Here is a 57,671-nt window from a genome sequence, read left to right as displayed (position 1 = left end):
ACGACGCTTTGCACACTTTGGGATGGCAAAGACTACCATGGCCGAAATAGCTAAAGATCTTTCTTTTTCTAAAGCTCTGCTGTATTATTATTTTCCAGATAAACATAGTCTATACAGCGCCGTCTTAGAACACGTTATCAATGAGATGATCAATAAGGTAGAGGTATATATGAAGAAAGCTGTGAGTGTAGAGCGTATTCTCTTATATGCTGTCGAAAGCCGGATGACGATTATGCGTGAAAATTATAATCTATTTGAATATTCCTCCTCTCAATTTATCCAAAACCCAGGAGAAATGGGAAAAAATATTGGTCCTTTTTTCGAACGTATTCGCGATCAGTATAGTCGGATTCTAAAACAAGGTGTAGAAAATAAAGAAATCGAAGTAGATAACTTTAATGAAACCGCCGAGCTATTGTTATTTTCATTAATGGGTATGCGTGTTGGTATTTTAAGTAAAGATTTGAACGATTGCCTGTTTCCTACACCAGAAGAATTTGATCTTATCTTAACCAAACAGCAGAAGATGGTTAAGATTTTTCTTCGAGGTTTACGTAGCAACTAGACGTTCGTTCCAGAATATGTTGCATAATAATATCTGCATGGATTCTGGAATTTTCTATAAACCAAAGGTGTGTGTTAAGTCCACCGCAAACCACGCCTGCTAGGTAAAGCCCTGCTATATTGGTTTCCATAGTCTGTGGATTATGGACAGGAATCATAGGAGCCTCATTGGGTACATCTATTCCGACTTTTCTTAAGAAATCGAAATTCGGGCGGTAACCAGTAAGTGCCAGTACAAAATCGTTTCCGATTTCGATCATCCCCTCAGGTGTAGATATCGTAACGGATTCGTCTTTTATTTCCGAAATCCTAGTTTGATAAAATACGTCTATTTCGCCAAGTGCAATTCTATTTTCGATATCTGGCCGTACCCAGTATTTTACGCGGGGGCCTATCTCTGGTCCACGGACAACCATGGTTACTTTTGCACCTTTTCTATATGTTTCAAGCGCGGCATCCACCGAAGAATTACTTGCGCCGACAACAACAACGCGTTGGTTGGCATAGAAATGTGGGTCTTTGTAATAGTGAGAAACTTTTGGAAGATCCTCCCCTGGGACATTCAACAACATAGGTACATCATAGAAACCGGTAGCAACTATGACAGATTGGGCAGTATATTGTCCTTTGGTCGTGCTAACAATAAAAAGATCACCGTCTTTCCGCGTCGCTGTTACTTCTTCGAAGAGATGGGTATTTAAATCGAATTTTCCATTAATACGACGATAATATTCCAGAGCTTCCGCTCTTTTTGGTTTCGGTAATGTCGTAACAAAAGGAGTATCGCCAATTTCTAGTCGCTCCGAAGAGGAAAAAAAAGTCATGTTCAACGGGTAGTTGTACAACGAGTTGACGAGGCAACCTTTTTCTATGATGATATGTGATCGCCCTGCTTTCTGTGAAGCAATACCACAAGCTAATCCAATGGGGCCAGCACCTATAATTAATACGTCAAAATGATTATCCATTTGCTAAATCTACGCTTTCATTAGGCTCCGTTTCTGATATACGATTAACGAGTTCCTGTGTGACTTTGTGTAAATCTCCTGAAATTTTGCTTAAAAACTGTAATTGTTCCGTAATTAATTTACTTTCATCGTTTTCGTTGGTCACCTCATGGAGATTCGGAAATTCCTTTCGCGCTTCAAATGGTTTCTCCTCCTCGTCAGGAGGGATTAAGACGATCGCCTTATATAGTTCGGAAAGCGCTTTTTTAAGCAGTTTCACGTGCTCGGTGTGATAAGAGCTAATATCCGCCTGATTTACCTGTGTAAGTAGATTCGCTGAATGTGAAGAAAGAATATGATCGAGGATGACAAACCTGTTGACTTCTTTCGTATATCTTTGCCGCCATTTGGGCTCTGTTAACATACGTTGGAAAGTGGATCCCATATTGGCAGAGGCAATATATACTTCCTTTCGAGCAAGCTTATAATTTGTTATGGTAAGCTCTTTGCCAGAAAGAATTTGAATGGCTTGTGCAAGGTAGTTGTAATTAGCGATAAGTAAACTACGCATATTGTCACGAAATTGCGTGCTCTCCCAATTCGGAAAGATAACATAACTTGACACGAAGGCTATCGCTCCCCCTAAAAAGGTATCAATAACCCTTTCTGCTACCATTTCTAAGGTGTTGGAACCATGAAAACTCAGCATAATCAATACATAAGGTGTAATGAACATCACAGCAACGATATAGTTGATGCGGAACAAGCTATACCCCGCAAGGAAAAAGAATATTAATAATACAAAACGGATATTTACATCTGCGATGAAAAAAATGGCAGTGGCTCCGATAATTCCACCCATCAACGTTCCGACAAGACGTTGTAAGTTTCTTTCTTGTGTAACTCCAAAACCGGGTTTCAGAATGACCATAATGGTCAATAACGTCCAATAGATGCCATTAGCACTGAAGTTGACTAAATTTAACGTGAGGTAGGTCCCCGAGAGCACAATAGCCAAGCGAAGGGCATGCCGGAATATAGACGACTCTAAGCTAAGATTGCTTCTAAACTTCTTCCAATCAATTTGATCCCGGGTAATGAACTGTGATGCAGAATCAATTTCTTCCTTTGGAACATTTGGTCCGACGTTCGAAGAATTATAACTGTAGATGTTCTCGAGGTATTTAATAATCCCACGGATATTGATGATAACTTTCTTGAGAGGAATAGTGTTGATGCCTTTTTTATCGAGCTGTTCTATTGATTCACGCAGCCGGTTTATGTCGTTATCAAATGTATAGGTAGGCCTAGGTACCCTGTTTGCATTGATAGCATAGGCTATATTATCTAGTTCATTGGTCACTTTCAATATCGTGTGCTTGAAAGGCATAAGTACACCATATTGACCATAGGTCGATTTAATAGCATTGTAATCGTACTGTGTAGTCATGCTCTGCTCAAAGAGATCGACAATATCCGAAAAGACAAGGGTAAGATAGCGACCGATTTTAGTTGTATCCTTGATGGAACGTTTGCTTTGGAAAAGAATGTCCCGAACAGATTCCTGATGTTTATTTACTTCTACTTGTTTGTCAATCAATTTAAGGTAATTGTTGTCTATATTGACATTTGGGTCATAAAAATTAGCTTTCAGCCGAATATAATCTGCCACATACCGTATGGATTCGGAAAGTTCCTGTTGAGCAATACGATACGGGCGTATCTGTACGAGCGACATACTAATGAACATATACCACAAGCCTCCAGTAACAATAAGTAATAAATGGAGCCAGTTGTTCTCTACTGTCAATTCATGTTGTACGTTAAAAAGCATCAAAAGTGTGCACATGGCACCAACCGTCGCAGCACGTGCATTGAAAACAGCAAGCATAGCGAAAAGGAAACTCAATATCGCGATTACTATTGTCGTTACGGCTACCGAAAAATTAACATGCACGATGATCAGGTAGGTCAGCATGCCGATACCAATAGTGGATAGCATTCCCAGACGACGGTGCGAGGGGGCTCCAGGCGTGTCGGAAAGTCCGACTAACAAAGCGCCAAATGAGATTAACGTACCTTGATTCAAATAACCTAAGTAAATACATACCAATAATGGTATGATACATCCGAGTGTAATTTTCAGTCCCTCAGCAAAATATTGACTGTAGAAGAAATGACTAATTTCTTTCGTCCTTTTCATAAAAAAATGTGTAAACAAAGATAGTAAAAAATCAAAGTTGAAGCTTTGTGTTTTTTATAACGAAAATATCGTTCTGATGTTTTAATCGCACCTAAAAGTTGCTTTTGTTATTAAAAGTGCATATTTTAGTGCGATTCGAATTTATTGGTTTCGAATCTATGTTATTCCTTAATTTTAAGCATGAAGATAAGTCAAAAAAAATCTGTCTTTCACAATGAAGTTTTAACACGCTTTGATTTGTACAAAAGTTTGTTTTTAACGTTACCTTTTCAGAGTGTAAAGCACACGGGTACCATACTTCCTTTTTTTTCTACGCATTGTGAAAAGGGTGTGAATGAGCGTTTAACGCCAGAAGATATAATAGATAGTTTCTTTGGCCAATATGAGCAATATGTGCAAGAGGAGAATAGAATTGATTTTCTTTTTAGAATCGTGCAGTATATCGAGCGGCAAGTTGTTCTTTTCGATGCGGTTGAAGATTCGGCTTTTCAAGCAGTAGGCAAGGCTGACGATTCAGCGGTTTTACAATCGTTATTCCGTCGTGCGCAGGACAATCCAGAGCTTAAAAAGAAGATTGTGGACAAGCTACACAACTTCTCTGTTAGACTTGTATTAACAGCACACCCTACCCAGTTTTATCCTGGTCCGGTACTGGCTATTATTACGGATTTGATAGACGCGTTAAAAAGAAATGACGTACATAATATTCAGCTTTTGCTGCAACAATTAGGTAAAACACCCTTCATTAATAAAGAAAAACCAACCCCAGTGGACGAAGCGGCTAGCTTAGCTTGGTTCTTAGAGAATGTTTTTTATAAGGTGGCATCTGAGATACAGTCAAGTATAGACAGTGAACTGGAATTACCTATCGATGATGTAAAACAACTTATAGAGCTTGGGTTCTGGCCAGGGGGGGATAGGGATGGTAATCCCAATGTGACCGCGGAGAGTACAAAAAAAGTGGCCAATATGCTGCGTACTATACTATTCCGTTGCTATTACCGGGATTTTCGTTTAGTGAGACGGCGGATTACATTCCGAGGCACACAAAAGTATTTGGATGTGTTACAGGATCTGTTCCATGAAAATAGTTTTAATCCCGTGGAAAACCCCACCGACGATACCGCGAAAATACTGGAAAATTTGAATGGTGTGAAAGAAGTCTTGAATACCATGCACGATGGTCTTTTTGTGGAATTGGTGGAAGACTTGATTCGTAAAGTCACGACCTTTGGATGTTACTTTACCACATTGGATATCCGTCAGGATAGCAGTATATTAAGAAACACATTTAATTACCTTGTAGAACGTTATCCTGAAACAGGACTTGACTTACAGCAGGTGGCAACTTCTGAAGCTGAGAAAGAAAAACATATTCCTTTTTCGGAACTGAGCTTGGGCTTTGATAAAGATGCGGATAAGTTGATCATCGATACGTTGGAAGTTATCGAATTGCTGAAAGATATTCAAAAATCGGGAAGTGAGCGGGCGGCACAGCGTTTTATTATTAGTAACTGTCAACAAGCATCGGATATTTTGGGCTTAATGCAACTGTTTTTATGGTCGGGATGGAAAAAGGATAATCTTACGATTGATTTCGTGCCGTTGTTTGAAACCGTAGATGACCTTTCTCGAGCAGCTGATGTGATGCGGAGTTTGTATTCCAACACGGAATATGCGAACCATATTAAACGCCGGGGTAATAAACAGACCATTATGCTCGGGTTTTCGGATAGTACCAAAGATGGCGGATACCTGATGGCCAACTGGTCTATCTATAAAGCGAAAATAGAGTTAACAGCTATTGCCCGGGAGTATGATGTAGATTTAGTCTTTTTTGATGGTCGGGGAGGCCCTCCGGCTCGTGGTGGTGGAAAAACACAGCGTTTTTATGCTTCTATGGGTAAAGAGATCGCCAATGAGCATATCCAATTAACGATTCAAGGACAAACCATTAGTAGCCAATACGGTTCGTTGGAAACCGCAAAATATAACATGGAGCAGTTGTTGCAAGCTGGGGTTATATCAGAGCTCCAACAGAAAGACGGCGATACCTTAACAAAAAAACAGAAGGAGGTAATCGACCAAATGGCACACGAGAGCCATGATAAATTCATGTCACTACGGAAACACCCATTGTTTTTAAAGTACCTGGAAACATTAAGTCCGTTGAAACAGTTATCGGAGGTAAACATCAGTAGCCGTCCCGTGAAACGAAATTCGGGAAAGGAGTTACGGTTGGAGGATTTGCGGGCGATTAGTTTTGTGACATCGTGGAGCCAGTTAAAGCAGAACATCCCCGGATTTTATGGTGTTGGTACTGCATTGCGCTGGGCAGAGGAAAACAATTTATGGTCTTATGTTAAAAACCTGTACGAAAGTTCGGGTATGTTCAAGACCATTATTGATAACTGCATGATGTCCATGACGAAGTCAAACTTTGATATAACAGCCTACATGCAGTATGATGAGACATTTGGTGACTTTTGGAAAATGCTCCGTGATGAATTTGAGTTGACTAAAAAATACATTCTTAAATTAAGCAACTCATCTGTATTGATGGAAGATTACCCGATTGAACGGGCATCCGTTTTAGCGCGAGAAAAGATTGTGCTGCCGTTACTGACGATCCAGCATTATGCGATTCGTTCCCTGCTAAATAAGAAAATGTCGCCAGAACAGGAGGCTATTTACAGAAAACTTATTGCTAGGACCATATACGGCGTTGTGAACGCAGGTCGAAATGTTGCGTAATATGTAGTACGTTATTTATTTTGAACAGGGAAGTCGATTATTTTTTTATTTTTGTAGGATAAATAGAAAACAAAAAATATACAGATGAAATTAAATACTTTATTTGTTGTTGGTGTATGTGCGAGCACGTTGTTGGCTTCTTGTAATCCAAAGACTGCAACAGAGAGACAACTGAATTTAACGCATACAACATTGGTTGACGGCGATGCGTATCAATTTTTCCAGCTTGTAGGTGCCAAAGTGGTATATGAAAATGATTATGCCGCTTATGCGGCAGGGATAGCGAACTCTTCACAGGCAAAACAACTCGCTGCAAAAGCTCAAGAGGTATATAGTTCATTGATTCCAGGGTTGGATAGTTTGGCTATTGCAAAACAAGTAGATTTTCCGATTAAAAGGGCAGCAGAATTTGTTGTATCGGAAGAAATAGGAACAGTGAAAACTGTGCATGAGGTTGTGGAGGATGATACTGATTCCGTAGAGGTGGAGGAAGAAGAAGAGGTAGCTGTGGCACACGTGGCTTCTGCATCGTATTCAGATGATGCGTATATCCATCATGTACAACATGAGGTAGCTGTCGTGAAAGACCAACTTCAACGGATGACCCGTAGCACGGACAAAGAAGTACGAGCATTTGCGGAGGCAAATTTGGAAAAAATAGCGGAGTTGTATACCCTTGCCGGTGGCAAGGAAGATGCACATGCTCATCATTAAAACTTGTATTTACTTATATATTGAAATAGAAAAAGGAATGCAGCTAACTGCATTCCTTTTTTATTACAAAAACTGTTTTTTTATTGGAAAAGTCTTCAAGATTAGATATATTCGTCTATACAAAATCTAATAGATAAAAAAACTAGCCGTTTATGAATCGAATATTTTTACAGCGTATTTCTTTTTTTAATTTACCATGGTGGGGTCTAAAGATAGGTTTTTATATTGTTTATTTAGTTTTTATTCAGATTGCGAATAGTGATGGAGACTCGATAGGTGAAAGTATGTTCGTTAATACCCTGGTTGGGCTAGTTATGATCAGTATAATCGAAGTAAGTCAATATTGTCTTCAGCTATTTTTTTCCGAAAAGCATTATATGAAAGCACTTTTGATAGGAAGTGCAAATTACATAACCTTAGCTATAATCGCATATTATTTCTTACATGAAAGTGATAACGCCGTTTCGACACAAATTTGGAATAAGGATATTGAAGCATCATGGAAGTTGTTTCTGGGCAACTTTAACAAGTTTTATTTGACTTTCGTTAAATATGCAGTCATTCTAACGCTTTTAAGACAAGTGTTATCTTTTGTTCGGATGAACGTTCATAAAGGAAAAAGAATAGTCTCGGTGGTTAATAGGGGCAACCAGGGAATTGGTGATATGCCGACAGAACGCCCGGATCAATTTGAGTTTTTTTTTGACGGTCATCGCACAATGAAATTTAAAGCAGGAAAAACAATATATGCTCTCGATATATTTACGACAGTATATTTGGAAGTTAATGACGAGATAACGACTATCTATAGAGTGAATGGTGTTCCTTTAAAAGTCAAAATTCCCTTATCTAAGTTCCGTGAATGGCTGCCAAAGGACAGGTTCTTCCAAATACATAAAAGTAGGATCATAGCCATCCACTATCTTTTATGTGAAACGAATGGACATGTTTATATGAATTATTATGAAAAGACACCATTGAAGCTAGGGAACCAAGAAAGATATCCGCAATATAAAGCGTGGAAAGAACGCAATTTATTACAGAATAATAAAAAAAGGTTTTCAAACGGGGAGAATGAAAACCTTTAGCTAACCAATTATAAACCTAAATTATGATGATGCAAAGATAGTGTATTTTTTACACTGTGCCAAATTTTTTAAAAAAATTAATGAAATTTCCATATTTGCGTGTGATGGACTTCCGTTTATTTCGATAAGTCTCTAATTTTGCCATGCAAATTGTTGACGGAGCTAATGAACACAAAAAATAGCTTGCTCGTGAAACGCATAGCGAACCGCATCACCTGGAGCTAACTTCGTATCAAAACCGGTAAACAGACTAAAAGCGGGTAATATAAGTTGTTGTGCCGAGACGACAAAGCATGGAAAGGTAATGGATCTTTTTGTAGGCATGCGTACACTGATGCCTGGATGTACATGTCCACTGATGGTGGGTACGTGGGCTATAGAAGATGTTTGGTGCGTAAAACAAATGCTGTCTACACGCCAATCTTGATAGGTTTCGTGAATACCCATTTTTTTCCATTGTTCGTTGGAGAAACGATCGTGGTTGCCTTTGATTAAAACAAATTTGATAGAAGGGAACTTAGCAATGAACAATTGCAACAAACTGACCTCAGTGTTAGCACCCGCATGAATTAAATCGCCTACAATAATGACTTGTTTAACGGGAAAATACTGTATCAATTGTTCCAAACGTTGTAAATCCTGTAGCGTTACCTGCGCGGGAAGGGCAATGCCATTTTTTCTAAAATGTGCCGCTTTACCTAAATGTAAATCAGAAAGAACAAGTGTATTATGTTCTTTCCAGAACAACACGCGCTGGTTTGTCAATGTCAATAATGCCCCCGAAAAGGATATATCTTGTGTAATAATATTCATCGCTTTCTTTTGGGAGATTTCCAATTGCGCTGCTGCAGTCGTTGGATGCGGCTTGCCAGATCTTCGCTTGATAAGGATTGCCGCAGACTATCTACTTTGATCGGAAAACTCAATGGTGTAAATCCAGTTGCAAATTTATAAATGATTTTGCTATGATGTATCCGTTGGAATGCGGCGACCAGCCGTGGCTCTTCCAATTGTTGGTTGAATGCTTCTGCGTAAGCTTGACGTAACAATAGATTGTGTGGATCGTGCTCTTCCAAAACTTGAAAAATAATTCCAGAGGAGGCTTGTAAGGATTTGTTCTTTTGTTGCTTTCCATGAAGGTTTTGAACAACCATACCCGAGATAACGGCAATATCCCGAAACTTTCGTTTAGCCATCTCCGTCGCATTTATACTACTAATCACATCTTCCATCAAATGTTCCCGACTAAGGATTTTTTTTAGTTGTGATGCATCTAATGCAATTTCTGAATCGGAAAATAACTCAAATCCGTAATCGTTCATCGCCATAGAAAAACTGATCGGGATTAAACGGCTGATACGATAGGCGATTAATGTCGCCATGACTTCGTGTACGAGTCTTCCTTCAAATGGATACATAAAGAGGTGGTATCCTTCTTTAGTATGAATGGACTCTACTAAAAATTCGTCTTCTGCCGGAATATGCGAATGTTCATTTTGACTTGCAACCAATGGATGCAAGAACTGTAACTCTTTTTCACCACTATGGGGATGTGTAGCGCGAGCCAGTTTTTGACGCAAGAATTGACTTAAATTGGAACTTAATGGTAAACGACCCCCCAGCCAACTTGGCGTAAAGGCTTTGCCGGAAGAACTCCGGACGTAGGCAGTCATTTCTTTGACACGAACAAGTTCTAATATACGGCCAGCCAAAACAAATTTATCTCCACTATGCAGTCTGGAAATAAAATATTCCTCCACCATGCCGATGTAGCCTCCGGAGAGAAATTTAACCCGCATCATCGCATCGCTTACAATAACACCCAGATTCATCCGATGTAGCATAGCGATACGCCTTTTCTCAACCACTAACAGATGATCTTCTTTTTGCACGACTTTATGAAACTCCTCGTAATTCTTTCCTATCGCACCACCTTGTGTGATGAACAAAATGCACCAATCCCATTCTTCGCGGGTTATCTCTCCAAACGCAAAGGTCTTTTTGACCATTGGATATATATCCTCCGCTTTAAATCCACCTCCCAAAGCTATGGTGACCAGGAATTGAACCAATACGTCAAACGTGAGCACCATTGGATCTCGATTTTCGATCGTCTGGGTTTTGACAGCTTCTTTTAAAGCGGCTACTTCAATTAATTCCAGTGAATGTGTTGGAACAAAGTATATTTTGGAGAGCTCGTGTGGTGAATGCCCGCTACGTCCCGCCCGTTGCATAAAACGTGCCACCCCTTTGCTTGATCCGACTTGAACAACAGTGTCCACGGGCTTAAAATCTACTCCTAAGTCGAGAGAAGAAGTGGCGACAACAGCTTTTAGCCTTCCTTCGCTGAGCGCTTCCTCTATCCATTGCCTGATATGACTATCGATGGAGCTATGGTGTAATGCAATTTGTCCGGCAAAATCAGGATATGCTTCCAGCAGCAATTGGTACCACATTTCACTTTGGCTCCGGGTGTTGGTGAAGACCAATGTAGATTTACTTGCCAAAATAATAGGGACAACTTGTTCCGCCAGTTTGCCACCTAAATGACCAGCCCAAGGCAATACCTCTACTTCTGTTGGAAATACAGGAATAATGGCAATTTTCTTTTTCTCGCGAGCAACGATTCTTACGCTTTTCTTAACATCGGGTAGGAGCACCTCCATGGCGTCGTCCAAATTGCCAATGGTCGCGGTGATGCCCCATATTCGAAGCGTGGGATATTGATGTTTTAAAAATCCTAATGCCAATTCAACCATGACCCCCCGCTTTGTGCCGAGTAGTTCGTGCCATTCGTCTACTGCGACACACTGCAAAGTCTGGAAGAAATGTTGTCGACCTTTTTGCGCGAGTAGCAGGTGGAGGCTTTCGGGTGTTACCAACAATACATCGGGCATCTGTCGGCTTTGTCTTTGTTTTATTTTGATATCGGTATCGCCATTCCGTACTTCCACCACCCAGTCTAGACCAATCTCATCAATGGCTTCCTGCATGGCACGGGCCAAATCTTTTGCTAAGGAGCGCAAAGGCGTAATCCATAATAGTTTTAGTCCTTTCTGGTAGCGAGAAGGGTTATTCATAAAGTCGATTAATACCGCAAGAAAAATGGAGAAGGTCTTTCCAAATCCGGTAGGAGCTACCACCATTCCACTATAACCATTGCCATATTTTTTCCAAGCTTTTTCTTGGAAGCTAAAAGGTGTGTTGCCTTTTTGTTGCATCCAGTTGGTAATAATGTTATAGCCTTCCGTATGTTGCTTGTTGTTTTTCAAGTCAGTGAATCATTTTTTTGATTTCTTCAATATTGTCAATATCCGCAACCGTTTTGTCTGTTCGCCAGCGTGCTATCCGTGGAAAACGTAAAGCCACACCCGATTTATGTCTATTACTCAAAGCAATACCCTCAAAAGCTATTTCAAACACCAGTTCGGGTTTAACGGTTCGTACCGGACCAAACTTTTCGATGGCATTTTTGTTGACAAAACGACTGACCTCTTTGATTTCTTTATCTGTTAGTCCAGAGTAAGCTTTTGCAATGGTGACTAAATGCTCGCCATCTCGCACAGCAAATGTATAATCTGTGTAATAGGCACTCCGTCGCCCACTTCCCTTTTGGGCATAAATTAAAACAGCGTCAATCGTCAACGGGTCAATTTTCCATTTCCACCAATCACCTTTCTTGCGTCCGGTGTGATAAGGTGATGCTTTGTGTTTTAGCATGATCCCCTCGCTGTTGATGGAACGGGCATTTTCCCGAATTGTTTTTAACGCGTCCCAATGATCAATGGTAATAACAGTGGACAATTGTAAGTGTGGAGACGGGTTAAGGAAGAATAATGCTTCCAATTGGTGCCGTCTTTCCAACATGCTTTTGTGTCGCCAATCTTCGCCTTCCCATTCCATAAGGTCGTAGGCGTATACTTGAACCGGAAACTCTTCTAATAATTTTTTTGTAACCGTTTTTCGGTTTAATCGTTTCTGTAAAGCTGAAAAATTCATCACTGCGTGTTCTTTCACGACCAGAATTTCGCCGTCGATGACAAAATTTCCTTGCCATTGCAGCAAAACGTCTCTTATCTCCGGAAACTGATCGGTAACCAGTTCCTCGCCACGTGACCATATAAACACCTCGTCGTCTCGTTTGATAAACTGTCCGCGGATACCATCCCATTTATATTCAATTTGCCAATCTTTCACATCGCCCAATTCATTCAATTCTTTTTCCAATGGATAAGCTAAACAAAAAGGGTAGGGTTTGGAAAGCTGTGTATCCGTATAATGGCCTTTTATGAGATCATCGAACGTCACTTCACCCATTTTCCAATCGCCCATAACACTATGTGCTACCGCACTGGCGTCCATTTGGTAATGTTTTGCCAAAGCGTTGATGAGCGTTTTAGAGGAGACACCTAACCGGAAACTACCGCCTAATAATTTATTAAAAATAAAACGCTCGGTGGTAGGAAGGTTGTTCCACGCTTGCAAGACAAATTCTTTTTTTTCGTCTTCGGTACTATCTTTCAGCGTTATAATCAGATTCATCCACGCTGTCAATGTCCGGTCTGTATAATACGATGGTTCTGGTAAAACCAAGGCAATTGTTTCACCCAAATCACCCACAGCGCCATAAGATTCTTGGAATAACCATTCGGGAATAGCAGCAACTTCGATGGCCCATTGTTTCATCAATGTCGTGTTAATATTACGCTTGGGCCGTTTTCCGGTGAAGAGGGCGAGAAACCAAAGTTTGTCGTCATTGTCGGCTTCATGAAGAAAACGGTCGATAGCTTCCAATTTTAAATTGGTTTTGTTGGTGCTATCCAAGGCATTAATTAAAGTGGCAAAGGCTCTCATGATTTTCTAGCTGCTGTTTCTTCAACTTCTTCTTCTTCTTCTCCAAACGCTGTCCTAATTTCTTCTGCTAATATCCCGATTTCATTCAGATATTTGGCAAATACTGCCGTTTGTCCATGTGTTATATACACCTTTTCGGCTTCGGTCGCCTTTATGGCATCCAAAAGCCCTTGCCAATCTGCATGGTCACTTATTGCAAAGCCTGCATCGGCGCTCCGCCAACGGCGGGATCCCCGCACTTGCATCCATCCCGAGCAAATAGCATTTGCCATATTGGGTATTTTACGGATCACGTTGGAGTCGGCTAACGCAGGCGGAACAATGACTATGCCCTTATCTACATGTTTTATATCTTCTTGAAAATTGATAATAATGTACGGAGGCAATTCAATACCGACACTTTCGTAAGCTTGATTGAGTTTGCCGATGGAATAGTGTACATGTAAAGGGGAAATACCGGCAAGAGCCTTCATGATGCGTTGGGCTTTGCCCAGCGAGTAACCAATAAACACGGATGTTTTACCGTTTGCCTGATTTTGTAAGAACCAATTCTGCAATTGCTGATTTTGCTGCTCCACCGAGAGCCAGTTATAGATAGGGAGTCCGAAAGTGCTTTCGGACACAAATTCGTGGCATTTGATAGGTTCGAAAGGGGTCGACAAACCGTCGTTTTGAATTTTGTAATCTCCAGACACAACAGATATCTTTCCTTTATATTCCATTCTGATTTGGGCAGATCCCACAATATGCCCCGCGGGGTGTAACGATACTTTGACGTTATTGATATACAGCGGTTCGTTATAGGAAATACCTTGTATAGCAATGTCATTCCCAATACGGCTTTTTAATATCGGAACCGTAAAATGGTGGCACAGGTACTTTTTCATACCCCATCGCGCGTGGTCGGCATGACCATGCGTCACCAAAGCAAAGTCTACAGGTTGCCACGGGTCGATATAGAAATTACCTGGTATACAATAGATACCTTCCTGTCTGAATTGTAGCATATTAATAAATAACCAATTTTCTGTCGTTATGTTTTAGCTAAAAAAATTAGTATTTTTGTTTTGTTATGCAGCGGATTGAAGAAAAACTGAAGATATTGGCCGATGCAGCCAAATATGATGTGAGTTGTAGCTCTAGTGGGAGTACGAGAAAGAATAAAGGCGGAATTGGCGATGCTTCGGCATCGGGCATCTGTCATACCTATACCGAAGATGGACGTTGTGTTTCATTGCTAAAGATCCTATTGACTAATCATTGTATCTATGATTGTGCTTTCTGTGTAAGCCGTAAAAGCAATGATGTGAAGCGTGCAGCTTTTACCGTAGAGGAAGTGGTAGACCTCACGATGAATTTTTATCGACGAAATTATATTGAGGGGCTTTTTCTAAGTTCCGGGATCTTCAAAGATGCAGACTTTACGATGGAACGTATGTTACGGATTGTAAAAAAACTTCGGCAGGAAGAACGATATAACGGTTATATCCATCTCAAAACGATCCCAGGTGCGAGTGAAGAACTGGTAAAAGAAGCTGGATTATATGTGGATCGAATGAGTATCAATCTGGAATTACCAACAGAGGCGGGGCTTAGGTTGGTGGCTCCTGAGAAAAATCATGACGCTGTAAAGAAACCATTGACTTTTGTAAATGAACAGATAAAATCTTTTAAAGAAGAAAAGAAACTCATAAAACATACACCGATTTTTGTGCCCGCCGGTCAAAGTACGCAAATGGTGATCGGTGCAACGCCCGAAAATGATTTTGAAATCATGCAGGTCGCCAATGATTTCTATAAAAATTATAATCTGAAACGGGTGTATTACAGTGGCTATATTCCCATAAACAATGGAAATGCACTATTGCCTCAAATTGGCTCAGCACCACCTTTGGTTCGTGAAAATCGCTTATACCAAACGGATTGGTTATTGCGTTTTTATGGTTTTCAACTCGACGAGATTTTAAATCCCCAACATATACATTTAGATTTGGATATAGATCCTAAATTAAGTTGGGCATTACGTAATCCTCATTTCTTCCCGGTAGATGTGAATACCGCCGACTTTAATGCTATCATTCGTATACCAGGAATCGGCCGCCAATCGGCACTTAAGATTGTACAGGCAAGGAAATTTGGTCGGTTGCATGCTTATCAACTCCAAAAGATGGGCATTGCCTATAATCGGGCAAAATATTTTTTGCACTGTGCAGATTCTCCTTTTATACTAGGGCATCCTAGTATGGAGCATGTTCGAGGTGCTATATTGAGCGAAAATAATAGGAAGAATCGACAACAGATTGCTCCGGGACAGTTAACGTTGTTTTAATATGTATTATTTGTTTGATGGGACATATCTGGGCTTTTTATGTTGTGTATTTGAAAGCTTTGAAAGAAAGGAGACGAATATTATTCCGATCACACATGAAGATCATCAAATAGATATGTTTAAAGATAGAAGAACAGTCGTCACAGATAATCCGAAAGCAAGACGTGTTCAGAGAGGGTTACAAGTACGGATAGGAAAAGCAGAAGCGACGGATTTTTATCGGGTATTTCTTTCGGAAGATCGTAAAGCCTGGCAGGCTTCTTTCTTTATCCTGTGTCAAATCTTTACAGGTCGGAAAGATATACGGCAGCATTATGGCAACGACCATGTGCTGTATTTTTCCCAAGTTCTAAAAAAGGTGAGTCGCGAACGCCATCGCATGAAGGCGTTTATCCGTTTTAGTAAAAGTGCTGATGGATTGTTCTTTGCTTTGGTCGAGCCTGATTTTAATGTGTTGCCCTTAATTTCGGATTTTTTCCAGAAGCGATATGCGGATATGCCCTGGCTTATTTACGATATGAAACGAAAGTACGGTCTGCTCTTCGATACGCACCAAGTAGGAGAGGTGCGGCTTAGTCCGGAAGAAACACAAGATAGTACCGCACCGGCTGTCGCCATTGCAATGGATGAACGGGATGAACTTTTCCAGCACCTCTGGAAGCAATATTATACCAGTACAAATATTGAAGCACGCAAGAATATGAAGTTACACCTGCAACATGTTCCAAGAAGATACTGGAAGTATCTGGTGGAAAAGAAATAACGACTGATCTATGACAGGTTCATTATTGCACGTGGGACGGTACTTTGACTTCGTCTCCGATAACGAGATTATTAAATACAATGTTTTCTGCGTTGGTAAAACTGACAGCTGTTTTGGCGGTGTCTATATGGATATTTGAGAAGTGTATGTCGCTCACTTTTTTAGTTGGATAGCCCTGAATGACTAAGGCCGCATTACGCACTTTATTACAGCGTAGGCTGTCGACAAAAATATTCCGTATGTCCGTTTCATGCCCCGATCCCTCGCCATGATAATAAGAAGTAACGAAGAAGCAATCTTCCACTTCGCCAAACTCCACATTGTTAACATAAATATCACGGATAAAACCACCCCGATCGGGATTTGATTTTAAGTAGATGCCACGTTTGCAATATCCACCAAACGTGCAATTTTCTACAAAAACATTTTTTACCCCGGCGGACATTTCGCTTCCGATGACGACACCGTGTAATCCTTTAAACCGGCAATTACGGATAATAATGTTTTCAGAAGTAATTCCGGTTTTCCTGCCTTCGTGATCCCGCCCGGCTTTAATGGCAACATTATCGTCAGCATTATTAAAATCAATATCTTCAATTAAAATATTCTTGGAATACTCCGGATCAAATCCATCGTTATTTTTATTGAAAGCATCAAACTTCACCCTTCTCGCCGTAATATTTTCCGACTTTAATAAATGAACACACCAGAACGGCGAGTTGGTTAACGTGACATCCTCGATCAAGACATTTCTACATTCGAAAAACTGTATCAAGTGCGGTCTTAAATAGTGTCCTGAACCAAATACACGATCTTCTATTGGTGTGTCTTCATGATTCATCTTCCTGTTTAGCATTTGACTTGGTTTTTGCTTTGCATGCCAGGTGCTGAAGGTGTCCTTTGCGTTTCCATCAACTATACCTTCACCGATAATTGCAATATTCTCCGCTTGATAGGCATAGATAAAGGGACTGTAATTATACAGGAATGTCCCTTCCCAACTCGTTAGCACCGCAGGCAAATAGTCGTCTGGATTTGAGCCGAAAACTAATTTAGCTCCTTTTTGTAGATCGAGGGTAACATTGCTTATTAAATGGATAGGGCCGTTTACCAGATAGATGCCAGGTTGAACGACAATTCTTCCGCCACCTAGTGCTTTGCATTTTTCTAATGCTTTATCAAAAGCAGGTTTATTATCCGTCAATGAATCACCTAATGCTCCAAAATCTTGTAAATTAATCAAATTTGTGGGAAGGGAAGGAGGAGTGATGAGGCTTAGAATTTGATCCCGCTTTTGTATCCTTGATTGATTTTCTGTTGCGTTGTTATTACAGGAGGAAATAATCAGCAAAATGATAGTGAAAGAATAGAGATTTTTGAACATAGCGATGGAGTTTATTTGAAACTGCTGGGCCAAAAATAACATTTCTCATTTGTTTATTGATAAATGGTGGGGGCTAAAATTTGTGTCGTTGATTGTAAATGGTATTTATAAAAAATATAACTCCTCCTAAAAATAGAACGGAACCGGTAATAATAATAACCGGGCCAAGAGGATGATGAACATAGATCCAGGCCAACCGCATACACATACCACCGATGAGGATAGCGACGCCGGCTAAGATCAGTTTTTTATTTCTTATTATAGGATGTCCATGTCGTTTCATGTTATAACAGAACAATATAGAAGGTAAATTGTTGCAAGATTAACGGTCAGTATAGATGCGGTTCATGAAGGTTTTTTAAACTTTTAGAAAGTCAAGCCGTTTATTACATGTAGATATTTAGCGTATAGCGTATGACAAAGGATAAAGGAAATTTATTTAAATCCCACTTTGCTATTTTAAAGAATACGGTGATGGGTTTTACGAGTGAAGATAGTCTGAAGTACAGTGCTTCATTGGCTTATTATACGGTCTTTTCCTTGGGGCCTATTTTGGTACTCATGATTTCACTTGCTGGAATTTTCTTGGGTGAAGAAGCCATCCAGGGAAAGGTTTTTGAAGAACTACGCGGGTTCGTGGGTGCAAGTGCAGCTAGTCAGATTCAAGATGTTATTAAGAATTTATCTCTTTCAGGAAAATCCAATATAGCCCTGGTTGTAAGTGCTGTGACGCTACTGTTGGGAGCAACCACGGTATTCGGCGATATCCAAAACTCGATCAACAAAATTTGGCATGTACGTCCAAAGGTAAAGAAAGGCTGGCTCAAGATGCTTAAAGATAGGTTGCTGTCCTCTTCGTTGGTTATCGGGCTTGGTTTTCTATTAGTGGTTACATTGATCATTAATGGAACTATTTTAGCTTTTACCGATAGTTTGCAACGGTTTTTTCCCGATGCTACGGTAATTTTGTTCAGTGGGCTCAATTTTTTCTTGTCTTTTTGTGTCATCTTCGTTTTATTCGCCGTGATTTTCAAAGTATTGCCCGATGTCAATATAGAATGGCGTACGGTAAGGTCGGGTGCATTGTTCACAGCACTGCTTTTTGTGTTCGGGCGTTTTTTGATTGGTATATATATTGAAAGTTCTGACACGGAATCAACATATGGCGCCGCGAGTTCTATAGTCCTGATTTTACTTTGGGTTTATTATACGGCTGCCATTTTATATTTAGGCGCTATTTATACGCGGGAGTATGCTACCTATAAAGGTGTGCCGATAGAACCTTCTGAATTTGCCGTACATATAGAGGTGAAGGAAATCGAACGGGAGGTGGATGAGATTCCACCGGCACCATTGACAGCGGATGAAAAGACTATCGAAGTGAAGAAGTAGTTACTCTTGGAAAACTAATCGCTGTATTGGTTGTTTATTTTTGTAGGAAATAAATCATACTGTTATGCAAGATTCAAGAAAAGATAAATCCGAAAAGGACGAGGATAAAGATTTACCAGGATACCTACATTATCCGGAAAGCGAAGATATATTTACGCAGGAAGAACGTATTTTGAGCGATAGAGTCGGGCAGGAAGAAGAAGAGGAGAAGAGAGCACGTTCACTCGATGAAGGATTGGATGTGCCTGGATCCGAATTAGATGACGCCCAAGAGGAAATAGGTTCAGAAGACGAGGAAAACAACTACTATAGTCTAGGTGGCGATAATCACGAAGATTTGGAACAGAGCGACGATATTTAAATATCGCTATTTTGTCATTTGTTTATGTTTGTTACGATAGGAAGTACAAAGAAAGGATAATTTTTTATAAATAATTTCTACCTTTGCACCATCAATTCAAGCTATGAGTGACGCAATAAAACATGAGTGCGGGATAGCACTTGTTCGATTACTAAAACCCCTGTCTTATTATCAAGAAAAATATGGTACGCCCTATTATGGTATCAACAAAATGTATCTTCTCATGGAGAAGCAGCATAATCGAGGCCAAGATGGAGCGGGTATAGCCACTATTAAATTTGATGTACAGCCCGGTCATCGTTATATCTCCCGATATCGTGCGATGGGTCCATCTGCGGTAGCGGATATTTTTGAATACATACAAAAGAAATTCGCGGCGGTGAATAAGGCGTATCCTGTAGAATCTAAGGATACCAAATGGCTCAAGCAACATGTGAGTTTTACAGGAGAAGTGCTTTTAGGGCATTTACGTTATGGAACGCATGGTAAAAACAGTATAGAAAGTTGTCACCCGTTTCTTCGTCAAAACAACTGGATGAGCCGGAATCTCGTAGTTGCGGGGAATTTTAATATGACGAATGTAGATGAACTGTTGCAACAGCTATACGAATTGGGACAGCACCCTAAAGAGCAGGCCGATACCGTTACGGTGCTGGAGAAAATCGGACATTTCTTGGATGATGAAAATCAGGAATTATTTGACAAGTTTAAAGAAGAGGGTTATTCCAATATTGAAATAAGTGCGTTGATTGCTAAAAACATCGATGTCGCGAAAATATTGACCCGTTCGGCAAAGACTTGGGATGGTGGATATACTATAGCTGGAATCTTTGGTCATGGTGATGCCTTTGTGATGCGCGACCCCGCAGGAATACGCCCTGCTTTCTATTATCAAGACGACGAAGTTTTGGTTGTTGCTTCGGAACGTCCGGTTATCCAAACGGCATTCAATATACCTTTGGGAGCAGTTAAAGAAATTAAGCCGGGACATGCTTTGATAGCTAAAAAAGATGGGACGATTACAGAAGAAATGTTCCGCCAGCCGGTAGAACAGAAATCTTGCTCCTTCGAACGCATCTATTTTTCGAGAGGGTCAGATGCCGATATTTACAAAGAACGTAAAGAATTGGGGCATTTATTATGTCCACAAGTATTAAAAGCAGTAGACAACGACATCAAGAATACCGTGTTCTCGTTTATTCCAAATACAGCAGAAGTGTCCTATTATGGTATGATGGAAGGTATAAATACCTACGTAAGAAACTACCAGAAAGACGTGTTGTTGAATCGTGCCGACAAGATTTCAGATCAAGAACTGGAAGAAATGATCAACATTACGCCGCGTTTCGAGAAACTGAATGTCAAAGATGCCAAGCTCAGAACTTTTATCACGCAGGATGCCGACCGTACCGATATGGTACAACACGTTTATGATACAACTTATGGTATCGTACAGGACGATGTTGACACTATCGTGGCTATCGATGATTCTATTGTGCGGGGAACTACGCTTAAACAAAGTATCTTAACGATATTAGACCGATTGCATCCCAAGAAAATCGTGATCGTTTCCTCTGCTCCGCAAATTCGATATCCAGATTGTTATGGTATTGATATGTCGAGAATGGGTGAATTTGTCGCTTTTGAAGCTGCTATTAATTTATTAAAGAGCAATGGATTGGTGCACATTATCGATGAAGTCTATCAGAAATGTTTAGCATCGCTTACCATGCCAAAGGATGAAGTGGAGAATTATGTGAAAGTCATTTATGAACCTTTCACGGATGAAGAAATTTCTGCGGAAATCGCCCGGATTATTCGTCCACATCATTTAGAAGCAGAATTGGAAGTCGTTTATCAGACGTTAGATAACTTACACAAAGCCTGTCCGAATCACTTAGGTGATTGGTACTTTTCGGGCAACTATCCAACACCGGGAGGAAATAAAGTGGTTAATAGGGCCTTTATGAATTGGGTAGAAGGTAAAAACGTACGGGCTTATTTTAGCAGTTAACGAGGTTTTTTACTTTTTATTTTTTAAATTTTACTTTATTTCATACCTTTGCAGCTTATTGAAATATTAACAAATTATATTAAATAACAATGTACGCAATAGTAAATATAGCAGGACAGCAATTTAAGGTTGCAAAAGACCAGTATCTTTTTGTGCACCGCTTACAAGGAGATGAAGGCGCTAGTATTGAATTTGACAATGTATTGTTAGCAGAAGATGCTGGTAAATTCACAGTAGGTGCGCCTACTATCGAAGGAGCAAAAGTTTCAGCTACGATTTTGTCTCATTTAAAAGGTGATAAAGTTATCGTTTTCAAAAAGAAACGTCGTAAAGGCTATAAAAAGAAAAACGGTCACCGTCAGCAATTTACCAAAATCCAAATCACAGGAATTAGCCTGTAAAACGAAACAAGAATTTTTAATCTGACTTTACGTCATAAATTAAGATAAAAAATGGCACACAAAAAAGGTGCGGGTAGTTCCAAGAACGGCCGTGAGTCACACAGTAAGAGATTAGGCGTTAAAATTTTTGGTGGTCAACAAGCTATCGCTGGTAACATTATCGTTCGTCAGCGTGGTACAAAACACAACCCTGATAAAAATGTTGGTATGGGTAAAGACCATACCTTGCATGCTTTGGTTGATGGTACTGTTGTTTTCCGCAAAAAAGCCGACAATAAATCTTATGTATCCGTAATTCCTGCGGAGCAAGTAAACTAAGTTTTGTTGTAATACTATAGAAAATTGGAAAGCCGTTGAGTAACACACTCAACGGCTTTTTTTTGCCCCCTACTTCCTACTGCTCAAAAAAGAAGAGACGCAGTGTCCACACTGCGTCTCTTCTTTTTGTATATTATATGCCAGGTGATTAGATAATCAACATGGCATCACCGTATGAATAAAATCTATATTTTTCCTTCACGGCTACTTCGTAGGCATTCATAACGTTTTCGTACCCACCGAAGGCTGCAATCATCACTAAAAGGGTTGACTCCGGCGTGTGAAAGTTTGTAATCATAGCGTTGGCTATGCTGAATTCATAGGGCGGATAGATGAACTTGCTTGTCCAATCGTTGGCTGGTTTTAAATGTTTATCCGCAGACACCGAGGACTCAATAGCCCGCATAGATGTGGTTCCGACTGAACAGATACGTCTCTTTTCGTCGATACCTTTATTCACCGTGTGAGCGGCATTCTCGCCAATGATAAACTGTTCCGAGTCCATCTTGTGTTTGGTGAGATCTTCTACTTCTACTGTACGAAAAGTACCCAGTCCTACGTGTAACGTCACCTCTGCAAATTCAACTCCTTTTAATTCTAGTCGTTTCATCAATTCACGCGAGAAATGGAGTCCTGCGGTAGGCGCAGCGACAGCTCCCTCGTTTTTGGCGTAAATCGTTTGATAACGAAATTTATCTTCCGGTGTTGCTTTTCTTTTTATATATTTTGGAAGTGGGGTTTCTCCTAGGATTTCAATGTTGCGACGAAATTCTTCATCGGTGCCGTCGAAAAGAAAACGGATGGTACGGCCGCGCGAAGTGGTGTTGTCCACGACTTCAGCAACCAAAAGGTCCTCCTCCCCAAAATAAAGTTTGTTGCCTACGCGGATTTTACGTGCTGGGTCAACCAATACATCCCATAAGCGTAATTCTTTGTTTAATTCTCTCAATAAGAACACTTCAATCGTTGCCCCGGTTTTTTCCTTATTCCCGTACATACGAGCAGGAAACACCTTGGTGTTGTTTAAAATCATGACGTCCTTGTCATCGAAATAATCCAATACGTCTTTGAAAATTTTGTGTTCTATCTTTCCCGAATCACGATGCAAAACCATTAAACGTGATTCATCACGCTGTTCTGATGGTTCCGTTGCCAACAAAGATTCTGGTAAATTGAATTTAAACTGTGATAATTTCATCTAATTATTTTTTTTCATTTGTTGATGAGAGCTCAATGTAAATAATGACAGCCTTGTGTTACCTGTATTATTTACATTTCGGTTTCATTTTTCGCTTCGATATTTTCTGTTCTGTTGAAACCTTAACAATTCAGTTCGGTTTAGGTTTCAAAAATGCTTACAAAGTTAAGCATAATAAAACGAAAAAAAATATTTACTTTTATCCCTATATATGTTTTTGATTTTAACCCTTATCAAAGAAAGTTTTTTGTTTGCGCTATCAGCGTTGCGTGATAACCGTACACGCACGTTATTGTCTTTATTGGGGGTTACTATTGGGATTATGACGATTATTGGTGTTTTCTCCGCTGTTGATACCTTGCGGAATAATCTGGAGGAATCGGTGCGTAAAATAGGAAGTCGTACGTTATATGTAGAAAAATGGCCTTGGGGTGGTGGCGGAGAATATCCTTGGTGGAAATATGTTAATCGTCCTGAACCTAAATATGCAGATTATGAATCAGTAAGGAATAGGATGACCACGGCTGAAGAAGTAGCTTATTCTATTAATATATCTAATTCTACAGCTAAATACGGAAATAATTCGGCATCAAATATTAACGTGACAGCCGTTACGCACGAGATGTATTCAATTAGAAACCTCGATGTGGTAGACGGACGCTATTTTACAGAGCAGGAATCACGTGCTGGAAGCCATAGTGTAATTTTGGGAGCGAACATCGCTGAAGGCTTATTTCCCAACACGACTCCGATTGGCAAATATGTTACACTGTTGGGGCGGAAAATGCAGGTAATTGGTGTGTTAAAGAGGGAGGGTTCGGGTGTGCTTATCAATGTCTCCAATGACGATGTTGCCTATATTCCGTTCACATTGGCTCGTAATCTGGTGAACTACGAACATTACGGTCCTAGTATAGCGATTGAAGTTAAGCGACAATATTCATTGGACGAAGCTGAAAGTGAATTGATTGGTATTATGCGATCTGCCCGCCGTCTACCTCCTCAGCGTGAAGATGATTTCTCGGTTAATCAAACGACCCTTATTACAGCACAGCTCGACCAGATGTTTGGTATTATCAACCTTGCCGGATTTTTTATCGGTATTTTTTCTATCCTTGTGGGTGGTTTTGGAATCGCCAATATTATGTTCGTTAGTGTAAAAGAACGTACCAATCTCATTGGCATCCAGAAAGCGTTGGGCGCGAAACAGTTTTTTATTCTATCTCAATTCTTAATAGAAAGCATCCTGTTGTGCCTCATCGGCGGGGGAATTGGACTACTGATTGTGTATGGGCTTGCGGCTTTGGTAGGGGCCTTAGCCGGTGTGACTATTGTCGTGAGTGTGAAAATGGTGATTCTGACAACGGTGTTATCTACGCTTATTGGTTTAATAGCGGGTATTGTGCCAGCTATTCAGGCGGCCAAACTTGATCCTGTAGAAGCTATTCGTAGTAAATAGTTCAAACAACGTATCATTTTCCGGTCTTTACCTCGCCAGGGGAGATACCATAATATTTCTTGAAAGCACTGCTAAAATTGTTCTGATGTCCATAACCCGTGCGTATGGCGACCTCATATACCGATATTTTTTCTTCCAGCAGCATGACACGCGCTGTTTCCATACGGATTCGTGTAAGATAATCATGTACCGTTACTGAAAAATATTCCTTGAAATCCTTTCTCAACTTACTTTCGCTCATAAAAACTTCTTGTGCCAATTCTTTTTGATTAGGAGGGTTGGCCATCCGTTGCTCGAGTATCTGCCGGGCCAATTCTAACTTTTTAACATTATCTTCTTCATATAGTGATGAAGAACCTCTATTATCGGTTTTTTCGTTATACTGTTCGAATTGATACATGAGCAGTTCTACAATACGTGACTCCGTATGTAATCTACGAATCTCTCCGGTTTTTTTGGAATCTATAAGTTCTCGAATCGTTTGTTGCATTTCATAGGTTGCAATTTGATCTTCTTCGGCAAAAGATGTGTAATCACCTTTCTCTATTTGTTCAACGAAGTGTTTGTGCAATAGAGAGTCTTTTTTTATTAGATTGAGATAGTATTCTTTTGATATAACGGCAATAAAGTAAGTGTATTCTATTCCCGCTTTGATCTCATGGGTATTTTTTATGGTTGGAATATAACGGATATTATGACGACTCATGCCATATGGGAGTTTACTGTTTGGGGTCTTGAAAAAGATAAATTGACTGGTAATGGCTTCTCCCTCGATCTCGGTGTAAATGTGAGCGGGCCGATCTGCTTGCATGTGTGTATGCAGAATGAAAAGTCCACTTGTTGATAATTGGAAGTTGTGCATAACGATAGGACTTCGCACAATTTCTTCCCGTTTTTCCACAAGCGGTTTATCAGGTAGATACTGATCTGGAATTTCTTCTATAAAAAGCCATTCGTCTAATTCTATGATTTTACTTTTTATCAACATAAACTTTAACCGTCTGAATATTAGTGAAACATATTTTTTGTTTTTGGTCTTTCTCCTGTTACTTGTAATTATTTTTCGTTTATTGGTGTGTAATGTAACGATTGGGAGTTCTCGGGATTAGGACAGGGTCGTAAAGACGGATTAAAGAACTGGGGATCCACACGCATCTCTTTAAAAAGAATATGTGGTTTTAAGGAATGGCTATCTATGCTTATCAAGGATTCGACTGAGAAAATAGAGTAAATGTTCTTGCTGTTCAGTACCTCATTCGGTGTGCCATCCAACCATTTACGACCATTTTTTAACATAATGATTCGATCAGCATATAAAGATGCCATGTTAATGTCATGTAAAATAACCAGTACCATAAAACCCAATCGAGACAGACTTTTCGCGATGGACAAGACTTTCTGTTGGTAATGTAAATCCAATGCGGAAATGGGTTCATCTAATAAAAGTAGTGCATCTGGATTGTCCCATAACTGGCTGAGTACGCGTGCCAATTGTACGCGCTGCTGTTCACCACCGGATAGACTGAGGTACACGCGGTCGGCAAAATCAGTAACACCACAGATAGCCATGGTTTCTTCCACGATCTTCCAATCCTGCGCCGAGGGAGATGACTGGAAATGCGGATAACGACCCATGACAACCAATTCCTTTGCCGTATATGCCATATTTATGGCATGCTGTTGGCTTAGCATGGCACGGCCACGAGCTAAGGTTTTGTTATCATATTTATCAATGCATTTCTCCAGCAGCATTATATTACCGGACGTAGCTTTTAATTCGCCGGAAATAAGTCGCATCAAGGTTGATTTCCCAGCTCCATTCGCACCCAGCAGGGCTACGACTTCTCCTTTACGTACTTGAAGAGATATATCTTTCAATACACGATGACCTTTTATTTCATATGATAATTGTTCTATACGTAACATGAAACTTAGAAATAGTTGTTATTATTTGTTTTCTTTTATCAAAATATAGAGAAAAACGGGTGTCCCGAGCAATGCGGTAATGACGCCGATGGGTAATTCTATAGGCGCTATCAAGGTACGAGATAATACATCGGCTAACGTTAATATCATCGCGCCGAGTAGCATAGATCCGATTAATACGTATTTATAATCTACACCCCCAAGCAACCTAACGGTGTGGGGTACAAGCAAACCGATAAAGCCAATAATACCCGATACAGCAACAGATGCACCGACGGCTAATGTGGAAAACAAGACGACCCACCGTTTTGTATAATCGGTGTTGATCCCCAATAATGCGGCCTGTTCTTCCCCAAGGGCGAATGCGTTTAGTGCCTTACTAAAAAACGGAAGAGAGACTAAAGGAAGTAGGATGAATGGAAATATGGCGCTTAGGTTTTCCCATGTTGCTCCACCTAAACTACCAAGCATCCAGAAAGTAATAGTCCGTAATTGTTGTTCGGTAGCCATGTAGGTCATCAATCCGGTGAGGGCACCCGCGAGTGCGTTGATAGCAATTCCGGCCAAAAGCATCGTCGTGATATTCGGACGGCCATCTTTTTTTGATATTTGGTAAACGGTAAATGCTGTCAAACCAGCGCCTACAAAGGCGCCAAATGCCAGTAGATAATACCCTAATACTGCTGAGAGGCTTACGAAGAGTAATGTCTCGAAAGCAATGATCAATACCGCAAAGAGTGATGCACCAGCCGATATACCGATGAGTCCGGGCTCAGCTAGTGGATTACGAAATATTCCCTGAATAGCCGCACCGGATATACCCAAAGCAGCGCCTACTAACATACCTAATAATACACGTGGCATACGTATGGCAAAAAGTACATCTGCATACATCTCGTCAGTGTTCGTATTTTGCAATAGTCCTATCTTGTTCGCCAATGCGATAAACACTTCTTTTGTCGGGATATTGAATGCTCCCAACCCTAACGATATAATTGCCGTTAATACCATGGTGATTACAAGAATCACGAGTACGATGCGTTGTTTAAGAATCATTTCACTTCTTACTTATATACGGTTTTCATAGCAGAATGAAGTTCTTTTATAGCTTCAGGTAGCCTATTGGAAAAGTTGACGAGCAACGGGCCATTCAACTGGATTATTCTTTTATTCTTTCCTGCACTGGTTAGGCGTACACCCGGTAATTTAAGCATCGCGTCTTTTCCGCCGAGACTACTAAGACCAAAATCGAACATCAGGATGATGTCTGGATTTGCACTGACCAGCGCTTCTGTAGTATAGGGTTTAAAATCAGCAAATTCTTCTACCGCATTTTGTGCTCCCGCCAGTTTTATGATTTCATCTATACTACTGCCTTTTCCAGCTACACTCATAGTTCCGGTTCCTCTGGCATAAATGAAGAGCACTGTTGGCGGTTTGGTAAAAGACTGTTTCTTGATGGACAGTTCAACTTCTTGAAGTGCTTTCTGCGTTGTGTTTACCAGTTCTTTTCCTCGATCGGTCTCATCCAATGCATTGGCTACGTCTTGAATGAAATTTAAAGCGCCTTTATTTGAGTACTGTTGGCGAATAGCAACGAACTTAACTCCTGCTGCTCTCAATTGTTGTATGACGGCACGGGAAACTTCGCCTTCAATAGCAAGGACTATATCAGGTTTATAACGAATCAGACCTTCTGACGATACGGATCTGTTTTTACTAACTTTCGGTAATTTCGCAGCCGCAGCCGGCGATTCGCTCGTCACATCAGTAGCTACAATCGACGAACCAAAGCCTAAGGCGAATACCGTCTCCGTCAATGCACTATTTAAAGTAATAATACGTCTGGGGGCTGCCTCCACGAAAAGTACCATGATGAGCAGAAATAGCATCAGACTATATTTTTTTATTATCCATTTCATCTCTTTATTTTTTGTTTCTATGGTTTCACAACATTTCCGTTTTAGTGATACAAAGCAAAGCAATAATTAGTCTAAATACAAGTGATTGATGAAGTTCTTTTGATGATTTAATTACTTTTTTTAAATGGTAAATGGTTGAAAAATAACGTTTTATTATTGTTTTCTTTACCCTGCTGTTTTCAGTTATGTCAGTTTTCATACATAATTTGACGGAAATCATATAGATTTTTCGATTTCATTTAGTTCTTTTGCAATTATTATTTAGAATAATTAAAAATAATGTTTGGTCGATTAGAGGTCTTAAAAAAATGTCTTTTTTATTTGTTGCTGTCGCTTCCGCTAAGCGTGGTCTCACAGGAAAAATACACAATAGAAGGAAAAGTGAGATTAGCAGATTTAAGAGAGAACTCGGATCAGATATTGTTAACATTATGGCCCGACCAATACGTCTTGAAGACTGATAAAGAAGGGCGATTCCACTTTACAGGGCTGTATGAAGGGGCCTATAAATTACGCGTGGAGCACGTTGGATATACTGCGCAAGAACTTGATATCTCATTAGAAGGTAACGATGTGGATTTGGATATCGAACTTGAGATTGAAAGCTATGCGATAGAAGGTATAGAAGTGAAGGGAAAACAACCAGCAGTGGACAATTTGATAAAGGCTGAAAATGCGGCTATGCCTGTTACAGTAATTACGCGTAGAGAAATTGAACTCATGGGGAGCCGACGGTTGGACGAAATCATGAAAGAACAGACCGGAGTTGCTGTGGTCAATGATATTGCTAGTGGATCGCGTGCTATTGGCGTGCAGGTGCAAGGTTTTAGCAGCAACTATGTGATGATCTTGATCGATGGACAACCGATGTTGGGCAGGAATAATGGCAATTTTGATTTGTCTCGTATCTCCGTGACAAATGTGGAACGTATTGAAATTATAAAGGGAGCTTCTTCTTGTTTATATGGGAGTGACGCACTGGGGGGAGCGATCAATATCATTACACGTCACGGTGCAATTACACCACAGACGCATGCTTCTTTATTATATGGCAGTTTAAATACGGTTGATGCGACTGTCGAAGCTGAAACACCCTTTGCAAATCAGCGAGGTTCGGTGGTTGTCTCGGGAAACTATTACAAGACAGATGGCTTCAATACAGACTCGAAATATATGATCGGAGGGACAACAATTCCTCCATATAGTAATTATAGCTTTCAGGGGCGATCGCGATATCGCTTGTCCAAAAACGGCACCATTGGTTTTACCGCGCGGTATACCGAAGGGAATTCCGAAATGGTTAATATGTGGTCGGATGAATGGGTGAACGAAGATAAGCAAACGGATCGTGATTTGAACCTCTCAGCAAGCTATGACCATAACTTCGTAAATGGTATAAGAAGTATGAGCCGTTACTATTTTACCCGATACGAAAATGAAATGCGTGCTAACTGGATTAACCAAAACGCGTTAATCGGAGCAGAAAAATTTGGACAGCAAGTGCATCGGATAGAACAGCAGTTTGCATACGCACCTTTTAGTACACTTCAACTAACCGGTGGAATCGGAGGGAGTTTAGAGGTGATGGATAATCAGGATTTGGGTCAAGAAAGAAATTTAAATACTGCTTTTGCCTATTTGCAGGCGGAATGGCAACCACTAACGCGTCTACGGACAACAACCGGATTAAGATATGATCACACGAATGTTTATCGTGGACGTGTGAGTCCGAGTCTGGGGATTCAATATAACCTATCTGAAGAATGGTTAATGAAGGCAGGTATTGGAGCTGGATTCAAGGCTCCGGACTACAAGATGCGTTATCAGGTTTTTTATAACCCAGCCGCAAATTATATGGTAGTAGGAACCGACCAGATACGTGAGGTGATCGAGGCGTTGGATAGGAGTGGAGAACTGAGCTTCCAAAATTCATATATGCTTAATTTAACGGCCGGTAATCTGAAAGCTGAAAATAGTATGTCCAGTAACGTAGGTTTTATCTGGAATCCCAATAATCGTTTACGCGCGGAGACTTCCATATTTTATCATCATATAGCAAATCAGATAAATGCAGTAGCAGTAGGGAATGGTACGACAGTAGGGCAAATTTTTACCTATCGAAATTTGCCTCGTGCGGCTAACAAAGGCTTTGAAATGTCTATTGGTTATCAACCCTTGGAGAATCTAAACCTATCCGTAGGATACCAATATTTGATAGCTAAGGATTTATCGGTACTGGATAGTATCCGTGCTGGCAACTATCCCTATAATCAAATGATCAACAATCCGATAACAGGAGAATCTCGCCCAGTAAAAGCGGGAGATTATTGGGGAATCGAGGATCGTTCGCGTCATATGGTCAACCTCAAGGCGACGTATGAATACCAACCGTGGAACATGACGTTCAATCTACGAGCAAATATCCGTGGACGATATCCTTTCCAAGAAATTAACGGTAATCAGTTTATCGATGAATACGATGCTTTTGTTCCAGATCATACGCTGTTAAATTTGACCATTGAGAAGAGGTTGTGGAAGAACAAGTTGACCCTACGGCTGATCGCAGATAACTTACTGGGATTCACGCATCGATACATGCCTGGACAACCGGGCAGAGTTATATTAGGTGGCTTGAGTTACCGATGGTTTAAGGAGTGATCGCCGCAAAAGGGTAAGAAAATAAAAATATGAATATGATGAGAACTAGAGATGTCATTATCAATGAGTTAAAATTCATTGTTGCGTTAGGAAAATTTGGCAGATGCCTGTTGGGAGCTGTTGTATTGTTTATGGTGCAAGCCTGTGGAAAGGACGACGACGCAACGCCTGTGTTAGAGGACGGTCGCAGTATAGTGATCTATGACCTGCCGGGAGATACGGAGGCTTCTATGGGAGAAGATGTAGACGGTAAAGAACAACGAGATGCCTATACCTTTTTATTCCGATTTCGGGATCAAAGACAGATATGGATTAAGACGCAAGAAGATTCTTTGAAATGGCTGAAAACATTAGATTGGGATATTGCCTTCACAAGAGAGTACAATTCTGAAGTACATATCAACAATGCTCAGCATCAACGGAGTCCAGGATTTGACGGCCCAGCGACGAACACGGCGGTTTTGATGATAAATCAACCCTATGAAGCGGTGACAACTGCGCCGAGTGACGAAGAGTTTGATAAAAGCGACGTCGACCGTATCGGTTGGGCTTTTTCCGAATCGTCCAGCGGCTGGTTCCGATATAGCTTGGATACACACTTAATGCAGCCCTTGCCTAATCGGACTTATGTTATTCGATTGCCGGACGGTAAATACGCAAAACTACAGCTGATCAATGCTTACAAAGGAAATCCACCCGTCGTCACGAATATGAATTGGCCAGCTCCATATTTTACTTTTCGGTATTATGTGCAGGTAGATGGTAGTAAAAATTTAAGAACAAGCGAATAATTTACGGTTTTAGAAATCACATTTTGATAACTTTTTAACTATTTTATAATGAACAAATTATTTAGAATTGCTGCAATAGCATGTTTTATTACGGTTGGATTCACGGCGTGTGAAAAGGACAATCACATATCAGATGACGACACTGATCAAGAACATCAGCCGAAAGTCGTTGTCAAAGATGGCGAGACGAAAGATTTGGTCAATGTATCAACAACCTCAAATACGCAAGGAACAATTAGTCGGGATGGGGAACGATATGCTTTGCGTAATTTCCGGCAATTTGCCATTGAGGACGGTAAGGCAACGGAAAACGTAGCAACAACATTCTATTTTGATTTTAAAGAAAATGATGCTGTTGATGCTGAAGAGGCTCCTTTGATCTGGATTGCGGAAAGTCAGGCAATGGGTGTTGAACCCAATACGGCAAAAGGATATTCCTTATCCTATATAGATAAAAGATTTGGAGCGGTGAGAGCTGACGATGATTTTACGGCTGTAGAGAAAATGGGGATTGCATTTGCTCCAGGAGCTACCGGTTGGGCGACATACAATATGCAGACGCATACAGTAGAGGCAGTGGCAGGCCGTACATTAGTGCTTTTGAAAGACGGGGAACCACAGTTTAAATTTCAGATAAGGAGTATCTATTCTGACGAAACACCAAATAAAGAAAGTGGCCCAACGAATTATATCTATTATGCTATCGATTATCAGGATATTAATAAGGTTAGTGAAGACGACGATATTAAAGATAACGAAAATTATTACAAACTTATCCGCGTAGAGAATTTACCTATAGCACCGACTGACGAAGGATCAGAGCAGAATGAATCCGGTCTTTATTTTTACAGCTTATCGGAGAATAAATCGATACCACAGGATCAGATCAGTTCTGCTAAATGGGATTTAGCTTTTGGAGGTATGTTTACAAGTTTTTTATCGGGTAACAATGGGTCTGACGAAAAAAATTATGGCGCAGGGAATAGTGCGGTAGGAGGAATTGCTATCATAGAAAGCGAATTTGACGATGTAGAACAACTCCCTTCAGATATGGAATTCAAAACTGGTAAAGATATAATAGGTACCGATGATCAAGGTTTCTTTGGTGCAGGAATGGGCTGGTATTTGTACGACTTTGATGGAAAGCTGGTGCGCGAAGGAGCAGAAGAGGATAAACATGTAGCCTATGCATTGGCTGAACCTATTACCAAAAAAGATGAAACTGTTATCAAGCCACGTACGGTTATCGTGAAAACCGCGAATGGAGATTATGCGAAAATCAAAATGATTTCTTGTTACAAAGGCTTATTCAACCAAGAACAATGGAAGCGAGGAGAAGCTATTATGTATGCTACGTTTGAATATGTTTTGATTCCTGGTGATAAAAATACTTTTGAGATTCGATAGCTGTGTGAAATGTCATTTTGCAGACAAAAAACGTCGGATTTCAGCATACAATACGGTATATTAATACTAATCTTTGCATAGAATCAGTTTAAATAGAAAAGATATGTTAAGTCAAAATATCAAGGAAAACACGAAGGGGGCTCACCAAACCTTGGAAGGTATGGTGGTGAGACAGCTCAAGGCCGTCCAATCGGAGGCGGATTATGCAGAAGTGCTTAAAAATTTTTATGCTTATTTCAACGCAGTAGAAAAAAGCATTGCACCGTTTATCACACCGGAAGTATTGCCCGATTACACGGAACGTCGTAATTCATCGCATATCAAAGCGGATATTGAAGAGCTTGGCGGAAATGTAGATAATCTGCCTGAAGCGATTGCTCCAGTGGTAAACAATACGTTGGAGGCATTGAGCGCGCTGTATGTATTGGAAGGTTCTATCATGGGCGGTCCATACATCGTACAGATGTTAAATAAATATGGTGTGACGAAAGGAACATCTTTCTTTTCTGGCTATGGAGAAGATACAGGCAAGATGTGGGGCAAGTTTGTCGCCGTGTTGAATCAGTACGGTGAAAATCTCGATGTACGCAACCGTGCGATCGAAGTCGCCAATGAGACATTCTCGCGTTTTGGAGACGTATTTAAAGGTGTAACAGCTGAATAATAAATAATACTGAAAACCCCAACAAAAAAATCCCCACCATATCGGCGGGGATTTTTTTGTTTTCTTTTTTCTAAAAATTATTGTACTTTAATAGCAAAGTATATCAATATAAAGTTAAACGAATAGAAAAGAATATGGCTGAATCCCAAAAAAAAGGAGAGATTGCTACGGATATATTAGAGGAGGAAACTTTAGATAATGTCCATCACGTCAACAACCCCGTGCTTGATGTGCCCGCCGTGGAAAAAAAGTACTTGAATAAGGTACTTTCGTATGTTAAGAAAGGGAATGTATATGTCTTTACAGATGGGAAAGCTAGTGTAGAAGTGAAGGTGTTTTCGGATGAAATCATCAGGGTACGTTTAGCACCAAGAAGCTTATTTCTTGATGACTTCTCTTATGCTGTTAAGCGAGATTTGGATATCCGTCCAACGTCCTTCTCTATCTTGGAAATAGACGATGCTTTTCTCATCAAAACCAGTGTCGTAGTTTGTCGAATCCAAAAAGAAGATTTTCTTGTCTCATTTGAGAACGTGGATGGCAAGGTTATGAATGCCGACCAGCAGCCTATGCATTGGGAGGAGAATCCGGATTTTGGAGGTTACTATGTCTACTGTACCAAACATACCCCACCAGATGAAGCATTCTTTGGCTTGGGCGATAAATCTACCAATCTGAACTTACGCGGAAAGCGGTTTCAGAACTGGAATTCGGATACCTATGGTTTCGCGTTCAACCAGGATCCACTTTATAAAACCATTCCATTTTATATAGGTGTAACAGGTGGAGATGCCTATGGTATTTTTTTCGATAACACGTTTAGAACGTATTTCGACTTTGCAGCCGAACAAAACGACCAGGCAAGTTATTGGTCGGAGGGTGGAGAATTACAATATTACTACATTCATGGACCACAGATGATGGATGTCGTGAAACGTTATCACGAACTGACAGGCACACATTACATGCCACCGCTGTGGGCAATTGGATATCATCAATGTCGATGGAGCTATTATCCAGAAGCTAATGTGCGAGAAGTTGCCAGCCAGTTCCGTAAACGACAGATACCATGTGATGCTATTTATCTGGATATCGACTATATGGACGGTTATCGTTGTTTTACCTGGAATAAACGCTATTTTCCTGACCCGCGGAAAATGATTTCAGATTTAGCCGCGGATGGTTTTAGAACCGTTGTGATGATAGATCCCGGCATTAAGGTGGATGAAGATTATTGGGTATTCAACGAGGGGAAAGAAAATAGATTTTTCTGCCGCCGTGGAGACGACTACTTTATGGAAGGCTATGTATGGCCAGGACGTTGTCAATTTCCAGAATTTACAAATCCTAAAGTACGAGAATGGTGGGGAACCTTGTATAAAGGATTGGTAGAAGATGGTGTTGCGGGTGTTTGGAACGATATGAATGAACCAGCTGTTTTTGGGCGTGGAACATTCCCAGATGACGTGCGGCATTATTACGAAGGATTTAGAGGCTCTCACCGTAAAGCGCATAATATATATGGTATGCAGATGGTGCGTTCCACCTATGATGGACTGAAAAAACTCCAAAAGAATAAGCGTCCGTTTACCATTACCCGTGCGGCTTATGCCGGCACACAGCGTTATTCGTCTGTATGGACAGGAGATAATATAGCCACTTGGGAACATCTAAAGATTGGTATACTGCAGTTACAGCGTTTATCCGTTTCGGGCCTTTCGTTTTGTGGTACGGACATCGGTGGATTTACCGGAGAGCCGGACGGTGAACTTTATACCCGTTGGATGCAATTTGGTGTGTTTTCGCCATTTATGCGTGTCCACTCAGCAGGAGATACACGTGATCGAGAACCTTGGAGCTTTGGCCCGGAATGGGAAGCCATTTGCAAAAAGTTTATTGAGCTTCGTTACAAGTTACTGCCGTACATCTATTCGGTATTCTGGAGACAGTATAAGTATAGGGAGCCGATTTTGCGTCCTATTTCATTATTGGAACAACATAAACTGGAAAATCTGCAACGGGAGGAGGAATTTGCTTTTGGACATAATATCCTTGTTTCCCCTGTTATTCAGCCGGGTCAACAATCGAAGATTGTGTATCTACCAGAAGGTAATTGGTATTATTACTTCGACAATACTGCACTGGAAGGCGGACAAGAACATAATGTGGAAACACCATTGGACGAAATGCCCATCTTTATTCGTGGCGGAAGCGTAATTCCTGAATTTCCAGTGATGCAATACACCATGGAAAAGAATATCGATGCGCTAAAATTAAATATCTACTGGGGGCAAGGACGATATGAATCCCATGTTTATACAGACCATGGTGAAACCTTTGCTTACGAACAAAGTGTGTATAACGAAAAATATTTTATTGTTGAGGGTGAACAAAATAGCTTAACTATTGTACAACATATAGAGGGATTATACCACGAACGTTTTGATAGCTATAAAATTTACGTTGTCGGGCTTCCGTTTAGTGTGCACCACATTGAAGTAGATGGAGATGTACTGAACATATTGGTAGATGAAGAAGGGAAGGATTACATCACCGTTGAAAAAGAATTCAGACGGTTAGCGATTTCATAAAAATTATAAATAACTTGGATTATGGGGCAGGCAGTAGAGGTATATTCGTTATTCACGGACTTCGACATTAACTTATTCTGTGAGGGAAGACATTTTAAACTGTACGAGAAGTTAGGCTCACATACGGTAATACACAATGGTAAAGAGGGTGTACATTTTGCCGTCTGGGCCCCTAACGCAGCATCAGTTTCCGTAGTCGGCAATTTCAACGGGTGGAATCCACATAGCCATCAATTGCATGTTCGATGGGACAGCAGTGGTATCTGGGAGGGGTTCATCGAAGGGTTGAAGTTAGGAGAGGTGTACAAATATCATATTCATTCGAATACGGGAGAACATCTGGAGAAGGCAGATCCGTTTGCATTGGTGAATGAACAACCTCCGCATACCGCGTCTGTTGTGGGTACAACCTGGTACCAGTGGAACGACCAGACATGGATGAGGCAAAGGCATACGTATAATGCGCTTGACAAACCTTTTGCCGTATACGAAATGCACATCGGTTCTTGGCTACGTGACCCGTCTGACCCAGAGCGTTTTCTGAGCTATCGTGAGATTGCCGATAAGTTGGTGCCTTATCTTAAGGAAATGGGATTTACGCACGTGGAATTTATGCCAGTGATGGAACACCCGTTTTATCCCTCTTGGGGATACCAAATTACGGGTTATTTTGCGGCATCCTCCCGTTATGGGAGTCCACAGGATTTAATGCACCTTATCGAGAGCCTGCATAAAAATAATATTGGCGTTATCCTGGACTGGGTCCCTTCTCATTTTCCGGGAGACGCCCATGGCTTGTATAAGTTTGATGGTTCACATCTTTTCGAACATGAGGACCCTCGCAAAGGCTTCCATCCTGATTGGAAATCGTATATCTTCAATTATGGAAGAAATGAAGTTCGTTCTTTCTTGATTTCGAATGCTTTTTTCTGGTTGGATAGATATCATATAGATGGTTTGCGGGTAGATGCGGTAGCGTCTATGCTCTATCTTGATTATTCCCGCAATGAGGGGGAATGGATACCGAACGAATATGGCGGACGCGAAAACCTAGAAGCTGTTCATTTCTTAAAGGAGTTTAATGAAGCGGTGTATGCTCATTTTCCTGATGTACAGACAATCGCAGAAGAATCAACTTCATGGCCTGGTGTGAGCAAACCAACATTTGAAAATGGTTTGGGCTTCGGTATGAAATGGATGATGGGCTGGATGCACGATACGTTGAACTATTTCAAGGAAGACCCCATTAATCGTCGGTATCATCATGACAAGATAACCTTTGGAACAGTATATAGCTTCCATGAAAACTTTATGCTGCCTTTATCACATGATGAAGTGGTACATGGCAAGCAATCGCTTATTTATAAAATGCCGGGCGATGTATGGCAGAAGTTCGCCAATTTGCGTGCGTTATATCTTTATATGTATACGTTTGTGGGGACGAAGCTATTGTTTATGGGAGGGGAGTTTGGTCAAACTTCCGAATGGAATGTCAACCAATCCCTCGATTGGCACCTCACGCAATTTGAACCACACCGCGGGATGCAACAATTTGTGAAAGATCTCAATCTGCTATATCGGGCGCAACCTGCTTTGTATGAACGGGCGTTTAGTCCCGAAGGCTTTCAGTGGGTAGAACTTGGCGACCATGAAAATAGTGTGTTCGCCTATCTACGCCGTGGAAACACACCGTCGGATGATGTGTTGGTTGTACTTAATCTTACGCCTGTAGTACGGGATTACTGCGTTGGTGTTCCGATGGATGGCCTATGGGAGGTGATCCTCAATTCGGACGATGTGTCCTATTACGGAAGTGGAATTCATCAGCATGACGCGCTTTCCGAGGAGATAGATTGGATGGGCTACGCAAATTCTATTACACTTAAATTGCCACCGTTGGGTGGGTTAATTCTTAAACAAGTTTAGTATGCATGTCGTACATTTGAGTGTGGAGTGTTTTCCATTGGCAAAAGTAGGTGGGTTGGCCGATGTAGTAGGCGCATTGCCGAGATATCAGCGTAAGCTTGGCGTAGATGCCTGGGTAGTCTGTCCGTTTTATGATAAACCGTTTACACGTGATCATAATTTTTCATCGATTGCCAAAGGCTCTTTTTTTCAAGGATCAGAAGAGTTGCATTATGAGGTGTTGAAAGAAACCTCGGATAGCCTGGGTTTTCCCTTATATCTGATTCATATACCTAGCAAGCTGGATAGACAAGAAATATATTGTTATCCGGATGAAGCGGAGCAATGGATAGCTTTTCAACACGCTTTTTTACATTGGCTAAAAAATAGCCAGATTAAACCCGATGTTATCAACTGTCACGACCACCATGTGGGGCTGATTCCATTTTTAACGAAGCATGCCTCAGACTTTAAAGAATTTGAAAACGTGAAAACCGTATTTACGGTGCACAATGGCCAGTACCAAGGTTGGATGAACTGGAGTAAGGGTATTTTGCTGCCAGCATTTGATACATGGAAATGGGGGTTGTTGGATTGGGATGGGCTTATCAATCCGTTGGCAGTAGCTATAAAATGTTGTGATGCTTTTACCACCGTTAGTGAGGGGTATCTCCAAGAGTTGTACAGGCAAGCAAATGGGTTGGAAGATTTATTCTTTTCGGAAGCAGCGAAAGGTTATGGTATTGTCAATGGTATTGACGATGCATACTGGAATCCAGGGGAGGATAAATTAATTCCGGTTAACTACGATGTCGAATCGAGCAAAAAGGGGAAAGCCAAAAATAAGAAAGTATTCTGTGAAAAATATGGGCTGGATGAAACGCTGCCTCTATTGACATACATCGGTCGTTTCGCGACGGAGAAAGGTGCAGATTTGTTGTCGGAAATTGTTGTAAATGTTTTTTCGAATAATGAAAATAAAATAAGTATATTTATCTTAGGTTCGGGAGATACACAGATTCAAACCAATCTAGAAAAGTTATTAACGGAATATCCGGGTCGTTTAGCAGCGTTCTTTGGCTACAATGAAACATTAGCGCATGAGGTATATGCTGCCGCGGACATGATTTTAATGCCTTCGCGTGTCGAGCCCTGTGGATTGAACCAATTGTATGCTATGAAATACGGTACTATTCCGATAGTTCGTAGAATAGGAGGGCTAAAAGACACCGTACGGGATGTCAGTGAGAAAAAAGGTTATGGTTTTGTCTTCCCAGAGGCTACTCCGGAAGATGCTGCTTCGGCTATCGAACGCGCGTTAGATTATATCGGACAGCGAGGCAAAATGCAAACGATTCGAAGAAAAGAAATGGAGTTGGATTTTTCTTGGGATAAATCCGCTCAACAATATATTGATTTGTATAACCGGTTATAAATTTAATGGTATGGCACACAAAGTAGTATCGATTGTATTGGGAGGAGGACGCGGAACACGCCTTTTTCCATTGACAGAACAGCGCTCTAAGCCAGCAGTTCCTATTGCAGGGAAGTATCGTTTAGTCGACATTCCCATTTCCAATTGTCTGAATTCCGGATATAACAAGATTTTCGTTTTGACGCAGTATAACTCCGCGTCGCTGAATCAGCACATCAAGAATTCTTACAATTTCAGTATTTTTAGCAAGGGCTTTGTGGACATACTCGCTGCCGAACAAACATTGGAGGGAGACCGATGGTTTGAAGGTACAGCAGATGCCGTTCGACGTACGCAGAAAAATTTGGTCAATGTCGATTATGACTATGTACTGATTTTGTCAGGTGATCAACTGTATCAAATGGACTATTCGTCCTTGATTAACTTTCATGTGGAGAACGGCAGCGAGGTCACCTTGGCGACGATTCCGGTCAATGCGAGAGATGCAACGGCTTTTGGTATCCTAAAAGCAAATGAAGACAATGAAATTGTATCCTTCACTGAGAAACCGGATAGTGAAGAGGTCTTGAATTGGGCGTCTGAGGTCTCTGAAGACATGCAACGGCAAGGGCGACTTTATTTAGCATCGATGGGAATTTATGTATTCTCCAAAGGCGTATTACGAAACATGCTCGCCGAGAACCCAGGAATGGATTTTGGGAAAGAGCTCATTCCCGATGCCATTGAGAGCCAAAAGGTATTGAGCTATCAGTTCGATGGGTATTGGACGGATATCGGAACCATCCGTTCTTTTTTTGATGCCAATATTGGATTGACGGATGACGTACCGGATTTCAATCTCTTTAATGAAACGGTCTATACGCGCGCGAGGATGCTGCCACCGTCTAAGATCTCGGGTACGACATTGAACAATACCATTGTGGCCGACGGTTGTATCTTGAATGGTGACAAATTAGAACGCTCCGTCATCGGTGTACGTTCGCGTATAGGAAAAGGAACGGTCATCAAATCCACCTATATGATGGGGGGAGATCACTATGAAAATTTAGAAGAGGTGCTCAATCTGGGCAACACACAACAACCACCGCCGATAGGCGTAGGCGAACGATGCTATATAGAAAATGCTATCCTCGATAAGAATTGCCGAATCGGAAATGATGTGCGCATAAAAGGCGGTATACATTTACCTGATGGTGATTTTTCAACACATACAATACGCGATGGTATCGTGGTTATCAAGCGGGATGCGGTTATTCCCAACGGAGCAACGATCGGTTGTTGAATTCTTAAAATTCAATTAGTAAATTGAAAAAGCTTTCCAAATATTTGGAAAGCTTTTTTTAGATAGATGCAGTAGTATTCTATATTTATTCCTTCCTTTGTCGAAATAGCATTCATTCATTGGAAATACATAGACCTTATGCTATTTCGGGAAAATCAATAATATAAAAAAGAAATATAAGTGGATCGAAATAAGATTATCAAACAACATTATTGGAAACTTGCAATAGTTTCCATAGGAATAGCTTTGGTTTGTTGTTTATTGGCCTATACATTAAAGCACGCTACCGAATGGTTAGAAGTACACATGTTTGAATGGGTTTTCGATACAAACACATGGCTTTTCTTGCTATTTCCAAGTATAGGTATTACCGCTATTTATTTTTTACGTAAATGGTTGTTTCATAAACGTAAGAATAAAGGACTTACCGAAATTTTCAAAACATTAGATGATAGAAAAGATCATCTTCCATTATTTAAAATTCCGTCTCATTATATCAATGGCTTTTTGACGGTTGTTTTTGGCGGATCGACCGGTGTGGAGGTGTCCACGGTGGTCGCTACTGCATCTATTGGCAACGCGGTCTATGAAAAAGGATTCGCCGCCAAGATGTACAAACGGGAATTAATTTGTGCCGGCGTTACCGCTGGTGTAGCGGTACTGTTCGGGAGCCCGTTTGTAGGTTGGCTTTTTGCTATGGAAGTTGTCGCTAGAAAATTCAATAAGACGCTTTTTTTTGCATGTACTACGGCAGCCATAATCGCAGGTATATTTGTTTACTTTTTTGATAACCATCCGTTTTTTACCTATACAATTCAAGGTTGGTATGTAGTTGCGTTGCCATTTTTCATCCTCTTAAGTATATTGTGCGGATTGTTATCCACCTATTTCACATTATTGGTTACGCGTGTTAAAATGTTTTTTTCACAGATCAATAATAATTTTATACGAGTTAATCTCGGCGCACTGATCGTCGGGGGAATGATTTTTTGTTTTCCTTTATTGTATGGGGATAGCTATCACGGCTTGAAAGAGGTAGTTGATACGGCAATGATTGGAGGAGAGCTATCGTTCGGCATACTTCTCTTTATAGCACTGTTGAAGCCTCTTGCAGCTTCTCTAACGTTAGGAGCTGGTGGAGACGGTGGTGTTTTTGCACCAAGTATCGTTGCAGGTGCATTATTAGGACTGGGGTTTGCTATATGTTGTAATACGGTTTTTGGTACTCATCTTATTGTTATCAATTTCATACTAGCAGGGGCTGCAGCAACATTGTCAGCTTCGATTTATGCCCCATTTACTGCCCTCTTTTTGGCCTGCGGATTAGCCCCCAATGGGTTTGAACTGTTTATCCCAATTTTGATTGTGAGCTTCGTGGCAAAGTATGCCGCACAGCGAATATTGCCATACAATGCTTATACATATGACAGTTTTTTAGCGAAACGAAAGGTAATGGAATAGATCGTGTATACACTAAATTAAGATTCCCTTAACTCCCTGTTCACATAAAAATATTTCTTTTGTATCGAAAAAAGATATATTTTTGGTCACAGATACGCCGACCATTTTTTAACAAATATGTTCCATGTACAGTTCCCTTGAAGATAAAGTTTTGTTGTCTTTTGTCCAAAAAGGTAGAACGGAAGCCTTCCGAGAGCTTTATGAGCGCTATTGGGAAAACCTATATGCACATGCCAGCGCCATGGCGTCCTGTGAGGACACTGCCAAAGATATCGTGCAGGAATTGTTTTTAGAGCTATGGGACAAAAAAGAAAATCTAGATATTCAGATTTCGCTGAAAGCCTATTTATATCGAATCGTCCGGAATAAAGTACTGAATACCTATGCGCAGCACAAGATACACGAAAAATATATGATCTCCCTTGCGCAGTATGGCGAAGTCGGAGAGAACCGAACGGACTATCTCCTTCGGGAAAACTTGGTGCAAGAAAGAATAGATGAGGAGATATCTGCGCTTCCGCTTAAGATGCGGCAAATCTTTGAAATGAGCCGGAACGGAAACAAAACCCACAAAGAGATTGCAGAAGAGCTTAATATTTCCGATAAAACGGTCAAAAAACAGGTTAACAATGCTCTTAAAATTCTAAAATCTAGATTGGCTTATGTCTTCTATTACCTTCTTTTAACGACCCTAATGTTCCTATTTTAACTATTTTCATTTTTTTCTACTCCCTAGCCGGGGAGAAGTTTGTCTTTAAGTCGTAAAGGATATAAATCCGTATGACCGAAAAAGAAATACAAGCATTAATCGAACGATATATTTCTGGTGAATGTTCGCCAGAAGAAAAAGAATTTTTGGAACATTGGTATACCGACGAGCTCCAAAAAAGGATAACGAAAGTGGAGCAAAATGAAGCCCAGATTGTAAAAGACGAAATATGGAACCGTATTGTTGACGAACGTCCGCAGCTAAGAAAGCGACAGTTAGCATGGCGCATATGGACTGGTGCCGCGGCAGCGGTATTGCTCATCGGTTTGTTTGTGACCTATCAGCACCAAAAACTGGACGAACCGAATATTTCAAAAGAAGAGATAGCTACTGTTTTGCCGGAAGTTTTGCCAGGTGGTAACAAGGCCATATTGACCATGGGAAACGGGAAGCAAATTGTTTTGACGGACGAGGCCGACGGTGTGATCGAACAAGGGGAGGGCTTTATCATCCGAAAACAAGAAGATGGCTTGGTCTCCTTTGAAATAACAGAACATAAAGACAACGCTACACAGGTCAATAATACAATCGAAACACCAAAAGGAGGGATTTACCAGGTCGTGCTGCCCGACGGTTCGAAAGCTTGGCTAAACAGTGCCTCGTCGATATCGTTTCCATCCAATTTCTCGGCTTCCGAGCGAAAGGTGTCCATAACAGGAGAGGTATATTTTGAAATCCAGCGCGATGTGGCCAGACCGTTTCGCGTCCAAGCGCCACAGCAACAGGTCGAGGTTTTAGGGACAAAATTCAATATCAATGCCTATAAAGACGAACCGTATGCCCGGACCTCACTTATCGAAGGTAGCGTAAAGGTGAAAGGTGCAACACGGGAACATGTGTTGAAACCAGGCTTTGAATTGAGCACCTCCAAAAATGGAAATGATAGGGTAGGAGAGGCAGATATCGAAGCGATCATGGCCTGGAAAGAGGGGGTGTTTCAATTTGACAGGGTGGAGCTGAAAGTGCTGATGCGGCAGATGGCGCGGTGGTATGACGTGGATGTCATTTATCAGGGAGCGCACGGTGAAGATGAGTTTGTTGGGAAAATAAAGCGGAACGAAGATATCCAAAAAGTGCTGAAGGTATTGCGATATGGAAATATCGATATAGCACTGGAAGGTAGAAAACTAATGGTTGGACAAAAAAAATAAATGTATGAGAGATAAATGAATACAAAAAGAAAAACGGTAGTGCTGCCACACTACCGCCCATGATCAAATAGTTAGATTGAAAAATCGAAAACATCAATTCACTACTTAATTATATCAAAAATATGAATTTAAACGATTTATGGAGAATACCTTTCCATAAAATTTATTCGCCACAGATTTTTAAAATTATGCGACTTACGGTATTATTTATGATACTCGGGACCTGCTTTTTAAGTGCCAAGAGTTATTCGCAACAGGTAAGCTATGAGGGGAGCAATGTTTTGCTGGAAGATGTTCTGAAAGAGTTTAGCCGGCAGACCGGATATTACCTTTTTTATAAACACAATGAAGTCCGGAGCGTTAAGGTAGCTCATATCAAGACCAATAGAACCAACCTCAAGCAGGCTATGCAATTATTGTTGAACGGCTTGCCGTTTGATTTTAATTTGGAGGAAAATACCATTATTGTGAGCCGGGCCGGACAAACGCAGTATGCACAAAACGCTTACGTTACACCGATTGAACAACGGCGGATTTCGGGCGTAGTGCGTGACGATAACGGTGAAGCTTTAGCTGGTGCAACCGTGGCGGTCAGGGGCACCGCAGTCGGCACGATGACGGGCACCGATGGAGAATTTGAAATCACAGCCGAAATAGGACAGACGCTCGTGGTATCCCTGATCGGATATCGGCCCCAAGAGCTAACGGTTGGAGATACGAAAGTACTGGCCATTGAACTTATGGAAGACATTGCTGATTTGGATGAGGTTGTCGTGGTAGGCTATGGTACGCAGAAGAAGGTGAACTTAACAGGCGCCGTGAGCCAAATTTCCGGCGATGACTTTCAGCAGCGCCCCGTGACGCAGCTTACGCAGGCATTGCAGGGAGCCATTCCAAACGTGAATGTAACGTTCGGATCGGGACGGCCGGGCACAAGCGGAAGTGTCAATGTAAGGGGAACAACTTCTATTAATGGCGGAGGGCCGCTGATTTTGATCGATGGTATTTTAGGGACATTAGACCGTGTCAACGTGAATGATGTGGAATCCGTTACCGTACTGAAGGATGCGTCTGCAGCCGCCATATACGGTGCGAGGGGAGCGTTTGGCGTTATTTTGGTCACAACAAAAAGTGCCAAAGAGGGTAAAACAAATATTTCTTATACCACGAATGTAGGATATACTACGCACGGCGTAAATACCGATTTTATCACCTCCGGATACTGGAATGCCAAAATCAATGACGCGGCCATGTATAATGCATTGGGCTACGGAACAACCCGTTACTCGGAGGAAGATTACGAGGAGCTTTGGGCACGGGTCAACGATAAGACGGAGCATCCAGACCGTCCGTGGGTAGTAGTAAAACAGAATGCTAGTGGACAAGACATGTACCGTTACTATGCGAATTTTGATTGGTTCAATTATTTTTATAATGATAACCGACCTAAGCAGGAGCATAACGTCACTATTTCTGGTGGAAACGACAAAACACGCTATTCATTGACCGGTGCTACTTCAAAAGAACAGGGAATTTTCAATGTCAGACCCGATCAGTATAGAAGGCATAACCTGCGCGCAAAAGTAGAGAGCGATGTAAAAAAATGGCTAACGGTAAGCAACAATACCCATTTCTTTAAATCCAAATACGACTGGCATGGATTGGGTACGAACTTCAATACCACAACAAATGCGGTGAGCAATGACCCGATTTACCAATATCACCCGGCTTATGTGCCACGAAATCCGGACGGTACACTGACCGGCTATTCGGGCGTCAACAGTTATCCTATTGGCTATGGTATGCACAACGCTTTGGAAAGTGGTACAATGAAGGGCTACAACAACGGAACGGAGATGACCAATACCACCGAAGCAAAATTCAAACTGATGGAAGGATTGACATTGACCGCGAATTACTCGTACAGGGAGTACCGCTCCGAATATTCCTATCGACATACACCACAATACTATTCTAAATTTCCAGGTGTTATGGAGCGCAGTAATCTGGGCGCACTTACACTCGATCGTCTCAATGAAACCATGAGTAAATACCATTGGAATATTATCAATGTTTTTGGGAATTACGAAAAAACATTTGGAGATCATTATGTTGGCGCTACTGTAGGGTTTAACCAAGAGGACCGGACATACAAACGTGTGGGCGGTATCGGCGATGACCTACTTTCGGAATCGTTGAATGACCTGGATTTAGTGGTAGGAAACAGGCAATTCAGCGGGGGTGCCGATGAATGGGCCGTACGCGGTGGCTTTTATCGGTTTAATTACAACTTCGCCGGAAAATATCTCTTCGAAGCCAGTGGCCGCTACGACGGAACATCGCGCTTCCCACAGCACAGCCGATTCGGTTTCTTTCCGTCTTTCTCTGCCGGATGGAGGCTTAGTGAAGAGCCCTTTTTCGACAATATACGGCCGCTAATCAATAATCTGAAGATCAGGGCGTCTTACGGTTCCCTTGGGAACCAGGAAGTAGGCACGTATGAATATATCGCATCGATGGGTACAGGTCAGATTGACTATCTGGTTGGTGGGCAACGGCTTAATGTGACGAATCCTCCGGCGCCTGTGGCCAATACGCTGACTTGGGAAAGCATTACCACGAGTAATCTGGGCTTGGATATCAATATGTTGCAAAACAGATTATCGGTAGAGGCGGACGTCTATATCCGCGATACACGTGATATGCTAAGTGTGGGCCAGCAGCTTCCGGGTGTATTTGGCGCCGGCGAGCCCCGTATAAATGCGGCAGATCTCCGCACAAAAGGGTTCGATCTGACCATTGGTTGGAATGATCAGTTTCAATTAGCAGGAAAACCTTTTTCTTATAACATCCGCGGTGTTTTGTCTGATTACACAGCGCACATCACGAAATTCGATAATCCCGACGGACATCTCGGCTCGCATTATGTAGGAAAACGCTGGGGCGAAATCTGGGGCTATACGTATGACGGATTCTTTAGCACAACAGAAGAAGCGCAGGCTTGGGCTTCTATCGTGAACCAAGATCAGATCAACGTACGCCGGGTGCAGGCGCCAACTGCAGAATTGCGCATGTTGCAGGCAGGAGATATCAAGATTATGGATGTCAATAATGACGGGATCATTAATGCCGGAGCCAATACATTAGACAACCCCGGCGATCGACGCATTATCGGAAACAGTCTGCCACGCTACTCCTACGGACTGACATTAGGAGGAAGCTGGAGTGGTATTGATATGACGGTCTTTCTGCAAGGTGTAGGACGCAGACATTGGTATCCAGATCCGAACAGCCAACCCTTCTGGTCGGTATATTCGCGTCCGTACGATTCGTTTATTCCGGTTGATTTCCCGAGCAAGGTCTGGTCGCCCGAGAATCCGAACGCTTATTTTCCATTTTTGCGTGGATACACGGCTCAGAATGGCGAACTATCGGTAGCGAATGATATGTATCTGCAAGACCTGGCCTATTTGAAATTACGCAATATAACCGTCGGCTATACCTTGCCTCAAACATGGATGGACCGAATCAAAGTAAATCGACTGCGGGTATATGTAGGGGGAGAAAATCTCCATACCTGGACGAAATTGAAAACGGATTATCTCGACCCGGAAGATGTAATGTCAGATCCCACCGGTCGAAACTACCCGATGGGGAGAGTTTATTCGTTTGGCGCGCAATTAACGTTTTAGTCAAGGTAAACAGTATTAAAAATTGAATAGAAGATGAAGAAGATATTTCATTATATAGCCGTAAGCATAATGGGGCTGATGCTATCCTGTAATGATAGTTATTTAGAGCGTTATCCTTTGGCAGAACTCGCACCCGAAAACTATTTTCGTAATGCGAAGGAACTGGAAAACTATACGAATACATTTTATGATCAATTGCCCGACGCATTGGCCATCCACTATAATAACCCACACCAGGCGGATGATGAGGCTCGCAACACGTTGCCCGATGAGTTTCGGGGAACGCGTATTACACCGGGGAGCGGCGGGGGTTGGTCCTGGAGTGCCTTACGACGCATCAACATTTACTTGGCGCATTCGCACCAGTCTGAAGATGAGGCGGCTCGTTTATTGTACGACGGGGTAGCCCGGTTTTTCAGAGCCTATTTTTATTTTGATAAAGTCGTTCGCTTTGGCGATGTGCCTTGGTATGACGAGGTATTGGGCGTAGATGATGAAGGACTTAAAAAGCCCAGGGACTCTCGAAAATTGGTGTTTGACAAAATGTTGGAAGATATCGACTTTGCGATTGAACATGGCAGAGAGCAGAAAAGTGCACAACTGATCACAAAGTGGACGGCCCTGGCGCTGAAATCACGGATGTGCTTATTTGAAGGAACATTTCGGAGATACCACGGCTTGGGCGATTGGGAAGAGATTTTGGAAGAATGTGTCGATGCATCCGAACAATTGATGCAAGCAGGTGTATATGGTATTTATACGAGCCAGCCTAATACCGCGTATCAAGAGCTATTTATCGCTGATAATGCGATTACGGATGAAATGATCTTGGCGCTTCAATACACGGAAGCCGTACCATTGATCCATTCCGCTAATTTTTATATTCTCTCCGCTTCCTTTGGCAGGCCCGGAATGACAAAATCTGTAGTAGATAGCTATTTGATGGCGGATGGGACGCGGTTCACGGATATTCCTGGATACGAAACGATGCCGTTTTACGAAGAAACCCAAAACCGGGATCCACGTATGGCACAGACCATCCGTATACCGGGATATAGAAGGATTGGGAGCAACCAAAGGTCTGTGCCGGATTTTGCGACCAGCGTAACAGGTTACCAATATGTGAAGTATATCTTGTCTCCTGCGTATGATCCCGGCCGGAACATTAACGATATGCCCGTATTCCGATATGCGGAGGTACTGTTGAACTATGCCGAAGCAAAAGCAGAGTTGGGTACTTTATCCCAAACGGATATCGACCGGAGCATTAAGTTGTTGCGTGATCGCGTGGATATGCCTAACCTTGATGTAAACGCGGCAAATGCCAATCCAGATCCATTCCTACTTTCCGAATACCCCAATGTAGCTGCTGGAGCAAGCCGCGGCGTAATCCTCGAAATTCGCCGTGAGCGCCGGATAGAACTTATTAAAGAAGGACATCGCTACCGTGATTTAATGCGATGGAAAGAAGGAGCACGGCTTGCCAAGCCATTTTACGGAATGTATTTCCCGGGTGTAGGAGAGTATGATCTGGATCAGGACGGCGTAATCGATTTGGTGATTTATGAAGGCAGTGCACCCGCACCTGTACCGGGTAGACAATACCAACGGCTGGGCGAGTTGGTGCTGGAAAACGGTCGAAATGGCGGAAGGATTGTTAATCTTCCAGATATCAGCAAGAAGTGGGACGAGAAAAAGGATTACCTATATCCTATCCCGTTGGACGAATTGATATTAAGCGACGAGAATCTGGAACAGAATGATGGTTGGGATAAAACCGGAGGATAAGGCGATGAAATTAAGAAACGAAAAAATGAAAGTAAGAAATATAACACAACTCACTTTTTGTATGTTCCTGATGTTAGTCGGATGCAAGAGTAGTGGAGAATTCGATCCCGGTCCTTTTGCTCGGGAGAATGGGGAAGACAAAACCTTGCTGACGTTTAATGTAACAGACGCATCGGGAGAGCCTATAGAAGGTGCTTATGTCGTATCGTATCGGCAGCTGGCACCCAAACATATCCGGACAGGAGAAGGCTACACGGATAATCAAGGAGAAATACAGATCGAAGATCAAAGTCATACCGCAAAAGGCTATGCCACGGTCACTGCACCTGGGTATAACTCGAAGCGGATAGACCTTATCATCGAACAGAAGCAGGAAAATAATATTTCCATCACCTTGCTGGCTCAAGATGTCTTGAAGGTGATGAGCTATAATATACAAGAAGGCTTCAAAAATAATGCACAACAGCGACAGAAATTCGCCGAATGGGTTCAGACCTATGATCCCGATATTATCCTGGTTCAGGAAATGATGCACTTTACCGATGCTTCTTTCGCCGCGTTTGCAAAGACGTATGGGCACGACCATGCCGTGCTGACGAAAACAGTGGGTATCCCTACCGGCATTACTTCGAAAGAACCGATCAATAATATTCGAAAAGTGGTACAAACCGGTGTGTTGCATCATGGCTATGTAACGGCCGAAACTGCTGGTATAAGGGTGTTTTCGATTCATTTGTGTCCTTATGAGCTGGATAACGAAAGGAATATTTACCAGATAGCACGCAAAGATGAAATAAAAATTATTATGGATGATGCAGCGCATTATACCAGTGTCCCGGTTATCATCGGCGGTGACTTAAACGACCATAATACATTTGACCGTGATAGCTACGGGCCGGGATATCGGTACGGAGAAAGAGACCATACCGTTACGAATACACTGAAAGAATACAATTTTCTTGATACCTATCCGCTGCTCCAAAATATATTTAAACCAACATGGCCAGTAGACAATGTGTCGTCCAACGGACCAAATGAAGGAGCGAGGTTAGACTATATTTTTGTGAGTGACAATGCCCGTAATACCGTTGTCTATTCAGATATTATACAGTCCACCTATACGGACTCGTTTTCCGACCATTATCCGACCTATATCGAAATAAAAAAATCAACAAATTAACCGGTGATGATGAATAGAAAATATTATCAGCAGATACGATCGAATATCTTTTTGGCCGTGTCGACCTTTTTTTTACTCCTGACGATCGGAAGCTGTAGCAAAGAGCTGGAAGCACCCGATACGTTAGAAATTAAGAACCTTAACCCGGTAGTCCGTGCTACGGATGGTTCGCTTTCCCTTGATATCAAGTCGAATACAACATGGAAAGTAGGGGGTGTAGATGCTGCTTGGCTGCATGTAGAAAATGAATCAGGAAACGGCGATGGCCAACTGCATTTGTCTTACGAGGAAAACAGTACCGTAGGCTCTAGAACCACCACGTTTTTTATTGTAACGACCAACGATGGAAAATATCACAAAATTGAACTTACGCAACTGGCTACCGATCCGGTATTGGAGTTGGAAGAGCAAGAACTGGAAGTAGGTTCAAGATCGCGAACGCACGAAATCAAATTGAATACCAATATTCCGGCAGGCGGAATCAGTATCGAAGTCTTGTATGAACAGGAGGCGGAGGAAAATTGGATAGCTAATATAAATGTGCAGGCAGACGTGCTAAGGTTCCAGACGGCGCTGAACACAGTAGAAGAGGAGCGGACGGCCACGATCATCTTATCTTACGAAAACACGAGCAATGAAGATGTGGAAGACGTATGGGATAAGATAACCGTTACCCAAATGGCAAGTGGTAACGACGGTCCGCCGGAAACAAAGGACTTTGGTTATGTGAAAGGATTGCCGCTGGGTGTTATCGATGAAAATATTTCTGTTACCGGGAATATTGTGTCAACAGGGACGTCGGACAATTTTAGAAAGAATACCTATATTATCCAGGATGAAAACAATACGGCAATAGCGTTTGAGGCTGTCGGAAGTCTTTCGCTTAATCAATATGATAAAGTGAATTTACTCCTAGACGGGGCTCAAATAGGAACATTTGAGGACGCCGGTGTCTCTTATAGAGTCATCAAAAATATAAGTTCAGCCAATATACTAACAAGCGCATCTGATCCCGGTTTTTCTCCTCCGAAACTATATATGCGAGATTTGACGGAAGATCATGTGTTGTCGCTCGTCACCCTGAAAGATGTGGAGTTTGCTATTCCACATGGCGGATATAGTAATTTTCACGAATTTTATGTGACACAGGCATATGGCGATCATGCGACGAAGCACTATCCGGCTCCTATAAGCGATATCCAAGGCGATAATATGTATCTTATTACCAACCGGGAAGTTGCCTACCGCCGAAACAGCGTACCGAAAGGTTCTGGGACAATTACCGGGTTGGTGGTTAAGATCCGGGGTAGTGCATATGGTGACTTAGGCGAGTATTCTATACGGCATCTTAGAGAACGGGATATTGCGGTCAACCCGAATCGGGCAAATGGATTTTCCGAGATATTGGTAGAATGGGAACTGGAACCAACAACAGGGTTTCCGGATGGAACTCCTAACCTGCCACCTACGACCGGACCCGCAGGTGCAACCCTTCAAAAGGATGAGGGTACAGGATTTTATGCGGCTAACGCACCGAATGGGGTATACCTTATTGATAAATATAGAGGAGACAAGCCGGACGCGAATACGATTATCTCAAAATCTTCGTATAATGTGAATACTTGGGGTACAGGTCGATATTGGATCATGGACAAGGTCTCTACGCAGGGTATCACATCTTCTCTTTCGTTGCAGTTTGAAGCGGTTAGCGTCAGCAGTACAGGTACCGGTGGAGGGCCTCGGGATTTTGCGGTTGAATATTCGCTTGATGGCGAAAACTGGAACCGAATAGCAAACTATCAAATTACGGGACAGATCGCCGCGAATCAAACACAGAATGTTACCGCCGGTCTCAAAATGTTTAGCTATAAATTGCCGGACGAGCTACTCAACAAACCGAATATTAAAATCCGGTTGCTAAATATTAACAATACCTCCGTGAACGGCGGTAGTATCGCCATTCCAGGATCAACAAGCCGATTGGGACATTTTTCCATAAGATACAATAAGTAATTTCGTTACTTATACTCGGCAAACAAAACAGGTGCTTTCGTTTATCGAAAGCACCTGTTTTGTTTTACCGGTATTTATATTCATTTGTAATGGGAAAACACTAACCCAATTTAATTATCTTTACCGAAGACAAAAGCCCAAATGGAGAACAAAAATGGGAGATCGTTTTTATTGGATAATAATAATCGTGCTATGTGTAGGAGCAGGATGTCTCTTATGGTTGATGTACCGAAAAATACAACAGTTGACAAAGAAGAATAGAGAGCTTTCGGAACAAAAAGAAAATGATTTAAAGGCCAGCCTTTATCTTGATCTGGCTCCTTATAAATTAGACCCACATTTATTGAAAAATGCGCTAAATGCGATTCAATCTCATGCTTATCATAGCTATCATGCCCTGGATAAATTGTCCAATGTCTTAGATTATATCCTCTATGAGTCGGATGATAAGTTCGTCAAACTAAAGGATGAGGTAAGTTTTGCTCAAAACTTGATAGAAATCAACCGATTAAAGGTTAGTCCATTGTTTGATCTCCATATGCGAATAAAAATTGCTCCTGAGGCGGGTAACTTAATAATTGCGCCATTCATTACCATAAATCCTATTGAGAATGCCTTTAAACATGCAGATGTACAAAGTGAAAATAGTTTTATTTCGATTGTGTTCGAGACGGTAGAAAATACCTTCTTTTTGTCGGTTTCCTACAAAATACAACCTAATACGATGTATAAAAATGCAGGACATGGTGGTATAGGCGATAAGACATTTAAGAAACGATTAGATAAATTGTATGGTGGCAACTATAAATTGATGACGGAACAAAAAGACGATGTGTATCATGTCAAATTGGAAATAAAACTACATGCGAATGATTAAATGCGTTTTGCTAGATGATGAGCTTCCGATGTTAGGTTATTTGCAGGCATTATGTAGAGAGCTCGAGAATGTTGAGGTGGTCAAATCGTACAATAACCCCCTAAAGTTTTTGGACGATTTAGATCAATTAGATTTCAACACCTGTGTGTTGGATATTAATATGCCGGGTATCAACGGACTGGAATTAGCAAAGAGACTAGAAGGGAAAGCTATTATATTCTCTACCGCTTATAAAGAATATGCGGCGGAGGCTTTTGATTTAGACGCTGTAGATTATCTCCGGAAGCCATACCGGCTAGAACGTTTGGAGAAAGCTTTTAGCAAAGCGCAGGTATGGTTATCCAATAAAGGCCATGCTAGCCATATTTACGTGGAGCTTAACACCAACCTCGGTAAATCCCGGATGAACACGAATGATATCGCCTATATAGCCGTAGCGGAAAATGATAGACGCGATAAAGAAATATGGTTTAAAGATGGACAAACGTTATTAGCAAAGAACATTACCTTTGATGATATTCTAGAAAGATTTCCGAGAGGGCGGTTTTGTAAAATCAATAGAAAGACCGTGATAGCATTACACGCCGTAAGCCATTATACCACCCAATGGGTATCCTGTGAGTTGGCATCCCATAGGAAACCAATACAATTTAAACTCTCCGAACAATACAGGGAACAGTTTGTAGCGCTCCTGCCAGGTTAGTACAAAAAAAAGACGTTTCAGTACAAAAATAGAGACACTTCCTATAGCCTTTCCCACAAAACGAATATACTTGTGTTGTCTAGTAGAACGAAGATAAAAGACAAAGAGCATAAGTATGAAGGTTAGAAGTATATTATATTATCTTTTTATCATTATTGGAGGCGTTGCACTCGGTTATTGGATTGTACTTCATGGCAAAAGCCTGGAGAGTATAGGATCCATGACCGAGAATAATTCAGGAGGATCTGCCTGGCAACATTTCGTGGCGACAATCGGCAGTAATTTAGCTTATCCCTTAGCGATGCTCTTGCTCCAGATTATTGCCATTATTTTAGTCGCACGTTTCTTTGGTATTCTGTTCCGGAAAATAGGGCAACCATCGGTCATTGGTGAAATTGTTGCAGGTATTGTCCTCGGACCGTCCCTCTTGGGGAATTATTTCCCCGAAATGTCTTCTTTTCTTTTCCCTGTAGAGTCTCTTGGCAATTTAGGAGTGGTTAGCCAACTGGGTTTGGTGTTGTTCATGTTTGTGGTAGGGATGGAGCTAGACCTTAAAATCCTTAAGAACCAGGCACACGATGCTATCGTTATCAGCCACGCCAGTATTATTTTTCCATTCCTTTTAGGGATGGTATTAGCCTATTTTATCTTTCAACAAACGGCTCCGCCGGACATCTCGTTTCTTTCCTATGCTTTATTCATCGGTATTTCTATGAGTATCACAGCATTTCCAGTACTTGCCCGAATCGTGCAAGAGCGAGGAATGACCAAGACCAGGCTAGGCTCTATAGCCATTACCTGTGCGGCGGCGGATGATATTACGGCATGGTGTTTATTGGCCGCAGTGATTGCCGTGGTAAAGGCGGGGTCGTTAGCAAGTGCGGGCTACACTATTCTGTTTGCTGCAGCATATGTCGTGCTTATGTTACGTGTTGTACGCCCTTTCTTACAACGCATAGGCGATTTGTATTCCAGTAAAGAGAGAATGAGTAAACCCGTAGTGGGAATTTTCTTTCTGACACTGCTTATTTCGGCATGGACAACAGAGATTATTGGCATACACGCCCTATTTGGAGCTTTCATGGCGGGGGTTATTATGCCAGCAAATGTTAGCTTCCGAAATATCTTTATAGAAAAAGTGGAAGACGTATCTCAGGTACTGTTGCTTCCGTTGTTTTTCGTGTTCACTGGTTTAAGAACGCAGATTGGATTATTGAACGAACCTGGGCTTTGGCAGATCTGTGTTCTGGTAATCGTGATTGCAGTTGTCGGTAAATTTGTGGGGAGTGCGCTGTCCGCCAAGTTTGTTGGTCAGAATTGGCATAGTAGTCTCACAATAGGCGCATTGATGAACACACGAGGGTTGATGGAGTTGGTAGCATTGAATATTGGCTATGATCTTGGTGTGTTGACAGCTGAGATGTTTGCAATATTGGTATTGATGGCTTTGGTCACGACCTTTATGACAGGACCAGCTTTGGATTTTATTAATCGTTATTTTAAGCCGGAAAAGGATGTGGATGATAAAGGTATCTCCAAGAAAAATAAATATAATATACTAATTTCTTTTGCTAATCCCAATACGGGTAAGGTTTTGTTGAGACTTGCACATATCTTAACGAAAAAGTCAACTGATAATTCAACTATATCAGCTCTACACCTATCTCCGGGCAATGAATTGAACCAATTTAATTCCGAAGAATATGAAAGGGAAAATTTTACGGATCTCGATCAGGAAAGTAATCTATTGAATCAGCCATATCGTCCTATATTCAGAGGAACGGATGATATTGAAGAAGACATCGCACAAATGGCAAACACAGATGATTATGACCTTCTACTGACGGGAATTGGACAATCTGTATCGAAGGTACGTTATTGGGAAAAATTCTGGGTTTTACGAGTAAAATGATCAACCCCGAAAGATTATATGGAACGTTGACTGGAAAGGAAAACATTTTCGTAAGTGACTTTTTTGATGATCGTACAAAGAATCTCCTAAAAACGGTGAATATACCTTATGGCATTTTAATAGATAAAGGATTACCCACAGCTATCAATCGTATATTGGTACCTGTTGATTCTTTGAGTGATAGCGTCTTGTTGGTGTATATTCACAAGTTTATCCAGAACAGTGGTGTCCATATTACCATTTGGGATCTAAACGACACGATTAAATCTTCGTTAGAGCTTAAAGAGGCTGTACGATCTATAGATCATGCGGCCCCAAACCATATCGAAGTCCGGTATGATGAGACGTTAGGTAGTACGACGGAACTGCAATCTTTTGAATTGATGCTCAGCAGTCTGGCGACGTGGAAATACTTATTGCAAAAAAATGAGGAATGGTTAAAAGATATACCGAGCGCTTTAATATTAAAAGCGTAATTTTTGATAACCCATAAAATGATAATGCCATGGAAAATTTTAAATTCGAAGCGTTAGTGACAGAAGATTCTCAATTGAGAAAATTAGAAGATTGCATAAAGAAGATTCCGAATATTAGTGATTGGCAGATTACAAAACATCTCAATGGGATTCTGTTGTCTGTAAAAGCTGCCAATATCAGGGCTTTTGATATTGTACTAACATTACAGGAAGAAGGTTTTTCATTAGAACGACTTTATGAAGAATAAATGAGTAGAGGTATTTTTATATCAAAAAAAAATATAATTTTCATACAATATATTATACATATATACGTTTTATATAT

44 protein-coding genes (1 of these 44 running past the window's edge) are annotated in these 57,671 nt (G+C 41.3%); 32 read left to right on the top strand and 12 right to left on the bottom strand.

The features are described 5' to 3' along the window. Positions 1 to 565: the 3' portion of a TetR/AcrR family transcriptional regulator gene (locus tag FXV77_RS16180; RefSeq protein ID WP_148920282.1), read on the top strand. Its footprint begins 50 nt before the window's first position; 565 of the gene's 615 nt are visible here — the last part of the coding sequence; its start codon lies beyond the left edge, outside the window; it ends in the stop codon at positions 563 to 565. Here FXV77_RS16180 and FXV77_RS16175 read toward each other — a convergent pair. Continuing rightward, a complete protein-coding gene (locus tag FXV77_RS16175) occupies positions 531 to 1,532 on the bottom strand; it encodes a YpdA family putative bacillithiol disulfide reductase (protein WP_148920281.1) in 1,002 nt (333 codons plus the stop codon). The two genes, FXV77_RS16180 and FXV77_RS16175, sit on opposite strands and share 35 nt — an antisense overlap. Next, positions 1,525 to 3,714 carry an FUSC family protein gene (locus tag FXV77_RS16170; RefSeq protein ID WP_148920280.1) on the bottom strand — a complete coding sequence of 730 codons (2,190 nt, stop codon included), beginning with the start codon at positions 3,712 to 3,714 and terminating at the stop codon, positions 1,525 to 1,527. The genes FXV77_RS16175 and FXV77_RS16170 overlap by 8 nt, the downstream gene beginning before the upstream one ends. Before the next feature lie 180 nt (positions 3,715 to 3,894). Here FXV77_RS16170 and FXV77_RS16165 point away from each other — a divergent pair, with 180 nt between their 5' ends. The 3 genes from FXV77_RS16165 to FXV77_RS16155 all read left to right on the top strand — a co-directional run bounded on the left by FXV77_RS16165 (position 3,895) and on the right by FXV77_RS16155 (position 8,270). Continuing rightward, complete coding sequence (locus FXV77_RS16165; protein ID WP_148920279.1) at positions 3,895 to 6,468, top strand: phosphoenolpyruvate carboxylase; 2,574 nt, start codon at positions 3,895 to 3,897, stop codon at positions 6,466 to 6,468. A gap of 84 nt (positions 6,469 to 6,552) precedes the next feature. Then, positions 6,553 to 7,182, top strand: coding sequence for a hypothetical protein (locus tag FXV77_RS16160; protein ID WP_148920278.1), 630 nt, complete (start codon positions 6,553 to 6,555; stop codon positions 7,180 to 7,182). Positions 7,183 to 7,334: 152 nt separating this feature from the next. Beyond that, on the top strand, positions 7,335 to 8,270 hold the full coding sequence (locus FXV77_RS16155) for a LytTR family transcriptional regulator DNA-binding domain-containing protein (protein WP_148920277.1): 936 nt from the start codon (positions 7,335 to 7,337) through the stop codon (positions 8,268 to 8,270). 162 nt (positions 8,271 to 8,432) lie between these two features. Here FXV77_RS16155 and pdeM read toward each other — a convergent pair whose 3' ends face one another. The 4 genes from pdeM to FXV77_RS16135 are packed head-to-tail and all read right to left on the bottom strand — an operon-like array spanning position 8,433 to position 14,131. Continuing rightward, positions 8,433 to 9,083 (bottom strand): ligase-associated DNA damage response endonuclease PdeM, encoded by a 651-nt coding sequence (gene pdeM, locus FXV77_RS16150; RefSeq protein WP_148920276.1) that lies wholly within the window; start codon positions 9,081 to 9,083, stop codon positions 8,433 to 8,435. Next, positions 9,080 to 11,542, bottom strand: a complete 2,463-nt coding sequence (locus FXV77_RS16145; RefSeq protein ID WP_246162495.1) for a ligase-associated DNA damage response DEXH box helicase — start codon at positions 11,540 to 11,542, stop codon at positions 9,080 to 9,082. The genes pdeM and FXV77_RS16145 overlap by 4 nt, the downstream gene beginning before the upstream one ends. Before the next feature lies 1 nt (position 11,543). After that, entirely contained in the window at positions 11,544 to 13,124 is a 1,581-nt protein-coding gene (locus tag FXV77_RS16140; protein WP_148920275.1) for an ATP-dependent DNA ligase, read from the bottom strand. Beyond that, positions 13,121 to 14,131: a ligase-associated DNA damage response exonuclease gene (locus FXV77_RS16135; RefSeq protein WP_246162494.1), complete on the bottom strand. Its 1,011-nt coding sequence runs from the start codon at positions 14,129 to 14,131 to the stop codon at positions 13,121 to 13,123. The genes FXV77_RS16140 and FXV77_RS16135 overlap by 4 nt, the downstream gene beginning before the upstream one ends. A gap of 65 nt (positions 14,132 to 14,196) precedes the next feature. Here FXV77_RS16135 and FXV77_RS16130 point away from each other — a divergent pair, with 65 nt between their 5' ends. Together FXV77_RS16130 and FXV77_RS16125 are read left to right on the top strand one after the other, a co-directional pair. Beyond that, positions 14,197 to 15,453, top strand: a complete 1,257-nt coding sequence (locus tag FXV77_RS16130) for a putative DNA modification/repair radical SAM protein (protein ID WP_148920273.1) — start codon at positions 14,197 to 14,199, stop codon at positions 15,451 to 15,453. 1 nt (position 15,454) lies between these two features. After that, positions 15,455 to 16,216, top strand: a complete 762-nt coding sequence (locus FXV77_RS16125; protein WP_148920272.1) for a TIGR03915 family putative DNA repair protein — start codon at positions 15,455 to 15,457, stop codon at positions 16,214 to 16,216. 22 nt (positions 16,217 to 16,238) lie between these two features. Here the strand turns inward: FXV77_RS16125 and FXV77_RS16120 are convergent, their stop codons facing one another. Beyond that, complete coding sequence (locus tag FXV77_RS16120) at positions 16,239 to 17,642, bottom strand: glycoside hydrolase family 28 protein (RefSeq protein ID WP_246162493.1); 1,404 nt, start codon at positions 17,640 to 17,642, stop codon at positions 16,239 to 16,241. Between the two features lie 372 nt (positions 17,643 to 18,014). Between FXV77_RS16120 and FXV77_RS16115 the strand changes: the two genes are divergently transcribed. The 5 genes from FXV77_RS16115 to rpmA all read left to right on the top strand — a co-directional run bounded on the left by FXV77_RS16115 (position 18,015) and on the right by rpmA (position 22,086). Next, positions 18,015 to 18,992 (top strand): YihY/virulence factor BrkB family protein, encoded by a 978-nt coding sequence (locus FXV77_RS16115; RefSeq protein ID WP_148920271.1) that lies wholly within the window; start codon positions 18,015 to 18,017, stop codon positions 18,990 to 18,992. 64 nt (positions 18,993 to 19,056) lie between these two features. Next, positions 19,057 to 19,353 carry a hypothetical protein gene (locus FXV77_RS16110; protein WP_148920270.1) on the top strand — a complete coding sequence of 99 codons (297 nt, stop codon included), beginning with the start codon at positions 19,057 to 19,059 and terminating at the stop codon, positions 19,351 to 19,353. 103 nt (positions 19,354 to 19,456) lie between these two features. Beyond that, entirely contained in the window at positions 19,457 to 21,367 is a 1,911-nt protein-coding gene (locus tag FXV77_RS16105) for an amidophosphoribosyltransferase (RefSeq protein ID WP_148920269.1), read from the top strand. A gap of 89 nt (positions 21,368 to 21,456) precedes the next feature. Further along, entirely contained in the window at positions 21,457 to 21,768 is a 312-nt protein-coding gene (gene rplU / locus FXV77_RS16100) for a 50S ribosomal protein L21 (protein WP_105722005.1), read from the top strand. A gap of 51 nt (positions 21,769 to 21,819) precedes the next feature. After that, positions 21,820 to 22,086 (top strand): 50S ribosomal protein L27, encoded by a 267-nt coding sequence (gene rpmA, locus FXV77_RS16095; RefSeq protein ID WP_148920268.1) that lies wholly within the window; start codon positions 21,820 to 21,822, stop codon positions 22,084 to 22,086. Positions 22,087 to 22,234: 148 nt separating this feature from the next. On the opposite strand, the gene queA is transcribed toward rpmA, so the two are convergent. Then, a complete protein-coding gene (gene queA / locus FXV77_RS16090; RefSeq protein WP_148920267.1) occupies positions 22,235 to 23,284 on the bottom strand; it encodes a tRNA preQ1(34) S-adenosylmethionine ribosyltransferase-isomerase QueA in 1,050 nt (349 codons plus the stop codon). Between the two features lie 211 nt (positions 23,285 to 23,495). On the opposite strand from queA, the gene FXV77_RS16085 reads away from it, so the two are divergent. Continuing rightward, the gene (locus FXV77_RS16085) at positions 23,496 to 24,743 is read left to right on the top strand and encodes an ABC transporter permease (protein WP_148920266.1); all 1,248 of its coding nucleotides are present in this window, start codon (positions 23,496 to 23,498) and stop codon (positions 24,741 to 24,743) included. A 13-nt stretch (positions 24,744 to 24,756) separates the two neighbouring features. Here the strand turns inward: FXV77_RS16085 and FXV77_RS16080 are convergent, their stop codons facing one another. The 4 genes from FXV77_RS16080 to FXV77_RS16065 all read right to left on the bottom strand — a co-directional run bounded on the left by FXV77_RS16080 (position 24,757) and on the right by FXV77_RS16065 (position 28,591). Next, a complete protein-coding gene (locus tag FXV77_RS16080) occupies positions 24,757 to 25,731 on the bottom strand; it encodes a helix-turn-helix transcriptional regulator (protein WP_148920265.1) in 975 nt (324 codons plus the stop codon). 68 nt (positions 25,732 to 25,799) lie between these two features. After that, positions 25,800 to 26,669 carry a heme ABC transporter ATP-binding protein gene (locus FXV77_RS16075; protein ID WP_148920264.1) on the bottom strand — a complete coding sequence of 290 codons (870 nt, stop codon included), beginning with the start codon at positions 26,667 to 26,669 and terminating at the stop codon, positions 25,800 to 25,802. A 21-nt stretch (positions 26,670 to 26,690) separates the two neighbouring features. Then, the gene (locus FXV77_RS16070) at positions 26,691 to 27,725 is read right to left on the bottom strand and encodes a FecCD family ABC transporter permease (RefSeq protein WP_148920263.1); all 1,035 of its coding nucleotides are present in this window, start codon (positions 27,723 to 27,725) and stop codon (positions 26,691 to 26,693) included. 8 nt (positions 27,726 to 27,733) lie between these two features. Then, positions 27,734 to 28,591 carry a heme/hemin ABC transporter substrate-binding protein gene (locus FXV77_RS16065; RefSeq protein ID WP_148920262.1) on the bottom strand — a complete coding sequence of 286 codons (858 nt, stop codon included), beginning with the start codon at positions 28,589 to 28,591 and terminating at the stop codon, positions 27,734 to 27,736. A 279-nt stretch (positions 28,592 to 28,870) separates the two neighbouring features. On the opposite strand from FXV77_RS16065, the gene FXV77_RS16060 reads away from it, so the two are divergent. The 20 genes from FXV77_RS16060 (at position 28,871) to FXV77_RS15970 (ending at position 57,594) form a co-directional block, all read left to right on the top strand. Continuing rightward, positions 28,871 to 31,249: a TonB-dependent receptor gene (locus FXV77_RS16060; RefSeq protein WP_148920261.1), complete on the top strand. Its 2,379-nt coding sequence runs from the start codon at positions 28,871 to 28,873 to the stop codon at positions 31,247 to 31,249. 35 nt (positions 31,250 to 31,284) lie between these two features. Next, a complete protein-coding gene (locus FXV77_RS16055) occupies positions 31,285 to 32,040 on the top strand; it encodes an HmuY family protein (protein ID WP_187444161.1) in 756 nt (251 codons plus the stop codon). Positions 32,041 to 32,088: 48 nt separating this feature from the next. Continuing rightward, complete coding sequence (locus FXV77_RS16050; protein ID WP_148920259.1) at positions 32,089 to 33,447, top strand: HmuY family protein; 1,359 nt, start codon at positions 32,089 to 32,091, stop codon at positions 33,445 to 33,447. Positions 33,448 to 33,550: 103 nt separating this feature from the next. Next, on the top strand, positions 33,551 to 34,111 hold the full coding sequence (locus FXV77_RS16045) for a biliverdin-producing heme oxygenase (protein ID WP_148920258.1): 561 nt from the start codon (positions 33,551 to 33,553) through the stop codon (positions 34,109 to 34,111). A gap of 134 nt (positions 34,112 to 34,245) precedes the next feature. Continuing rightward, the gene (locus tag FXV77_RS16040; RefSeq protein WP_148920257.1) at positions 34,246 to 36,702 is read left to right on the top strand and encodes a glycoside hydrolase family 31 protein; all 2,457 of its coding nucleotides are present in this window, start codon (positions 34,246 to 34,248) and stop codon (positions 36,700 to 36,702) included. A gap of 21 nt (positions 36,703 to 36,723) precedes the next feature. Next, a complete protein-coding gene (glgB, locus tag FXV77_RS16035; protein ID WP_148920256.1) occupies positions 36,724 to 38,628 on the top strand; it encodes a 1,4-alpha-glucan branching protein GlgB in 1,905 nt (634 codons plus the stop codon). A 1-nt stretch (position 38,629) separates the two neighbouring features. After that, positions 38,630 to 40,042 carry a glycogen synthase gene (locus FXV77_RS16030; RefSeq protein WP_148920255.1) on the top strand — a complete coding sequence of 471 codons (1,413 nt, stop codon included), beginning with the start codon at positions 38,630 to 38,632 and terminating at the stop codon, positions 40,040 to 40,042. Positions 40,043 to 40,052: 10 nt separating this feature from the next. After that, the gene (locus tag FXV77_RS16025) at positions 40,053 to 41,324 is read left to right on the top strand and encodes a glucose-1-phosphate adenylyltransferase (RefSeq protein WP_148920254.1); all 1,272 of its coding nucleotides are present in this window, start codon (positions 40,053 to 40,055) and stop codon (positions 41,322 to 41,324) included. A gap of 180 nt (positions 41,325 to 41,504) precedes the next feature. Then, positions 41,505 to 42,785, top strand: a complete 1,281-nt coding sequence (locus FXV77_RS16020; RefSeq protein WP_148920253.1) for a chloride channel protein — start codon at positions 41,505 to 41,507, stop codon at positions 42,783 to 42,785. Between the two features lie 124 nt (positions 42,786 to 42,909). Beyond that, on the top strand, positions 42,910 to 43,494 hold the full coding sequence (locus FXV77_RS16015; protein WP_148920252.1) for an RNA polymerase sigma-70 factor: 585 nt from the start codon (positions 42,910 to 42,912) through the stop codon (positions 43,492 to 43,494). A gap of 71 nt (positions 43,495 to 43,565) precedes the next feature. Next, positions 43,566 to 44,705, top strand: a complete 1,140-nt coding sequence (locus tag FXV77_RS16010) for a FecR family protein (RefSeq protein WP_148920251.1) — start codon at positions 43,566 to 43,568, stop codon at positions 44,703 to 44,705. Between the two features lie 122 nt (positions 44,706 to 44,827). Beyond that, complete coding sequence (locus FXV77_RS16005) at positions 44,828 to 48,397, top strand: SusC/RagA family TonB-linked outer membrane protein (protein WP_148920250.1); 3,570 nt, start codon at positions 44,828 to 44,830, stop codon at positions 48,395 to 48,397. Between the two features lie 33 nt (positions 48,398 to 48,430). Continuing rightward, positions 48,431 to 50,185, top strand: a complete 1,755-nt coding sequence (locus FXV77_RS16000) for a RagB/SusD family nutrient uptake outer membrane protein (RefSeq protein WP_148920249.1) — start codon at positions 48,431 to 48,433, stop codon at positions 50,183 to 50,185. A 4-nt stretch (positions 50,186 to 50,189) separates the two neighbouring features. Beyond that, the gene (locus FXV77_RS15995; protein WP_222867811.1) at positions 50,190 to 51,365 is read left to right on the top strand and encodes an endonuclease/exonuclease/phosphatase family protein; all 1,176 of its coding nucleotides are present in this window, start codon (positions 50,190 to 50,192) and stop codon (positions 51,363 to 51,365) included. Between the two features lie 6 nt (positions 51,366 to 51,371). Next, complete coding sequence (locus tag FXV77_RS15990; RefSeq protein ID WP_148920247.1) at positions 51,372 to 53,378, top strand: DUF5689 domain-containing protein; 2,007 nt, start codon at positions 51,372 to 51,374, stop codon at positions 53,376 to 53,378. A gap of 154 nt (positions 53,379 to 53,532) precedes the next feature. Then, positions 53,533 to 54,255 carry a sensor histidine kinase gene (locus FXV77_RS15985; RefSeq protein WP_148920246.1) on the top strand — a complete coding sequence of 241 codons (723 nt, stop codon included), beginning with the start codon at positions 53,533 to 53,535 and terminating at the stop codon, positions 54,253 to 54,255. After that, positions 54,248 to 54,958: a LytR/AlgR family response regulator transcription factor gene (locus tag FXV77_RS15980; protein ID WP_187444159.1), complete on the top strand. Its 711-nt coding sequence runs from the start codon at positions 54,248 to 54,250 to the stop codon at positions 54,956 to 54,958. Before FXV77_RS15985 ends, FXV77_RS15980 begins: the two co-directional genes overlap by 8 nt. Before the next feature lie 115 nt (positions 54,959 to 55,073). Further along, entirely contained in the window at positions 55,074 to 56,870 is a 1,797-nt protein-coding gene (locus FXV77_RS15975) for a cation:proton antiporter (RefSeq protein WP_246162492.1), read from the top strand. Beyond that, positions 56,867 to 57,346 (top strand): hypothetical protein, encoded by a 480-nt coding sequence (locus FXV77_RS22475; RefSeq protein ID WP_246162491.1) that lies wholly within the window; start codon positions 56,867 to 56,869, stop codon positions 57,344 to 57,346. Before FXV77_RS15975 ends, FXV77_RS22475 begins: the two co-directional genes overlap by 4 nt. A 29-nt stretch (positions 57,347 to 57,375) precedes the next feature. Continuing rightward, positions 57,376 to 57,594 (top strand): hypothetical protein, encoded by a 219-nt coding sequence (locus FXV77_RS15970; protein WP_148920244.1) that lies wholly within the window; start codon positions 57,376 to 57,378, stop codon positions 57,592 to 57,594. The last annotated feature ends 77 nt before the right edge of the window (positions 57,595 to 57,671 follow it).

The organism is Sphingobacterium phlebotomi (assembly GCF_008180195.1).
GTDB classification, from domain to species: domain Bacteria; phylum Bacteroidota; class Bacteroidia; order Sphingobacteriales; family Sphingobacteriaceae; genus Sphingobacterium; species Sphingobacterium phlebotomi.
The sequence above is the reverse complement of the archived record's forward strand: the minus strand, read 5'-3'. Positions and strand labels throughout refer to the sequence as shown.

What these genes read in the sequence shown, in the direction of transcription:
- FXV77_RS15985 (WP_148920246.1), top strand. Translation starts at nt 53,533, where the DNA reads ATGGGAGATCGTTTTTATTGGATAATAATAATCGTGCTATGTGTAGGA.
- FXV77_RS16110 (WP_148920270.1), top strand. Translation starts at nt 19,057, where the DNA reads ATGCAAGATTCAAGAAAAGATAAATCCGAAAAGGACGAGGATAAAGAT.
- FXV77_RS16005 (WP_148920250.1), top strand. Translation starts at nt 44,828, where the DNA reads ATGAATTTAAACGATTTATGGAGAATACCTTTCCATAAAATTTATTCG.
- FXV77_RS15980 (WP_187444159.1), top strand. Translation starts at nt 54,248, where the DNA reads ATGATTAAATGCGTTTTGCTAGATGATGAGCTTCCGATGTTAGGTTAT.
- FXV77_RS16175 (WP_148920281.1), bottom strand. Translation starts at nt 1,532, where the DNA reads ATGGATAATCATTTTGACGTATTAATTATAGGTGCTGGCCCCATTGGA.
- FXV77_RS15990 (WP_148920247.1), top strand. Translation starts at nt 51,372, where the DNA reads ATGATGAATAGAAAATATTATCAGCAGATACGATCGAATATCTTTTTG.
- FXV77_RS16080 (WP_148920265.1), bottom strand. Translation starts at nt 25,731, where the DNA reads ATGTTGATAAAAAGTAAAATCATAGAATTAGACGAATGGCTTTTTATA.
- FXV77_RS16170 (WP_148920280.1), bottom strand. Translation starts at nt 3,714, where the DNA reads ATGAAAAGGACGAAAGAAATTAGTCATTTCTTCTACAGTCAATATTTT.
- FXV77_RS16105 (WP_148920269.1), top strand. Translation starts at nt 19,457, where the DNA reads ATGAGTGACGCAATAAAACATGAGTGCGGGATAGCACTTGTTCGATTA.
- FXV77_RS16040 (WP_148920257.1), top strand. Translation starts at nt 34,246, where the DNA reads ATGGCTGAATCCCAAAAAAAAGGAGAGATTGCTACGGATATATTAGAG.
- FXV77_RS16120 (WP_246162493.1), bottom strand. Translation starts at nt 17,642, where the DNA reads ATGTTATTTTTGGCCCAGCAGTTTCAAATAAACTCCATCGCTATGTTC.
- FXV77_RS16055 (WP_187444161.1), top strand. Translation starts at nt 31,285, where the DNA reads ATGATGAGAACTAGAGATGTCATTATCAATGAGTTAAAATTCATTGTT.
- FXV77_RS15975 (WP_246162492.1), top strand. Translation starts at nt 55,074, where the DNA reads ATGAAGGTTAGAAGTATATTATATTATCTTTTTATCATTATTGGAGGC.
- FXV77_RS15995 (WP_222867811.1), top strand. Translation starts at nt 50,190, where the DNA reads ATGAAATTAAGAAACGAAAAAATGAAAGTAAGAAATATAACACAACTC.
- FXV77_RS16135 (WP_246162494.1), bottom strand. Translation starts at nt 14,131, where the DNA reads ATGCTACAATTCAGACAGGAAGGTATCTATTGTATACCAGGTAATTTC.
- FXV77_RS16065 (WP_148920262.1), bottom strand. Translation starts at nt 28,591, where the DNA reads ATGAAATGGATAATAAAAAAATATAGTCTGATGCTATTTCTGCTCATC.
- FXV77_RS16070 (WP_148920263.1), bottom strand. Translation starts at nt 27,725, where the DNA reads ATGATTCTTAAACAACGCATCGTACTCGTGATTCTTGTAATCACCATG.
- FXV77_RS16115 (WP_148920271.1), top strand. Translation starts at nt 18,015, where the DNA reads ATGACAAAGGATAAAGGAAATTTATTTAAATCCCACTTTGCTATTTTA.
- FXV77_RS16025 (WP_148920254.1), top strand. Translation starts at nt 40,053, where the DNA reads ATGGCACACAAAGTAGTATCGATTGTATTGGGAGGAGGACGCGGAACA.
- FXV77_RS16140 (WP_148920275.1), bottom strand. Translation starts at nt 13,124, where the DNA reads ATGAGAGCCTTTGCCACTTTAATTAATGCCTTGGATAGCACCAACAAA.
- FXV77_RS16045 (WP_148920258.1), top strand. Translation starts at nt 33,551, where the DNA reads ATGTTAAGTCAAAATATCAAGGAAAACACGAAGGGGGCTCACCAAACC.
- FXV77_RS16030 (WP_148920255.1), top strand. Translation starts at nt 38,630, where the DNA reads ATGCATGTCGTACATTTGAGTGTGGAGTGTTTTCCATTGGCAAAAGTA.
- pdeM (WP_148920276.1), bottom strand. Translation starts at nt 9,083, where the DNA reads ATGAATATTATTACACAAGATATATCCTTTTCGGGGGCATTATTGACA.
- FXV77_RS15970 (WP_148920244.1), top strand. Translation starts at nt 57,376, where the DNA reads ATGGAAAATTTTAAATTCGAAGCGTTAGTGACAGAAGATTCTCAATTG.
- FXV77_RS16155 (WP_148920277.1), top strand. Translation starts at nt 7,335, where the DNA reads ATGAATCGAATATTTTTACAGCGTATTTCTTTTTTTAATTTACCATGG.
- FXV77_RS16060 (WP_148920261.1), top strand. Translation starts at nt 28,871, where the DNA reads ATGTTTGGTCGATTAGAGGTCTTAAAAAAATGTCTTTTTTATTTGTTG.
- FXV77_RS16000 (WP_148920249.1), top strand. Translation starts at nt 48,431, where the DNA reads ATGAAGAAGATATTTCATTATATAGCCGTAAGCATAATGGGGCTGATG.
- FXV77_RS16015 (WP_148920252.1), top strand. Translation starts at nt 42,910, where the DNA reads ATGTACAGTTCCCTTGAAGATAAAGTTTTGTTGTCTTTTGTCCAAAAA.
- glgB (WP_148920256.1), top strand. Translation starts at nt 36,724, where the DNA reads ATGGGGCAGGCAGTAGAGGTATATTCGTTATTCACGGACTTCGACATT.
- queA (WP_148920267.1), bottom strand. Translation starts at nt 23,284, where the DNA reads ATGAAATTATCACAGTTTAAATTCAATTTACCAGAATCTTTGTTGGCA.
- FXV77_RS16075 (WP_148920264.1), bottom strand. Translation starts at nt 26,669, where the DNA reads ATGTTACGTATAGAACAATTATCATATGAAATAAAAGGTCATCGTGTA.
- FXV77_RS16130 (WP_148920273.1), top strand. Translation starts at nt 14,197, where the DNA reads ATGCAGCGGATTGAAGAAAAACTGAAGATATTGGCCGATGCAGCCAAA.
- FXV77_RS16165 (WP_148920279.1), top strand. Translation starts at nt 3,895, where the DNA reads ATGAAGATAAGTCAAAAAAAATCTGTCTTTCACAATGAAGTTTTAACA.
- rpmA (WP_148920268.1), top strand. Translation starts at nt 21,820, where the DNA reads ATGGCACACAAAAAAGGTGCGGGTAGTTCCAAGAACGGCCGTGAGTCA.
- FXV77_RS16050 (WP_148920259.1), top strand. Translation starts at nt 32,089, where the DNA reads ATGAACAAATTATTTAGAATTGCTGCAATAGCATGTTTTATTACGGTT.
- FXV77_RS16160 (WP_148920278.1), top strand. Translation starts at nt 6,553, where the DNA reads ATGAAATTAAATACTTTATTTGTTGTTGGTGTATGTGCGAGCACGTTG.
- rplU (WP_105722005.1), top strand. Translation starts at nt 21,457, where the DNA reads ATGTACGCAATAGTAAATATAGCAGGACAGCAATTTAAGGTTGCAAAA.
- FXV77_RS16085 (WP_148920266.1), top strand. Translation starts at nt 23,496, where the DNA reads ATGTTTTTGATTTTAACCCTTATCAAAGAAAGTTTTTTGTTTGCGCTA.
- FXV77_RS16010 (WP_148920251.1), top strand. Translation starts at nt 43,566, where the DNA reads ATGACCGAAAAAGAAATACAAGCATTAATCGAACGATATATTTCTGGT.
- FXV77_RS22475 (WP_246162491.1), top strand. Translation starts at nt 56,867, where the DNA reads ATGATCAACCCCGAAAGATTATATGGAACGTTGACTGGAAAGGAAAAC.
- FXV77_RS16125 (WP_148920272.1), top strand. Translation starts at nt 15,455, where the DNA reads ATGTATTATTTGTTTGATGGGACATATCTGGGCTTTTTATGTTGTGTA.